Genomic DNA, 56,599 nt, shown 5'->3' with positions numbered 1-56,599 from the left:
TCACGACCTCCAGCCCGGCCGCCTCGGCGTCTCGCGCGGCGTTCTGGTACACCTGCCAGTTCGGATCGTTGTCGGTCGCCTTCGGGATCGCCACGCGCCCCTCACCGACGAACCGCGCCAGATTGTCGACATGGCCGTCGGTGTGATCGTTGACCAGCCCGTCCCCCAGCCACACCACGCGGGTGTAGCCGAGATCGGACGCCAGCCGCGCCTCGATCTCCGCTTTGCTCAGCGACGGATTGCGGTTGCGGTTGAGCAGGCACTGCTGCGTCGTGACGACCGTCCCGGTACCATCGCCATCGATCGCGCCGCCTTCCAGCACCCAGTCGCACGCCTCGACCCGCGTGTGCCGGCTTTCCGCCAGCCGCAGCCCGATCGTGTCGTCGCCGGGCAGGTCGTACTTCCCGCCCCAGCCGTTGAACCGGAAGTCCCGCGCGCTGCCGTCGCCGACGATGATCGGCGCGGTATCGCGCAGCCAGATATCGCCGAACGGCTCGACCACCACGTCCGCGAACGGGGCCAGCTTCTTGGCGGTGGTCGCCGATCCGACATCGGCCGCGACCAGGATCACCGTCTCGCCATTGCCGCCGGCGTGCACCGTCTTGGCAAACGCGACGACCTCGTCCCGCGCGGGCTCGAGATCCTCAAGCCACAGGTCCGCATGGCTCGGAAAGCCGATCCAGACGGCCTTGTGGCGCGCCCATTCGGCGGGGGTAGAGACTGCGGTAGTCGTCGGGGTCACTTACTTGGCTCCTGCGCGACCGCGGTCACGGATGCCGCGGAATTCGGCGGTCTTATACCAGTTCGGCCACAGACTGGTATCGTCCGCGAGTTTCCGCCCAAGCCCGTAATAGATCGTCAGGTCCTCGACGGCACCCGACCAGTCCCACTTGGCGTCATATTCGTCCGCCGGCTTGTGATAGCGATGCGCGACATAATCCTCGCGCGCCGCATGCCCCGCCGCCGTGCCACCGACGACGAGGTCCTCGCCGCTACCGCCATCGAGCATCGGCACGCCCAGCTTGGCGAAACTGAAATGATCGGACCGGTAATAGCTGCCGCGCTCGGGATTCGCCTCGGTCCCGATCACGCGCCCCTCGGCAGCGACGAACGGCTTCACGAGGTCCTCGATCTCAGACTTGCCCGCACCGACGAGGACGAAGTCTTTCGCGCGCCCACCGATGTTCAAGCCGTCCATGTTCACGCCACCGACGGTATGCGCCAGCGGATAGATCGGATGCTCGGCATAATAGCGCGACCCCAGCAGTCCGGACTCTTCCGCCGTCACTGCCAGGAACGCAATCGAACGCTTGGCTGGTCCTGCCTTCACCTGAGCCTCCGCCAGCGCCACCAATCCGGCAACGCCGCTCGCGTTGTCCAAAGCACCGTTGCAGATGTCGTCGCCATCGACCGCGTCGCAGCGCCCGAGATGATCCCAATGCGCCGAATACATCACGTAATCGTTCGGCGCCGCCGTCCCCGGCAGCACGCCGATGACGTTCTTCGATGCCTGACGCCGAATCGTGTTGTCGAACCCGCCGCCGAACTTCAGCCCGAGCGGTACCGCCTTGAACCCCTTTACCTTCGCCGCCGCCGCCAGCGTCGCGTAATCCTTGCCCGCGCTCGCGAACACGCGCTCCGCCGCCGGCTTCTGCATCCAGCCGACGATCTGCGACTGGTCGAGATGATCGCCCTTCTCGTCCAGTTCGAGCTGCGGCCCGGTCCAGGAGGACTGGACCACCGCCCACGGATACGCCGCCGGTTCGGTATCATGAACGATGATCGCCGCCGCCGCGCCGTGCCTGGCCGCGTTCTCGAACTTGTACGGCCAGCGCCCGTACCACGTCATCGCGCGGCCCTCGAACGGCCCCTCGCGCGACATCGTCTGCCAGTCAGCATCGTTGATGAGGATGACCACCGTCTTCCCCTTCACGTCGGTGCCGGCATAATCGTCCCAACCCTTTTCGGGCGCGGTGATGCCGTAGCCGACGAATACCACGTCGCTGTTAGCCACCGCGGACTTGGGCGCCACGCGATAGGTTCCCGCGACCATGTCGGTGCGATAGGCGAGGCTGACGGGTGCCTTGCCACCGGTGAAGGTGAACGGTGCGACGTTGCCCGCGGTGATCTCCACCATCGGCACGTCCTGCGTCCACGACCCCTTGTTGCCGGGCTTCAGCCCCGCCGCCTTCATCCGCTCGACGATATACGCAACCGTCTTGGCCTCCGCAGGCGTGGTCGGCGCGCGGCCTTCATACGCGTCCGACGCCAGCACCTGCGTGACGGTCTTCAACGTCTCGACCGAAATCGCGGGAGACATCTGCGCGGACGCAGCGGTCCCAAGCAGCAGGAGAGGCAGGATGGCAGCGCGCAAGGTCATTCCCCCAAAGAGATGCCGCACGTTTTGGCAGCGGCGCCGGCACCGCGCAAGCATCGCTTGCCGTGCTGTCCGGCTTCGATAGGATGTGGGGCAGGGGCTTTGGGGAGCGACGAGGATGCGATATCTTGGCGGGTTGCGCGCGAGCAGTTCGGTCTGGAAAATGATGACGCTACCGGCCGTCTTGGCGCTGCCGGTAGCCGCGGCAGCGCAGGACACCGCGGCGGTCATTTCGACAGAAGCAGCGTTCGGCGCTCGTGAAATCCAGCAGTTGAGCCTCTCGCCCGACGGTACGCACATCGCCATGATCGTGCCGATGAAGGGTCGCGGCGCCATGCTGCGCATCGCCGACATGGTCGGAGGCAAGATCGCCGACCCGATCCTGTCGTCCTCCGGCGACCCCGAAAGCCTGAGGGATTGCCGCTGGTCGACCAATACGCGCCTCGTCTGCCGGTTCATCACTACCGCACATACCGGAACCGATCTGCTTGCCTTCAGCCGGGCGCTCGCCATCGACAGCAATGGCGGCAACAGAAAGATCCTGAGCGCACGCACGAACGAACGCTCGCTTGGTATCATGCAAGACGGCGGCAACGTCATCGACTGGACTGCAGACGGCGCGGAGGGTGCCGTGCTGATGACCCGCAAGTTCGTACCCGAGGCGATGATCGGCACGCTCCTGGCCCGTTCGGCGGTTGGCTTGGGCGTCGAGCGGATCGACACCGTCACGCTGACAAGACGGGTCGTCGAGCCGGCCCGTGCGAATGCCATTGAATATATCAGCGACGGCCAGGGTTCCGTCCGGATCGTTGGCTCGCGGGCCATGACCAGTGGAGGCTATGACGGTGCGAAGGTGATCTATTCATACCGCAAGGCCGGTGATCGCGCTTGGCAGCCGTTAAGTCAGGTCGCCAGTACTGTCAGTGGTGGCAAGAGCGGGTTCGATCCCTACGCCATCGATCCCGCGCTGAACGTCGCATACGGCTTCGACGACAGGGACGGCCGGCAAGCGCTGTACAAAATCGCGCTAGACGGCAGCCTCAAGCGCGATCTCGTACTTGCACGCCCGGATGTCGACGTCGACCAGTTGATCCGGTTGGGTCGACAGAACCGGGTGGTGGGTGCTGCCTACGCAACCGACCGCCGCGAAGTCGAATTTTTCGATCCTACGCTGCAAAAGCTCGCCGTGTCGTTACGCAAGGCCTTGCCCGGCAGGCCACTGATCACATTCGTCGACGCGAGCGCGAACGAGACCAAGCTGTTGCTGTTCGCCGGCAGCGACGTCGATCCGGGCCGCTATTATCTGTTGGATCGGACGACCAACAAGATGGGCGAAGTTGCACCGTCACGTCCGGAGTTGGGGAAGACGACACTCGCCAGCGTCCAGTCGATCACCTTCCGCGCCGCGGATGGCACGATGATTCCCGGTTATCTGACTTTGCCCATTGGCGGTACTGGCAAGGGGTTGCCCGCGATCGTCATGCCGCACGGCGGGCCGGGCTCACGCGACGAATGGGGGTTCGACTGGCTCTCGCAATATTTCGCGGCGCGCGGTTTTGCTGTGCTGCAGCCGAACTTCCGGGGTTCGACCGGCTATGGGTCGGCATGGTTCCAGAAAAACGGCTTCCAGTCGTGGCGGACTGCGATCGGCGACGTCAACGATGCCGGACGCTGGCTGATGTCGCAAGGGATTGCGGCGCCGGACAAGCTTGCGATCGTCGGCTGGTCCTATGGCGGCTATGCAGCGCTACAATCGGCGGTGCTAGATCCTGGCCTGTTCAAGGCGGTCATCGGCATTGCGCCGGTGACGGATCTGGACGCGTTGCGCGAGGAATCGCGAGGCTTTACGGCCTTCGCCCAGGTCGACACGTTCATCGGGCATGGTGCGCATATCCAGGCGGGATCGCCCGCGCGCAACGCCGACAAGATCAAGGTGCCCGTACTGCTGTTCCACGGCGATCGGGATCGCAACGTCGGAATCGGTGAATCGCGATTGATGGCGGCCAAGCTGCGGGGCGCGGGTGGCAAGGTCGAACTGGTCGAGTTCCCCGGCCTCGATCACCAGCTCGACGACGATGTCGCGCGTACCGCGATGCTGACCAAGGCCGATGCGTTCCTGCGGACGTCGCTGGGGATGTAGAACGAAAAAAGGGCGGCCCCGCAGGACCGCCCTTTTTCGTATAACGATCGTACCGAAAGATCAGCGCGAGTAGAACTCGACGACCAGATTCGGCTCCATCTTCACCGGGTAAGGCACTTCGTCGAGCGTCGGGACGCGCGTGAAGGTGACCTTGGCCGCACCGTCGGTGGCGACGTAATCGGGGATCTCGCGCTCGGCGAGGCTCTGTGCTTCCATGACCAGCGCCATTTCCTGCGCCTTCGAACCCAGCGTGATCTCGTCGCCGACGAAGCAGCGACGCGAGGCGATGTTGCACTTCACGCCGTTGACGCGGATGTGGCCGTGCGAAACGATCTGGCGTGCCGCGAAGATCGTCGGTGCGAACTTGGCGCGGTAGACGATCATGTCGAGACGCTGCTCGAGCAGGCCGATCAGGTTCTGCGAGGTATCGCCCTTCAGACGCGCAGCCTCATGGTAGCACGCACGGAACTGCTTCTCGGTCACGTCGCCGTAATAGCCCTTGAGCTTCTGCTTGGCGCGCAGCTGGATACCGAAATCGCTGACCTTGCCCTTGCGGCGCTGGCCGTGCTGGCCCGGGCCGTATTCGCGCTTGTTGACCGGCGACTTGGGACGACCCCAGATGTTCTCGCCCATACGGCGATCGAGTTTGTACTTCGCGCTTTGACGCTTCGACATAAGTAAGTCCTTGGCAAATGCTAACAACGTTGGTCCCGGTATCGCTCTGCTGGCTGTACGAGACGGATGTCCAGACAGGGCAGGGCCACCGCTTCACCGGGGTGCAGGGCCATTGCGAAGGCGGGCGCCTAGACGGGGGGCGGTCCAGAGTCAAGCTGGACAGGCCGGATGGGGCTCGGCAAGAGACGGCGCATGACCATTCTCCCCGGCCCAGATTGCACTACCATGACCGACGTCCGCGCAGGCGTCGACGCGCTCGACCGCGACTTGGTCGCGCTCATCGCCAAGCGGTTCGCCTACATGGACGCCGCCGCGCGCATCAAGCCCGAGCGCGGGCACGTCCGGGATGAAGCGCGGAAGGCGCAGGTGATCGACAACGCGCGGGCCGAGGCGGTGAGACTGGGGGTGCCGGAGGCCGTGGTCGCGGATCTGTGGGAGACGCTGGTCGAAGCCTCGATCGCGTATGAACTGGCGGCGTTCGACAGGCGCTAGACCTGCGCGCAAACATAGTTCCCGTTCCCGTTCCGTCCCCAACATCGCCCCCTCCCCGTTCGTGCTGAGCGAAGTCGAAGCATCTTCGCTTGGGTCACACCCTTCGACTTCGCTCAGGGCGAACGGAAGGCGGGGGGGCGAACGGAAAGGGGTGAGCCGAGCAGGAATCAGCCCCGCGGCCGCTTCCCCGCTAGCGACGACAACACCCCGCGCATCGTCCGGACCTCCTGCGACGACCAGCCCGGCTTGGTCAGCAGCGTCCGCAGTGTCCGCCGCGTCGACTGCATCTTGTCGGGCAGGTGGAAGAACCCGGCCCCCATCAGCATCGCATCGAGTTGCCCGATCATCCCGTCGAGCTCTTCCTGCGGTGCGGGCGGCATGATCGGGTTGATCGACGGCTGCGACAGCCCGCGCTCGGCGGTCAGGCCCTTCGACCATTCATAGGCGACCAGGATCACCGCCTGGGCGAGGTTGAGCGACCCGAACTCCGGATTGATCGGCACGGTGATGATCGTCCGCGCCACCGCGACGTCGTCGGTTTCGAGCCCGGAGCGCTCGGGCCCGAACAGGATCGCGGAACGGCCGGGGGCGGCGTGGATCTCGGTCGACGCCTGTTCTGGGGTTACGACCGGCTTGGTCACGCCGCGTTTGCGGACCGTGGTGGCGAACACTTGCGCGCAGTCGGCGGTGGCGGCGGCGACGCTCTCGTAGACCTTTGCGTTTTGCAGCACGATGTCGGCGCCGCTCGCGGCGGGGCCGGCGGAGGGGTTGGGCCAGCCGTCCCGCGGGGAGACGAGGCGCATCTCGACGAGCCCGAAGTTCAGCATGGCGCGCGCGGCCTTGCCGATGTTCTCGCCGAGTTGGGGGCGGACTAGGACGATGACGGGGGGTGGAGCTCCAACCGCCCCATCGCCATCCGCAAGCACATCGCTGTCCCCAGCCGCGTCCGTACCAATCATGTTTTCGTCAATCACGTCGCCAAATCCACCAATCTCGCCAAGCTCACCAAAGTCGTCCGGCTCGGCCAATCCATCGTGCACATCCAAACCATCCCGCTCATCCACCCAACCCCGTTCGTCCTGAGTAGGGGCTGAGCGAAGCCGAAGACCCGTATCGAAGGATTTGCGCGAGAGTAAGCGTACCGCGTCCCAATCCCCCGCTGCCAGCGCTTCCTTCTTCACCCGCGTCCAGCCTTTCAACTGACGCTCGGCCTCCAATGCCTCGATGCGGCTTGGAAAATCCTGCGACCACATCAGCGTCACCGGGCGCCGTTTGTGCGTGTATCCAGGAAGCTCGCCGTGCTGATGTTGCGCGATCCGGCGCTCGATCGAGTCGGTGTGGCCGATATAGTAACTGCCGTCGGAACAGCGGAGCATGTAGGCGTAAAAGCTCATGCAACCTGTCCTTCGATACGGGCCTTCGCCGTGCTCAGTCCCTACTCAGGACGAACGGAAGAGGGATGAGGAACCGTCGATAAGGTAAAGTTTACGATGCTGCCATCGGTCCGTATCGAAGGACAAATAAGGGAGCGCATCACTCCGCTCGCCCAACCTCCTCCACACTCCCAGCAAAGGCCTCGAAGTCCTTCGCCTCGCTAAAGTCCCGATACACGCTCGCAAACCGGATATACGCCACGGAATCGAGCCCCTTGAGCCCGTCCATCACCATCTCGCCGATCCGTTTCGACGTGACGTCGTTCTCGCCCAGCGTCTCCAGCCGCCGCTGGATCCCGCTCACCAGCTTCTCGATCCGTCCCGCCTCGATCGCCCGCTTCCGCGTCGCGATCGACAACGACCGCAGCAGCTTCTCGCGATCGAACGGCTCCCTGCGCCCCTCGCTCTTCAACACGAACAGCTCGCGCAACTGGATGCGCTCGAACGTCGTGAAACGCGCCGCGCACCCCTCGCATTGGCGCCGACGTCGGATCGCCGCCCCGTCTTCGGTGGGGCGGCTGTCCTTTACCTGGCTGTCTTCATGTCCGCAGAAGGGGCAGCGCATTCAGACCTTCTTCTTGCCCTTGTAGTACGCGTAGCCCGCGCCCGCGAGTGCGCCGAAGATCGGGCCGACGATCGGCACCGGGATCGCCACGACCGCGCCGAGTGCGCTCCACTTGGCCATGCTCTTGCCGAGGCCGGGGGTCGCCTTGATGTCGTTCTGGACGTCGTCGAACTTCGACATGCTGTTTATCCTTGATAGATCGGGAAGCGTGCACACAGGGCCCGCACACGCGTCCGAACGTCCGCCTCGACTTCCGGGTCCCCATGCTCGCCCTTTTTCGCGAGGCCGTCCAGCACGTCGGCGACCATGTTGCCGATCTCGCGGAACTCCGCCGGGCCGAACCCACGCGTCGTACCCGCGGGCGAACCGACACGGATGCCGCTGGTCTTCACCGGAGGCAGCGGATCGTTGGGGATGCCGTTCTTGTTGCAGGTGATCCCTGCGCGCTCCAGCGCCTCGTCCGCATCGCGACCCGTGATGCCCAGCGGGGTGAGGTCGATCAGCGCGAGATGCGTGTCGGTGCCGCCCGAGACGACGTCCGAGCCGCGCTCCTTGAGCGTTGCCGCCAGCACCTTGGCGTTCTCGACGACCGCCGCGATGTAGCTCTTGAAGTCGGGCTGGAGCGCCTCGCCGAACGCGACCGCCTTCGCTGCGATCACGTGCATCAGCGGCCCACCCTGGAGCCCGGGGAACACCGCCGAGTTGATCTTCTTCGCGATCGCCTCGTCATTGGTCATGATCATGCCACCGCGCGGGCCCCGTAGCGTCTTGTGCGTGGTGGTCGTCACGACGTGCGCGTGGCCGAACGGCGTCGGGTGCAGGCCCGCTGCGACGATGCCGGCGAAATGCGCCATGTCGACCATGAAATACGCGCCGACCTTGTCCGCGATCGCGCGGAACTTGGCGAAGTCGATGACGCGTGGGTAGGCCGAGCCGCCCGCGATGATCAGTTTCGGCTGATGCTCGACCGCCAGCGCCTCGACCTGATCATAGTCGATCAGGTGTGTGGTCGCATCGACGCCGTACTGAATGGCGTTGAACCACTTGCCCGACATCGCCGGCTTTGCGCCATGCGTGAGGTGGCCGCCCGCATCGAGGCTCATGCCGAGGATCGTGTCGCCCGGCTTGACCAGCGCCAGCATCACCGCGCCGTTCGCCTGCGCGCCCGAATGCGGCTGCACATTGACGAACCCGCAGCCGAAGATCTGCTTGGCGCGCTCTATCGCCAGCGTCTCGACCGTGTCAGACGGCGCACAGCCCTGGTAATAGCGCTTGCCCGGATAGCCTTCCGCGTACTTGTTCGTGAACACCGAGCCCTGCGCCTCTAGCACCGCCTTCGAGACGATGTTCTCGGACGCGATCAGCTCGATCTGCGTCTGCTCGCGCTCGAGTTCGGCGGCGACACCGGCGAATACGGCAGCGTCCGCATCGGCGAGGCCGCGCGTGAAGAAGCCATCGGGCTGGACGTCGTGGAGTTCGCGGGGCTGGGTGCTCATGCGGGGACCTTTAACTTGTCGACACGGAGTTGATGACGGCCGCCGGCAAAATCGGCGGACAGGAAAGCTTCAACGCACGCCTTGGCCATTTCCTCGCCGATCAGGCGCGCACCCATCGCGATGGCGTTGGCGTCGTTGTGGATGCGCGCAAGGCTCGCCGAAAGCGGTTCGGAGACGAGTGCGCAGCGGCAGGCGGGATTACGGTTGGCGGCAATCGAGATGCCGATCCCGGAGCCGCACAATGCGATGCCGCGCTCGGCGCTACCATCGGCAATCGCTGACGCAAGCTTGAACCCGTAATCGGGATAATCGACGCTGGCGGCGCCTTCGGGCCCGAGATCGAGCACGTCATGCCCCGCCTCGCGCAGCCACGTGGCGAGCACCGCTTTCAACGAAACGGCGGCGTGATCGGACGCGATGGCGATGCGCACCTGGCGTATTCCTGTGACGGGAGATCGGGTGCCCAGCCCCCTACCCCCCCGAGCCGGAATTTGCCACACCTGTTCGCGGGCGCTTTCGTCAGGATGACGCGTTAAGGTCGGGAATGACGTCGAACGAGACCGTGAAGGAGACATTCATGAAGGCCCTCACTCTGCTTGCCGCCGCCGCGCTGACTGCATGTTCCGGCCCGGCCCCCGAGACCAGCAACGACGGAAACATGACCTCCGCCGGATCGGTCGAACGCAAGGTCGCCGCTCCCAAGCCTAAACCGGCGCCCGACTACACCGGTCGCTGGATCGGCGTCGAAGGCATGGTCCTCGACGTCGCCCCGACCGCCACCGCCGGCCACTACGCACTGACCATGCAGTGGGACCTCGACAACAAGGGCAAGTTCGACGGCATCGCGACCGGCGACACGATAGCGTTCGATCGCGGTGGCGTCCGCGAAACGCTGCGCCCGACCAACGGCGACGCGACCGGGCTAAAATACCTTTTCGGCAAAACCGACTGCCTCACCGTAAAGCCCGGCGAAGGCTATTGCCGCGACGGACTTAGCCGCTAGGTTCCCGCCCGTGACTATCGCACATGCCAACGCCGACGCCGCCCGCGCGCACCTTTCCGAAGTGCTGCTGCGGACCGGCCAAGAGGACCGCGACGCGTTTCGCGAACTCTATACGCTGACCAGCGCGAAGCTTTTCGGGATCACCCACCGTATCTGTGGCAACGCCCAAGCCGCGGAGGATGTGCTGCACGAGGTCTATCTCACGATCTGGAAACGCGCCGGTGCCTGGGAACCCGGCCGCGCGAGCCCGATAACCTGGTTGGCGACGATCGCGCGTAACCGCGCCATCGACTGGCAGCGCGCGCAGGGCGTCCGCCGCACGAGCCCGCTCGACGATGCGCCCGACGTCGCCGATCCCGGCGAGGGTGCCGAAGCGGGGATGCTGGCGAGCGAATCCTCGCGCGAACTGATCGAGTGCCTCGACGGTCTCGAGCCGCAGCAGCGCGACGCGATCCGGACCGCATTCTTCGAGGGCATTACCTACGCCGAACTCGCGATCAAGCGCGCGGTGCCGCTGGGGACTATGAAGAGCTGGGTCCGCCGCGGCCTCGCCCGCCTGAAGGATTGCCTCGATGGTTGATCCGACTACCGATACCGGCGTGCCTGAGGACGTGGCGGCCGCGGAACTCGCGCTTGGCCTGCTCGAAGGCGAGGAGCGCGGAGCAGCACTGCGCCGCGTGCTCGCCGAGCCCGGTTTCGCCGCGCAGGTCGAATGGTGGCGGTCGCGTCTGGCGGTCCTGTTCGACCTCTGGCCCGAGCGTGCAGCGCCGCCCCATCTCGCCGCCCGGATCGAAGCCAGTCTCGACGGAACGCCAGCCTTCGCCCCAACGAGCCGCTTCGCATGGCCGGCGCTCGCCGCCGTCACCAGCGCGATCGCCGCATCGCTATTGCTGTTCGTCATGGTCCGCCCAGAACCGACCGTGCCCGTCGCCCAGCCGGTCCCCGTCGCCCACGCGTCGAGCGTGCTCGTCGCGATGCTTGGCGATGCGAAGTCGCCGGTTGCAGCAGTGTACGATCCCGCAAACGGCGCGCTCCGCGTCGCAGCCGGCCCCGGCGTTCCGGACGCGCGCGTCGCGCAGCTCTGGGTGATCGGCGGCGACGGCGTGCCGCATTCGCTCGGCTTGCTCTCGGGCCGTCCGACCACGCTCGCGCCCAAGGGCGTCGATCGCGGTCGCATAGCACCCGGCGCGACGCTCGCGATCTCGGTCGAACCGCTCGGCGGCTCGCCGACCGGCCTGCCGACCGGCCCGGTCGTCGCCACCGGCGTGGTCGCGCGCGTCTGATGCCGGTCTGATGACAGTACGACACGCCGCGACCGGCGGCATCCCGCCGATTGCGCGCCTGCTCGGGCTGAGCGGCTTGTTGCCGCAACTCGGGGCAGTCGCGCTGTTGCTGAGCGGCGATCCGCAAAGCCGGTTCTCCGCGCTGGCGATCGCGTACGCCTATGCCGCGATCATCCTGAGCTTCCTCGGCGGGCTCTGGTGGGGTCTCGCCGCGCGCACCGACTTGCCGCCCCGCTGGCTCTGGTTCGCGAGCGTCGCGCCGTCGCTCATCGCCTTGGCCACCGCCTGGCCCTGGATGATCGGCCTGCGCTGGCCCGGTCCCTCGCTGGTCGTGCTCGGCATCAGCCTGATCGCCGCGCTGCTCGTCGACCGTGCGCTCGTCAAAGCCGGCATCGCGCCGCCCGGCTGGATGAAACTGCGCATGCCCTTGTCGCTCGGCCTGGGCGTTCTGACGATGCTGGCCGCGGCGCTTTAATCCCGCTCGCGAGTCGTATGGGCAGCTGGTTCGTGGTACGAATTGGGCATGAACTCATCGGCCAGAAGTCTCTGTCTCGACCGACAAGCCAAGGCGCGTTTTACGACCGCCGAGTTCCTGCGCATGGGTGAGTCCGGCGCATTCGACGGCATGAAGATCGAACTGGTCGGTGGGAAACTCGAACGGATGGACTTGCCGCTGGCGGGGCACGCCGCGCGACAAGCCAAGATCGGCATCCGTCTTTCGCGGTTGCTACCGGAGACGCGGATAACGGGTGGGGTTGGCATCGATCTCGACGACGCCACCGTAATAGGCTGCGACGTGGCCGTGTTGCGCGAACCCGTGGAAGGCAATCGCCTGCTCATCGCCGACGACCTTCTGCTCGTGATCGAGGTCGCAGAAACGTCGGTAGCTCGCGACACCACGATGAAGCGCTTCGCCTACGCGCGCGGCCGCATTCCGCACTACTGGGTAGTTGATGGCATTCGGCGCATCGTCCATGTCTACGCCAACCCCTTGGAAGGCGATTACACGCGGTTCCATTCGGTAGGTTTCGGTGAAACGCTAGACGTGCCAGGTGCCGACGGCACGATCACAATCGACTGACCAGAGTTGCCCCGCATAGGCGGGACCAGCCTCAGGCCGCCTTACGCAAGTCCAGCCGGCTCCAGATCTCCACCAGCGCGTCAGTCAGTTCACGCATCATCGCCTCGGTATGCGCTGGCCCCGGCGTGAACCGCAGCCGTTCGGTACCGCGCGGCACGGTCGGATAGTTGATCGGCTGCACGTACACGCCGTATTCGGCGAGCAGCACGTCGCTGATCTTCTTCGCCTTAACCGGGTCACCGACCATCAGCGGGACGATATGCGTATCGCCAATCATCACCGGCAACCCGGCATCCTTCAGCATCGCCTTCAGCATCGCGGCCGACGCCTGCTGCCCCTCGCGCTCGACGCTCGAGCTTTTCAGATGCCGCACGCTCGCTAGCACGCCCGCGACCAGCACCGGCGACAGCGACGTCGTGAAGATGAACCCCGGCGCATACGAGCGGATCACATCGACGATCGTGCGATCGGCGGCGATATAGCCCCCCATCACGCCGAATGCCTTGCCGAGCGTCCCCTCGAGGATCGTGATCCGGTGCGCGACCTCGTCCCGCTCCGAGATGCCGCCGCCGCGCGCGCCGTACATCCCGACCGCATGGACTTCGTCGCAATAGGTCAGCGCGTTGTACCGATCGGCAAGGTCGCACACCGCGGAGATCGGCGCGATGTCGCCCTCCATCGAGTACACACTCTCGAACGCGATCAGCTTCGGTGCCGCCGGATCTTCGGCTGCGAGGAGCTCCTCGAGATGCGCGAGATCGTTGTGGCGGAACACGCGCTTCTCGCAGCCCGAGTTGCGAATGCCCGCGATCATCGACGCGTGGTTCAGTTCGTCCGAAAAGATGATGCACCCCGGCAAAACCTTCGCCAACGTCGCCAGCGTGGCCTCGTTCGAGACGTAGCCGCTGGTAAACAGCAATGCAGCTTCCTTGCCGTGCAGGTCGGCCAGTTCGCCTTCCAGGTCGACATGGTAATGCGTGTTGCCGCCGATGTTGCGCGTACCGCCCGAGCCTGCGCCGACGTCGTGCAGCGCCTCTTCCATCGCCGCGATCACCTTAGGGTGCTGGCCCATCGCGAGATAGTCGTTCGAGCACCACACCGTGATCGGCTTCGGGCCGTTATGCCCGGCGAAGCAGCGCGCGTTCGGAAACGCACCCTTGTTGCGGAGGATGTCGATGAACACGCGGTAGCGGCCCTCGGCATGCAACCGGTCGATCGCCTGCGTGAAAACGCGCGAATAATCGACTCGCGGACCCAAGGTAGAATCCGTTGCCGAGATGCCGTTGGTAATCATAGGCTTGGGCACTACGCCTCGCTTTCACTCGTTTCCAGCGCAATACCGCTCTTACGGTGATCGCTTTCCTCATCCTGGCAGCACATTGCCACGATGCGGCCGCGACGCAAGGTGGCACATTGTCCCAGGTCAGCGCTTAAAGCTGCTCGATCCTGCCAAACCCGTGCGCCGCCAAGGCGGGTCCGAGCGCGCGCTCCTCGTCGCCCAACCGGGTGAAGACGGCAACGCCCTCCCCCGCTCCCGACCATGATTCGCGCTGCATGAGATGCACGATCCGCCGCGCGATCCCCGGTCCACCATCGACGAAGCGCACACCCGGAGCAGCGGCTGCAAGCTCCGCCTCCACCAGTGGAAAATGCGTGCAGGCATTGACGATCACGTCGATCGCGTCGCCGCAGGGTTGCGAAAACAAGCCGCCTATCACCGCCGCATAGCGTTCCGGCGCGACGACTCGGCCGTGCAATTTCGCCTCGGCCATCTCGACCAGAGCCGCCGAACCGTAGCGCAGCACCGTGCAATCCCCCGCGAACTTCGCCGCCAGATCATCGACATACGCCTGCCGCACGGTCGCCTCGGTCCCCAGCACGCCGATCGTCCGCGTCTTCGACAGCAGCGCGGCGGGCTTGATCGCCGGCACCGTCCCGACCACCGGCAGGTCGAGCGCCGCGCGCACCACCGGCAGCGCGATCGTCGAGGCCGTATTGCACGCGATCACGATCAGCCGCGGTCGATACCGCTCCGCCAACCGCCCCAGCAACACCGGCACCCGCGCCGCGATCTCCGCCTCGCTCTTGGTCCCGTAGGGGAAGCCGGCCGAGTCGGCGGCATAGACGAACGGCGCACCTGGTAGCGCGGCGCGCGCCGGGCCGACAATCGACAACCCGCCGACACCGGAATCGAAGAACAGGATGGGGCGTGTGTCCATGCGCGCTCTCTTAGAACGGATCGCCCCGGACAAACCAGATTCCTCTTCTCGTCATCCTGACGAAAGTCAGGACCCAGAGCCACGAAAGCCACCGCCTGTAATCCTGGGTCCTGACTTTCGTCAGGATGACGTAATGCGCGAGGTCGGTGCCCCCTTTACGCCATTTGCCGTCAGCCCCGGGTCGTTTATAAGCCCTCCGAGAACGGGGGAAATAGTTGCAGACGGAAATTCTCTGGGTCGCACCCACGCTATCGCTCGTGCTGAGCTATCTGCTCGGCTCGATCCCGTTCGGCGTCATCCTCACGCGGCTCGGCGGCGCGGGTGATCTGCGCACGATCGGCTCGGGCAACATCGGCGCGACCAACGTCCTGCGCACCGGACGCAAGGGCCTCGCCGCCGCCACGCTGCTGCTCGACATGGCCAAGGGCGCAGTCGCCGTGCTGCTGGTCGCGCACCTGTTCCCCGGCAATGCGCTGCTCGCGGCGGCCGGTGCGTTCATCGGCCATTGCTACCCCGTCTGGCTGAAGTTCAAGGGCGGCAAGGGCGTCGCCACGCTCATGGGCATCGTCGTCGCGCTCTACTGGCCGCTCGGGCTCGTCTACGCGGTCGTCTGGCTCGGCCTACTCGCGGGCCTGCGCATATCCTCGGTCGCCGGCATAGCCGCCGCACTCAGCGCGCCGTTCGCAGCTGCCCTGTTCGGTCGCTTCGACCTCGTCCTGCTGCTCCTCGCGCTAGCGCTTATTGTCCTCTGGAAGCACCGCGAGAACGTCGACCGCCTGTTCTCGGGCACCGAGCCACGCATAGGCTCCAACCGGCAAAAGAGTGGCTGACCCGACGGTCTCGAGACTTCGGCTCATCCGCACGACCGGGATCGGACCGGTCACCTATCGCCAGCTCATCGCCCGCTTCGGCAGCGCCGACGCCGCGATCGAAGCACTCCCCATGCTCGCCCAACGCGGCGGCGGACGAGCGCCTATAATCGCAGACGCCGCCCTCGCCGAACGCGAAATGGCCGCCACCGCCAGGCTCGGCGCACGCTACCTCTTCCTCGACGACCCGGACTATCCCCGCCTGCTAGCCGAGATCGAGACCGCACCCCCGGCCCTGATCCTCCGCGGCGACATCGCGCACGCCAGCCGCCCCTGCATCGCCATGGTCGGCGCGCGCAATGCATCCGCCGCCGCCTGCCGCTTCGCCCGCCAGCTCGCGCTGCAACTCGCCGAGGAGGGCACGACGATCGTCTCCGGCCTGGCCCGCGGCATCGACACCGCCGCGCACATCGGGGCACTCGGCGCCGGCTCAAGCGGCGCCACGATCGGCGTCATCGCCAGCGGGATCGACATCGCCTACCCGCCCGACAACACTACGCTGCAGGAGCGCATCGCCACCGAAGGCCTGCTGCTCGCCGAACAGCCCCCCGGCACTGAACCCAAGGCGCGCAATTTCCCCTCGCGCAACCGCATCATCGCCGGTCTCGCGATCGGCACCGTGGTGGTCGAAGCCGTGCCCAAGTCGGGCTCGCTGATCACCGCGCGCCTTGCCAACGAGTCCGGCCGCGAAGTCATGGCCGTCCCCGGCAGCCCGCTCGACCCGCGCGCGCAAGGCTGCAACCTGCTGATCCGCGAAGGCGCCACGCTCGTCCAATCGGCGGCCGACATCCTCGAACAGATCCGCCCGTTCGATCCACGCTCCGTGCGCTCGCCGATCGATGCCTACGCCGCCTCGCCCCCGGAAGACGCGACCGATACCGAGCGCCGCAGGATCACCGACCTGCTCGGCCCCGTACCGGTGACGATCGACGAACTCATCCGCCAGTCGCACCTGAGCCCGGCGGTCGTCCAAACCGTGCTGCTCGAACTCGAACTCGGCGGCCATCTAGAACGTCATGCGGGCGGTCGAGCCAGCCTGCGCTGATCGTCCTGGTTTCAGGACGCCGCCAAGGCCACGCTACCCTCAGTCTGCGATTTCGCCACCCAGGCCGCAGCCCAATCCTTTGCTTCATGCGTCTTCGCGATAGCCGCCAGCAGCAGGTCCAGTTCGTGCTGATGCGAGGCGATCAGGTTGAGGACATGAGGCTCCGGATCTGACTGGCGAAGGATGACGATGTTTTTGGCAAGGAACGAACACTTCCATTTCGCTATCGCAAGGTCATGTCGGGTCACGCTCTATCCTCCCGGTCCAGTGCGAAACATTGGCTCGCGCCTTCCAGCAACGTTCCATCATGATTACGCCGAACTGCAAGTCCTTGGCGAAACGAGGTATCTGGTTGCGGTAGCCAGGAAGCTGGACGAAAATTGTGCGCGCGACCAGATAAAGCGGGCGGTGAAAGGGATGACTGAGGACCGTCAATTGTAACGATCTCTGCGCCTGATCTGATCGGACGCAACGAAATGGATTGGTCTACTGTCATCATACCGACACGGATATTGTGCCAGCAGCGCCGGCATAATCCGGGAAATACCCCGCCCCCAGGAACCCCTCTCGAAAAGCAGCGCCTGCGTCCTCATCTGCGTACTTCGCTCATACCCACCCCGGGTTGACGGCACCGCCCCTTCGTCCCCACCCTCGTACGCGTACACGTAAGGACCCCGGTTTCCCCATGCAGCTTGTCATCGTCGAATCGCCTGCCAAGGCCAAAACCATCGAGAAGTATCTGGGCAGCGATTACCGCGTCCTGGCCAGCTACGGCCATGTCCGCGACCTGCCGCCCAAGGACGGCTCGGTCGATCCCGACGACGCCTTCGCGATGACATGGGAGAATTACGCGGACAAGTCGAAGCAGCTGAAGGCGATCACCGATCTCGCCAAGGTCGCCGACCGCCTGATCCTCGCGACCGATCCGGATCGCGAGGGCGAGGCGATTTCGTGGCATGTCCGCGAGGTGCTGCGCGCTCGGAAGGCGCTGCCGAAGGAGGTCGAGCGCGTCACCTTCAACGCGATTACCAAGGCCACCGTCACCGAGGCGATGAAGAACCCGCGCGAGCTCGACGACGACCTGATCGACGCGTATCGCGCCCGCCGCGCGCTCGATTATCTGGTCGGCTTCACGCTGTCGCCGGTGCTGTGGCGCAAGCTGCCCGGTGCCAAGTCCGCCGGTCGCGTCCAGTCCGTCTCGCTCCGCCTGATCGTCCAGCGCGAGCGTGAGATCGACGTCTTCAAGCCGCAGGAATACTGGTCGGTCACGGCCGAGATGGAGCATGACGGCACCGCGTTCACGTCGCGCCTCACGCAGTTCGAGGGCAACAAGCTCGACCGTCTCTCGATCGGCAACGAGGGCGATGCGCTGCGCGCCAAGCAGGCGGTGCTCGACGGCAATTTCTCGGTCCAGTCGGTCGAGACCAAGCCTGCCACGCGCAACCCGCCGCCGCCGTTCACCACCTCGACCCTGCAGCAGGAAGCCTCGCGCAAACTCGGTTTCTCGGCGGATCACACAATGCGGATCGCGCAGGGCCTCTACGAGGACGGCACGATCACCTACATGCGTACCGACGGCGTGCAGATGGACGGCAGCGCGATCAGCGCCGCGCGTCTCGCCGTCGCGAACCGCTTCGACGCGAGCTATGTCCCCGACAAGCCACGCCAATACCAGTCGAAGGCGAAGAACGCACAGGAAGCGCACGAGGCGATCCGCCCCACGGATTTCGGCAAGGACAAGGCGGGCGGCGGCGATCACGCGCGCCTCTACGACCTGATCTTCAAGCGCGCGCTCGCCAGCCAGATGGCGTCCGCCCGCATGGAACGCACCACGGTCGAGATGGCCGACGGCACCGGCCGCAACATCCTCCGCGCGACTGGCCAGGTCGTGCTCTTCCCCGGCTACCTCGCCTTGTACGAGGAAGGGTCGGACGATTCCGCCGATGAGGATGCGCGTCGCCTGCCGCGGATGCGCGAAGGCGATGCGCCCGCCAAGAAGAAGGTCGACGCCGAACAGCACTTCACCCAGCCGCCGCCGCGCTTCTCCGAAGCCTCGCTGGTCAAGCGCATGGAGGAGCTCGGCATCGGCCGCCCGTCCACCTACGCGTCGATCATCAAGACGCTGAAGGACCGCGCCTACGTCCGGATCGAGAAGAACCGCTTCTTCGCCGAGGAGAGCGGGCGGCTGGTGACGGCGTTCCTCGAACGCTTCTTCGAGAAATATGTCGGCTACGACTACACCGCCGAGCTGGAGGAGGAACTCGACGACGTCTCGGGCGGCCGCGCGCAGTGGCAGTCGGTGCTCGACGCGTTCTGGCGCGATTTCAAGCCGCGCACCAACGAGGTGATGGAGCAGCAGCCGTCGGCGATAACCGCGGAGCTCGACACCTTCCTCGCGCCATACCTGTTCCCGGCCAAGGCTGACGGCGGCGATCCCCGTCTCTGCCCGAACTGCGGTGAGGGCCAGCTTGCGCTCCGCGGCGGCAAGTTCGGCGCGTTCATCGCGTGCTCGAACTATCCCGAGTGCAAATACACGCGCCGCTTCGCGCAACCCGGCGGCGACGCCGAGGCGGATGCCGGCCCGTCGACTCTCGGCACGCATCCCGACACGGGTCAGCCGATCGAGCGCAAGTCGGGACGCTTCGGCCCGTATCTGCAGATCGGCGAAGGCGAAGACCGCAAGATGGCGTCGATCCCGAAGGACATTGGGGAGCTGAACCTCGAATGGGCGGTCAAGCTGCTGTCGCTCCCGCGGACGGTCGGCAACCACCCCGAGACCGGTGAACCGATCATCGCGACGATCGGCAAGTTCGGGCCCTATCTGAAGCACGAGGGCAAATACGCCCGTCTCACGACGACGGCGGACGTGTTCGAGACGGGCATGAACGCGGCAGTCGTGAAGCTTGCGGAAGCCGCGGCCGGCGGCGGACGTACCGCGCGCGGCGCTCAGGCACCGCTGAAGATACTCGGCAACCATCCGCGCACCGAGGCCGAGATCAAGCTGATGGAAGGCCGCTACGGCGCGTACGTCACCGACGGCACGACCAACGCGACGCTGCCCAAGTCGATCGAAAAGGACCAGCTGACGCTGGAGGAAGCAGCGTCGCTGATCGACGCACGCGCCGCCGCGGCGCCGGCAACGAAGAAGAAGACAGCGCCCGCCAAGAAGCCGGCGGCGAAGAAGGCGCCGGCCAAGGACGCAGCCGAGGCGAAAGCTCCAGCGAAGAAGGCGGCGGTTAAAAAGGCCCCCGCCAAGAAATCCGCCCCAAAGAAAAAAGCGGAAGCCTAATTCCCCTCCCGCTCGCGGGAGGGGCTAGGGGAGGGAGCGAAATACCCCACGAACGCGACGTTCGCGGTGGTCCCCTCCCCCGCCCCCTCCCGCAAGCGGAAGGGGAGTTTTTTAGCTTACGCCGCCCGCCGCTGCGTCAACTGCATCCAATCCCGCGCCGCACGCTGCGCCACAGAAATTTCCCGCGCAGTCATGTCCTCGGCGATCTCAGCCCGACATTCCTGCGCCGCGATGTTCCCCGACACCGCAGCCAGATTGAACCACTTATGCGCCTCGATCAGGTCAAGGACGACACCCGACGTCCCCGTCGAATACACCATCCCGAGTTCGTAACACGCCCGGTCGTCGCCGCGCGCGGCATCCGCCAGACGGCGTTCGATTCCGATATTCGCGTTCTTGAAACTGCTGCCCATGGTCTTGCCCCCAATGTTCGTGAGGACAGAGTGCCGTGATTCGGGCTACGAAATGGTTAATGGGTTAACGCCCATTTTTTACAACGCGCCTGGCGCATCGATGGCGATGTTATCGATCAGCCGCGTCGCGCCCATCCGTGCCGCCGCCAGCAACCGCCGTGGACGATCCGCCGCCGGGTTCTCCGCCAGCGTCTCGGCGTCCGCCAGCGCGACGTAATCGATCGTGAACCCCGCCCCGACCAACGTCGTCCGCGCATCGTCCAGCACAGACTCGGCGTCCTCACCCTTCGCAATCGCCCGCGCCGCCACGCCGAGAGCACGCGGGAGGGCCACCGCCTGCTTGCGCTGCTCGTCGTCGAGATAGATGTTGCGCGACGACATCGCCAAACCGTCGTCGTCGCGCTGCGTCGGCACCCCGACGATATCGATCGCGAAGTCGAGATCGGCGACGAACCGCCGGACAACGGCGAGCTGCTGGTAATCCTTCTCGCCGAAATAGGCCGCATCGGGCCCGACCTGGTTGAACAGCTTCGACACGACCGTAGCGACGCCATCGAAATGGCCAGGCCGCGAGGCGCCGTCGAAGCCGTCGCTGACGCCCGAGACGCGCACCGACGTCGCGAACCCGTCGGGATACATCGTCTCGACAGAGGGCAGCCAAAGCAGGTCGCACCCGGCCTCGTTCAGCATCCGGATATCGGCCATCTCGCGCCGCGGATAGCGGGATAGATCCTCGTTCGGACCGAACTGCGTCGGGTTGACGAAGATCGACGCGACCACCTTGGTCCCCGGCCGCTTCGCCGCCTCGATCAGCGCGACATGGCCGGCGTGGAGCGCGCCCATCGTCGGGACGAGCGCGACGCGCTGGCCGCCCGCACGGAAGGCGGCGACGCTTTCGCGCAACGCATTAAGGTCCCGGACGGTGTCCACGTGAAACTCCTACTCGATAAGTGCGGTCGCGGCTTCTATGAAGGGTGACTGTTACGATCAATAAGGAAACGCGCGTTGGCCACGGGCCCCGAACAGACCCCCGCTTCTACGCACGTCGCCCCGTCGGCCTCGACGCACGTGATCGTGTTCGCCAACGAGAAGGGCGGCACCGGCAAGTCGACAACCGCGGTGCACGTCGCGATCGCGCTTGCCGCCAAGGGTGCGCGCGTCGCATGTCTCGATCTGGACCACCGCCAGCGCACCGTCGGCCGCTATCTCGACAACCGCGCCGAGACGATGAAGCGCAACGGCTCGGTCCTGCCGATGCCGCGCCATGCGACACTGTCCGACCAGAGCGACGACCAGTTCGAGGATTTGTGGCACTCGCTGTGCGAGGGCTCGGATTTCCTCGTCGTCGACACGCCGGGCCGCGACGATCCGTTCGCGCGCACCGCCGCGGCGCTGTCGAACACGCTGGTCACGCCGATGAACGACAGCTTCGTCGACTTCGACCTGATCGGCCAGGTCGATCCCGAGACCTACCAGGTGACCCGCCCGAGCTTCTATTCCGAACTGATCTGGGACGCCCGGAAACAGCGCGCGCGCGCTGACGGCACGACGATCGACTGGGTCGTACTGCGCAACCGCCTCCAGCATATCGAGGCGCGCAACATGCGCCGCGTATCGGACGCGCTCGCGCAACTGGCGAAGCGCGTCGGCTTCCGGATCATCCCGGGGCTCGGCGAGCGCGTGATCTACCGCGAGATGTTCCCCGCTGGCCTGACCATGATCGATGCGAAGGCGTTCGGCAGCATGGGCCTCGGCCATGTCGCGGCGCGCCAGGAACTGCGCGAGATGATGGCGGCGTTGCAGTTGCCCGAAGTTGTCGAGCAAGCGCCGGACGTCGCTGCGTGAAGTGGATCGTCGCCGCGGTCTTCATCTGGCTGGCATGGCATTACCTCCGCCCGAAGCCGAAGCAGCGCGTGGTGACGGATGAAGCCGAAGCACGCTCGATCCTGGGCATCGACAGCAACGCGAACGCCGACGCGATCCGCAGCGCGCACCGCCGCCTGATCGCTTCGGTCCACCCGGATCGCGGCGGCTCGACCGACCTGACTCGCCGCGTAAACGCCGCGCGCGACCTGCTGCTGAAGCGCTCCCGGTAACCGTTCTCCTGCGGATGCAGGAGCCCAGGATTACGAGCGCTATCGCTATTGGCTCCTGGCCCCCCGCTTTCGCGGGGGAACAGTAGTGAGACATAATCGTCGAGAGGCCAATGACCCACCAGTTCGACCCGACCTCGCTCCGCGAATACGACATCCGCGGGATCGTCGGCAAAGCGCTCGGCCCCGCCGACGCCACCGCGATCGGCCGAGGCTTCGCCACCCGCATCCGCGCCGCGGGCGGCCACCGGGTGGCGGTCGGCTATGACGGCCGCACCTCCTCGCCCGAACTCGAAGCCGCGCTCGTCTCCGGCCTCGTCGCAGGCGGCGTCGACGTCATCCGCATCGGCCTCAGCACCTCGCCGATGCTGTATTACGCCGAGGCGACGCTAGAAGTGGACGGCGGCATCCAGGTAACCGGCAGCCACAATCCCCCCGAATATAACGGCTTCAAGATGGTGCACGCCCACGCGCCATTTTTCGGCGACGACATCCAGGACCTCGCCACGCTCGCCGCGTCGGGAGCCTGGAGCGAGGGCGCGGGCGAAGTGACGACCGCCGATGTGCTCGACGCTTATGTGGACCGGCTGATGGATGGCTATGCGGGCGGCGCGTACCGGATCGGCTGGGACACGGGCAACGGCGCCGCCGGCCCGGTGATCGAGAAGCTGGTCCAGCTCCTGCCGGGTGAGCATCATGTGATCTTCGCCGATGTCGACGGCAATTTTCCCAACCATCATCCCGATCCTACCGAAGAGTCGAACCTCGCCGATCTCAAACGCCTGGTCGCCGAGAAGAACCTCGATTTCGGACTGGCCTTCGACGGCGACGGCGACCGGATCGGTGCGGTCGACGGCCTGGGCCGCGTGATCTGGGGCGACCAGATTCTCTCCATATTGGTCGAACCCGCGCTGCGCGAACACCCCGGCGCGCCGATCGTCGCCGACGTGAAGTCCTCGCAGGCGTTGTTCGACCGAATCGCCGAACTGGGCGGCGAGTCGGTGATGGCCCCGACCGGCCACAGCCTGATGAAGACCGCGATGACCCGCACCGGCGCGCCGATCGGCGGGGAACTGAGCGGACACCTGTTCTTCGCGGGCGAATATTACGGCTTCGACGACGCGCACTATGCGGCGGTGCGGCTGATCCGCGCGGTGCATCTGTCTGGGCGTTCGCTGACCGAGTTGCGCGACGCGATGCCGGCGCTGGTGGCGACGCCCGACCTGCGGTTTTCAGTCGAGGATGGACGGAAGTTCGCGGTGGTGGACGAGGTGATCGCTCGGTTGAAGGCGGAGGGGGCGGAGATGGACCTCACCGATGGGGCGAGGGTGACGACCGCCGACGGGTGGTGGCTGCTGCGAGCCTCGAACACGCAGGCAATGCTGACGGTACGTGCCGAGGCGACGGACCAGGCGGCGCTCGATGCGCTGCTGGCCGAGGTCGACGCGCACCTGTCGGCAAGCGCTGTAACGCGACGCTAACCGTGAGACTTGCACCACCCCGGCGAAGGCCGGGGCCCAAGTGGAAAGGTAGAAGTAACGGCGCGCTGTCTTCCGTCAGCAACCTCCCCCAATTGGGCCCCGGCCTCCGCCGGGGTGGTGCTGATGGAGAGGGCGCTCCCAAAATTAGACGAGCACTTCGCGGCGAGCAGTGCAGTGCCGCCCACTCCCCCGTCATTCCCGCGAAGGCGGGAACCCAGACTGGCTGGCCTCCCAATGGATCGCAACCGTCCGGAGGATATGGATCCCCGCCGTCGCGGGAATGACGACGACGTGGCGAGTGGCGGCAGTAGACGGACCGCAGCCACACATGATTGACACGCCATCCCCCCAGCCTACCGTCCCGACCACCACCCCAAGGAGTCCCCCAGTGGAGCGCCCAGTCGACGAATTCCGCTCCAGCACGCGGCGCTGGCTGCTCGGCAGCTTTGCCGGTTGGGGCACGCTGCTCACCTGTCTCGCCGGCGTGGGCTTCGTCCTCATCGGCGTCCGCTGGCTCAAGAACCGCAGCGCCAGCTACGAGATCACCGACCAGCGCCTGATCATCAAGCGCGGCATCCTGTTCAAGACGATCGACGAGATCGAGCTCTACCGGATCAAGGACGTCCGCCTCGGCTATTCGCTGCTCAACCAGATGACCGACATCGGCACGATCATCCTCACCTCGAGCGACCGCACGACCAACGGCGGCGAGTTCACGCTCCGCGATATCCCGATGGCACGCGACCGTCGCGAAGGCCTGCGCAAGCTCGTCGACCGCGCCCGCCAGCGCCGCGGCGTCCGCGAACTCGACGTGGATGACGCATACGCGCTGGATTAAGCGCGCTTTTGTCCCCACATGGCGAGCATGGCGCCCCCCTATCCCAAGCCCGCATATTCCAAGCCTAGGCCGCAACCCCAGATGATCCGGGTCGTCGACCTCGAGACGACCGGTTCGGCCCCGCCCGCGCACGGCGTCTGCGAGATCGGCTGGCAGGACGTCGCGCTCGGCGGGGACGGCCGCTGGGAGATCTACGGCGAAGGCGGCAGCCTGCTCGTCAATCCCGGCCGACTGATCCCGCCGGTGACGCAGGCGATCCACCACATCCTCGACGAGCATGTCGCCGATGCGCCATACTGGCATGATTGCGCGCGACAGGTGCTCGACCCGTGGCCGCGTCGCTTGGCGCTCGCCGCGCACCGCGCCGATTTCGAGCAGAAATTTTGCACCCCCGCGCTGACCCGCGACGCCGAGTGGATCTGCACTTGGAAGTGCGCACTGCGGCTCTGGCCCGACTCGCCAAGCTTCTCCAATCAGGTGCTGCGCTACTGGCGCAAGCCGCACGGCATGGAGCACGAGCGCGGCCTGCCTGCGCACCGCGCGTTCCCCGATGCCTATGTCACCGCGTTCCACTTGCGCGACATGCTGAACGAAGCGAGCCTTGCGCAGCTGCTCGAATGGTCGCGTGATCCGGGGCTCATCCCCCGTGTCCGCTACGGCCCCGATCGCGGCAAGGAATGGTCCGAACTCGATCACGAGACGCTGATGGCGTTCATGACCGATCGCGATCCCGACATCCGCTTCACCGCCAACCACGAGATGGACCGGCGCAGCGGTGGCGGCCGTGTTGGCAAGGCGAGCGCGCAGGACCTGCTGCTCTAAATCAATATCGTTGCGCTGGCGGACCCGGCAGTATCGCTGGCGTAACGACATCCGCCAGCCTACACCGCCCGTCCTATGGTTCGCGTACGCCTGAAACTGCCCTCTTCGGAAGGGCGAGTCGCACGTTGGCTGGTCGCGTTCATGACGCTCGGCTTCATCGCGCTGGCCGCAGCCGCGATCGCGATCGGCTGGATCACCGTCCGCAATCGCACTTATACCGCCGAGATCCTCCACACCCAGGACGTCCGCCAGGCGATCGCCACGCTCCAGATCCAGATGGAGCAATCCGAGACGGCGCGGCGCGGCTACATCCTCGCCGGCAAACCGCTGTTCGCCACCGCCTATGCCCGGAGCGCGGGCAACCTGGTGCCGTCGATCCGCAAGCTGCGCCACCTGACCCGCGACAACCCTCGGCAGGGTGCCCGCCTCGACCTGATCGAGCCGCGCTTCGTCCAGTTGCGCGCGCTCCGGACGCAATCGATGACCCTGGTCGCCTCAGGTCGGATCGCCGAAGCGCAGCGCCGGTTCGCGGTCGACGCCAGCGTCCCTTTGATGCGTGGCATCCGCTACCGCACCCAGGCGATGGCCGCCGACGAAGTCCGCCTGCTCGCGATCCGCACCGCACGACAGGAACGCACCAGCGCGCTGTTCCTCTCGGTCGCCGGGCTCGCCGCGGCGCTGCTGCTGGTCGTCGCGATCCTCGCAGTCCTGCTGATCCGCCGCTACACCGCCGACCTCGCTGCGTCGCGCGACAGCCTGCGCACCCTAAACGAGACGCTCGAGGAACAGGTCGCCGAACGTACCGCCGACCTCAGCCGCGCGAACGAGGAAATCCAGCGCTTCGCCTATATCGTCAGCCACGATCTGCGCTCGCCGCTCGTCAACGTGATGGGCTTCACCGCCGAACTCGCCGCCGCCGCGGTGCCGCTCGCCGAGCTGGTCGATCGCGCCGAAGTCGAAGCGCCGCACATCTTGACGGAAGACGCGCGGCTTGCGGCGCGTGAGGACCTGCCCGAGGCGATCGGCTTCATCCGCACCTCGACGCAGAAGATGGACCGGCTGATCAACGCCATCCTCAAGCTCGCGCGCGAAGGCCGCCGGACGATCGCGCCCGAGCATATCGACCCCGCGCAACTGGTCGACACGATCGTCGGCGCGATGCAGCACGTCGTCGACGATCGCGGCGCGGTGGTGCGCGTCGAGCGACCGATGCCGGCCATCGTCACCGATCGCCTCGCGCTCGAGCAGATCCTGTCGAACCTGATCGAGAACGCGACCAAATACCTGCAACCCGGCCGCCCCGGCGAGATCGTCGTGAAAGGCCACACCGAACGCGGCCGCGTCATCCTGTCGGTGGTCGACAATGGCCGCGGCATCGATCCGCGCGATCACCAGCGCGTGTTCGACCTGTTCCGTCGCTCGGGCGCGCAGGACCAGCCGGGCGAAGGCATCGGACTCGCGCATGTCCGCGCACTCGCCTATCGTCTGGGCGGCACGATCGACGTACAGTCGACGCTCGGCGACGGCGCGACCTTTCGGCTCAACCTGCCGACCCACATGACCATCCAGGACGCAGCATGAACGATCACAAGACCGTCGGCATCGTGATGATCGAGGATGACGAGGGTCATGCCCGCCTCATCGAGAAGAACATCCGCCGTGCCGGAATCCTGAACGATATCCGTCACTTCACCGACGGCACCACCGCGCTCGACTTCCTGTTCAACGCCGCCGACGGCCCTGCGAAGAGCGGCCCGGCGATGATCCTGCTCGACTTGAACCTGCCCGACATGAGCGGCACCGACATCCTGGCCCGGATCAAGGCGGAGGGCAGCCCGCTCAAGCGCACGCCGGTCGTCGTGCTCACCACCACCGACGACAAGGTCGAGATCGAGCGCTGCTACGATCTCGGCTGCAACGTCTACATCACCAAGCCGGTCAACTATGAGAGCTTCGCGCAGGCGATCCGCCAGCTCGGACTGTTCCTGTCGGTGATCCAGGTTCCCGAAGCCGAGTGAGCGAAACGCGCGTCCTCTACATCGACGACGACGCCGGGATCCGGCGGCTGGCGGCGCGTGCGCTCGAACGCCGCGGCTACCGGATGACCGTCGCCGAGACGGGGGCCGAGGGCGTCGTGAAGGCGGCTGCCGAGCGCTTCGACCTGATCGCGGTCGACCATTACATGCCCGGCATGGACGGCCTCGAAACCCTCGAAGCGCTCCGCCGCCTGCCCGATCCGCCCCCCGTCGTGTACGTCACCGGCTCCGAGGAAGGCCGCATCGCGGTCGCCGCGCTGAAGGCCGGTGCCGCCGATTACGTCGTGAAGACGATCGGCGAGGACTTCTTCGACCTGCTCGCCGCCTCCTTCGAACAGGTCCGCGCGCGTGCCCTGCTCGAACAGGAAAAGGCGTCCGCGGAGGCCGATCTCCGCGCCAGCAACGCGCGACTCGAGGCCTTGCTCGGCGAGGTCAACCACCGCGTCGCCAACTCGCTGCAACTCGTCTCGGCGATGGTCCGACTCCAGGCGACCGCGCTGACCGATCCGTCCGCACGCGAAGCGCTCGAAGATACGCAGCGCCGCATCCAGGCGATCGCGCAGGTCCACCGCAGGCTCTACACCAGCAACGACGTCGAGAGCGTCGACATGCAGGAATATCTCGGCGCGCTGGTCGACGAACTCGCCGAGACCTGGTCGACCGAGGCGCTCCCTCGCGCCTTGACCCTCGCCGCCGAGCCGATCCGCCTGCCAACCGACCGCGCGGTGTCGCTCGGCGTGATCGTCACCGAACTCGTCACCAACGCGTGCAAATACGCCTATCCCGACAGCGGCGGCGAAGTTCGCGTCGCGCTCCGCCGGATCGACGACGACGTCTTCTTGCTCGCGGTCGAAGACGATGGCTGCGGCATCCCCGAGGACGCCGTCCCCCGCGGTACCGGTCTCGGCACCAAGCTGATCCGCGCGATGGCGCAGAGCCTGCAGTCGATCGTCGAATACGACCCGACCCACACCGGCGTCCGCGCCACCCTCCGCGCCGTAGTTCGGTAGCCTTCAAATCCTCCCCCGCTAGGGGGAGGTGGCGCCGTAGGTGACGGAGGGGGAGGCACACGCGACAAGGGTTTCCCTTTCCGCCCCCTCCGTCTGGCAAGCGCCAGCCACCTCCCCCTAGCGGGGGAGGATTTTAGAGCGCGCGCACGGCCGCCAGGATCATCCGCCCGGTCAACCGCGCCGTCTCATCCTCCGACAACCGCGGCCGCGACAGGGTACGGTGGCCCAGCCCGAACATGAACGCGAGGATCAGTTCCTCCGCGCCTTCCAGTTCGTTCTCCTGCAAGTCCGGATTGGCGACGCAGGCGAGTTCGCGGATCATCCGGCGAAAATCGCGGCACAGGTCGGCGATCGTGTCGGCGACGTCCGCATTGCGATGCGCCTCCGCCATGATCTCGAACGACAGTGCCTCGTCACCCTTCGACAAGGCACGCCGCGCCAGTTCGACGAACCCTTCCTCGATCGAGAACCGTTCCGATTTGACCGAGTCGTTCATCGTCTGCAGCTCGCCCATCTTGGCCGCTGCATCCTCCATCACGATCGCCTGGATCACCGCGTTCTTGCCGGTGAACAGGCGATAGATCTGGCCGACGGAAACGCCCGCCGCCACGGCCAGTTCGGACATCGGGGTTTGATGAAACCCTTGTGTCGCAAACAGATGACGGGCCGACGAGACGATACGCTCCCGACTTCCCATTTCATGCTGCACTGCACTCAAAACCATGTTCCCGACGCGTTTTTAGGTTGACCGGCCGCTCGCACAATCCTAGCGGGCAAGCAAGCGGAATGAACGTTCATTCCGGTGAACCTAATCTGCACGGACGTCGGGATGCTTAACATGCAGCAATTGAACCTCAAGGGATCGGTGGCGCTCTTCGCGCTCGCCCTGCTGTCGGCTTGCGGCAAGGAGCAGGCTCCGCCGCCTCCGCCCACACCGACCGTCGGCGTCGTCACGGTCGGCGAGGAAGCGGTCGTCCTCACCTCCGAACTTCCCGGCCGTATCGCCGCGGTAGAGACCTCGGAGGTCCGTCCGCAGGTCAGCGGCGTGGTCCGCGATCGCCTGTTCACCGAGGGTGCGATGGTCAGCAAGGGGCAGGTCCTCTACGCGATCGAGGACGCCCCCTATCGCGCGGCGCTCGCCAGCGCGCAGGGCCAGCTCGGCGCGGCCCAGTCGCAGATCAACGCGACCCGCCTCCAGGCGCAGCGCTACGGCCAGCTCGTGCAGCTGAACGCAGTCAGCAAGCAGGAAGCGGACAACGCAAATGCCTCCGCACAACAGGCTCGCGCCAATGTTGCAGCGCAGCAGGCAGCGGTCCAGTCGGCGCGCGTCAACCTGGGCTTCACGCGGATCAAGGCACCGATCTCCGGTCGCATCGGCCGGTCGCTCGTGACCGTCGGCGCGCTGGTCCAGACCGGCCAGACCGATCCGCTCGCGACGATCCAGCGCACCAACACCGTGTATGTCGACGTCGTCCAGTCGGCGGCGCAGCTGCTCGATCTCAAGCAGGCGATGGCGAGCGGCGGCGTGACTCGCGGCGACGGCAGCGCGCGCGTCCAACTGATCCTCCCGAACGGCAGCACTTATCCGATCGAGGGTCGCCTGCAATTCTCCGAAGTCACGGTCGACCAGACCACCGGCGCGGTGACGCTGCGCGCGAGCTTCCCGAACCCCAACGGCCTGTTGCTGCCCGGCATGTACGTGCGTGCGAAGCTCGTCGAGGGCACGCGTCGCCAGGCGATCATGGCGCCGACCGCCGGCATCACGCGCGATCCGCGCGGCGGCGCGACCGCTCTGGTCGTCAACGCGCAGAACAAGGTCGAGCAGCGTAATGTCACCACCGACCGCGTGATCGGCGACAAGTGGATCGTCACCAGCGGCCTGAAGCCCGGCGACAAGCTGATCGTCGAGGGCCTGCTCAACCTGCGCCCAGGTTCGACCGTCAAGCCAGCGGCTCCGCAGCAGGTCGCCAAGCCCGCTGGCGGGCCCGGCGCTGCACCTGGAGGCGGCGACGCTTCCGGTGCGACCAGCAACAGTTCCGCGCAGGCCGGGAAGTAACCGCCCATGTCACGCTATTTCATCGATCGACCCATCTTCGCGTGGGTCATCGCCATCATCCTGATGCTGGCCGGTATCCTCGCGATCCGGTCGCTGCCGATCGCCCAGTTCCCTGAGATCGCCGCCCCCAAGGTGACGGTCGCGACGTCCTATCCGGGCGCCGACGCACAGACGCTCGAGAACACGACGACGCAGATCATCGAGCAGCAGATGAAGGGGATCGACAACCTTCGCTATTTCGCCTCGACCTCGGACGGCTCGGGCAACCTCGCGATCACGCTCACCTTCGAGCAGGGCACCGATCCCGACATCGCGCAGGTCCAGGTGCAGAACAAGCTGCAACAGGCGACGCCGCTCCTGCCGCAGGAAGTGCAGCAGGCCGGCCTTCGTGTGACCAAGGCGACCGCCAACTTCCTGCTCATCATCGCCGCCTATTCGGAAAACGGCGACCACGACCAGGTCGATCTCGGCGACATGATCGCCTCGAAGCTCCAGGATCCGCTCAGCCGCATCAAGGGCGTCGGCGACACGCAGGTGTTCGGCGCGCAATATTCGATGCGGATCTGGGTCGACCCCTTCAAGATGTCGAACCTCGGCGTCACCGTCACCGACATCACCTCCGCACTGACCGCGCAGAACGCACAGGTCTCGGCGGGGCAAGTGGGCAGTCTGCCCGCGGTGAAGGGCCAGTCGCTCAACGCCACCGTGACCGCACAGTCGCGCCTCCAGACGCCGGAACAGTTCCGCGCAATCATCGTCCGCTCGGCGACCAGCGGCGCGACCGTGCGCCTGTCGGACGTCGCCCGCGTCGAGATGGGCTCGGAGAACTACAGCTTCCAGGCGCGCTATAACGGCAAGCAGGCGGCAGGCTTCGGCGTGAAGCTGGCACCGGGTGCGAACGCGCTCGATACCGTCAAGCTGGTCAAGGCCGAGGTGAACCGGATCGCCAAGCAGTTCCCGCCCGACGTCAAGGTCGCGTTCCCGATCGACAACTCGACGTTCGTGCGGCTGTCGGTCGAGCAGGTCATCCACACGCTGATCGAGGCGATCGTCCTCGTCTTCCTCGTGATGTTCCTGTTCCTCCAGAACTTCCGCGCCACGCTGATCCCGACGATCGCGGTCCCGGTCGTGTTGCTCGGCTCGCTCGCCGTGCTCCAGGTCGCGGGGTTCACGATCAACACGCTGACCTTGTTCGGCATGGTGCTCGCGATCGGCCTGCTCGTCGATGACGCGATCGTCGTCGTCGAGAACGTCGAGCGCCTCATCCAGGAAGAAGGGCTCTCCCCCAAGGAGGCCGCCAAGAAGTCGATGGACGAGATCAGCGGCGCGCTGGTCGGCATCGGCCTCGTGCTGTCGGCGGTGTTCCTGCCGATGGCGTTCTTCAGCGGCTCGACCGGCGTGATCTTCCGCCAGTTCTCGATCACCATCGTGTCGTCGATGGCGCTGTCGGTGCTGGTAGCGTTGATCCTGACGCCCGCGCTCTGCGCGACGATCCTGAAGCCCGCCAAGGAAGGTCACGGCGAGAAGAAGGGCTTCTTCGGCTGGTTCAACCGCACCTTCGACAAGGGCGTCGGCAAATATGGCAACGGCCTGCGCCGCGTCGAGAAGGGCTGGGTCCGCACGATGCTGGTCTATGCCGTGATCGTCGTCGCGATGGCTTTCATCTTCGTCCGCCTGCCGTCGGGCTTCCTCCCCGAGGAAGATCAGGGCGTGATGTTCGCGCAGGTCTCGATGCCGTCGGGTACGCCCATGGAGGAGACCGCAAGGACGATGGACAAGGTCCGCGATCACTTCATGATCGACGAGAAGGCCAACACCGCGGGCATCTTCACGATCAGCGGCTTCGGCTTCGTCGGCCAGGGCCAGAATGTCGGTATCGCCTTCATCCAGCTGAAGCCTTGGGAAGATCGTAGCGGCGCAGAGAACGGCGTCGCTGCGGTTGCCGCGCGTGCCAACCAGGCGCTCGCGGGGATCCGTGCCGGCATGGTGATCGGCTTCGTGCCGCCCGCCGTACAGGAACTCGGCAACGCCAACGGCTTCGACTTCATGCTGAAGGACAATGCCGGCGTCGGTCACGAGAAACTGCTCGAGGCGCGCAACATGCTGCTCGGCATGGCCAGCCAGGACAAGCGTCTGATGCAGGTCCGCCCGAACGGCCTGGAGGATGCGCCACAGCTGAAACTGAACGTCGATCAGGCGCAGGCGGGGGCGCTCGGCCTCAGCCAGCAGGACATCAACACCACCGTCAGCACTGCGTTCGGTGGCGCGTACATCAACGACTTCATCGACCGCGGTCGCGTGAAGAAGGTGTTCGTGCAGGCCGACGCACCGTTCCGCACGACGCCCGCCGATCTCGGCAACTTCTACGTCCGCGGCACGACCAGCAACGCGATGGCACCGTTCTCGTCCTTCTCGACGACAAGCTGGAACTACGGGCCATCACGACTCGAACGGTACAACGGCGTAGCCTCGTTCGAGATCATGGGTTCGCCGGCGCCGGGCGTCAGCAGCGGCACCGCGATCAAGGCGATGGAGGAGATGGCGGCCAAGCTGCCACCCGGCATCGGCTATGAGTGGACCGGCCTCAGCTACGAGGAAAACCTCTCGGGCGGCCAGTCGACCACGGTCTATGCGCTGTCGCTGCTGATCGTGTTCCTCTGCCTCGCGGCGTTGTACGAGAGCTGGTCGATCCCGATCGCCGTCCTGCTGGTGGTGCCACTCGGCGTCCTCGGCGCGGTCGGCGCGGCGATGATCTTCGGGCTGAACAACGACATCTATCTCCAGGTCGGGCTGATCACGACGATCGGTGTGGCGGCGAAGAACGCGATCCTGATCGTGGAGTTCGCCGAGGAGAAGATGGGCGACGGGATGAACGCGGCCGATGCCGCGGTCGAGGCGGCCAAGCTTCGCCTTCGCCCGATCCTGATGACGTCGTTCGCGTTCATCTTCGGCGTGTTGCCGCTCGCATTGTCGAGCGGTGCCGGCGCCGGCGGCCAGAACGCGATCGGCTGGGCGGTGGTCGGCGGCATGCTGTCCGCGACCGTCCTCGCGATCTTCTTCGTGCCGCTGTTCTTCCTGCTCGTGAAGCGCGTCTTCAAGCAGGACAAGGCCGGCTCGGGGCAGGACCGCGACCAGGTGCCCGACCACGACGGCAACCGTGACGATAACCGTGACGGCGGCCATCCGCCCCACGACCAGCGGCCGCAGGAGGCCTGATCCAGATGTTCTCGACCAAGATCTCCAGCCGCACCGCGCTCACGTTCGCCGCCGGGCTCACACTCGCCGGGTGCAACCTCGCCCCCAAATACGTCCGTCCGGAGCTTCCCGTGGCGCCGAGCGGACCGACCGGGCCAGCCTATTCAGCCGGCAACGCCGCGAACGCGATCGTGCCGGCGGACACCGCGTGGGAGGCGTTCTTCACGGACGACCGCCTGCGCGGCGTAATTCGCCTCGCGCTCGACAATAACCGCGACGTCCGCATCGCGGTCGCCAACGTCGCACAGGCTCGCGCGCAATACCGCGTCCAGCGTGCGGACCTGTTCCCGACGATCGGCGCAACCGGCAGCGCGACCTACCAGAAGTCGCCGTTCGGTGCGGTTGGCGGCGGCGTAGGCGGCGTAGGCGGTGTCGGCGGCGGCACGGGCGGCGGCACTGGTGGCGTCGGCGGCGGCACCGGAACGGGTGGCGGCACCGGTGGTGGTACCGGCGGTGCGGGCACTGCCGTCACGGGCAGCGGACGCGCCGACATCTATTCGGCCAATGTCGGTATCTCGGCTTGGGAAATCGACCTCTTCGGCCGCATCCGCAACCTGACTCAGGCACAGCAGGAAGCGTATTTCGCCGCGGAAGAGAACCGCAACGCCGCCCAAGTGTCGCTCATCTCGGAGACCGCGACCGCGTGGCTGACGATGGCCGCGGACCAGGACCGTCTCAAGATCGCGCAGGATACCGAGCGCGCATTCGGCCAGACGTTGAAGCTCACGCAGGATCGCTTCCGGATCGGCATCGCCTCCGAACTCGAAGTGCGTCAGGCGCGCACCACCTATGATCAGGCGCGCTCGGACATTGCCGACGCGACCACGCTGATCGCGCAAGACCAGAACGCGCTCAACCTGCTCGCCGGGACGACCGTGACGCAGGACCTGCTCCCCGCGCGGATGCCGGACAAAACGCCGACGCTGGAGAATCTGCCCGCCAACCTGTCGTCGGAGGTGCTGTTGCGCCGTCCGGACGTCGCTGCGGCAGAGCACAATTTGATCGCCGCCAACGCCAATATCGGTGCGGCGCGCGCGGCGTTCTTCCCGAACATCTCGCTCACCGCGGCGTTTGGCACGCTCAGCCTCGGCCTGTCGAACCTGTTCGGCAGCGGCAGCCAGCAATGGTCGGTCGCCCCGTCGATCACGCAGCCGATCTTCGATTTCGGCCGCAACAAGGGCAATCTGCAATACGCCAAGGCAACGCGCGACGCGATGCTGGCGACGTATGAACGGAGCATCCAGACCGGCTTCCGCGAGGTTGCCGACGCGTTGGCGCGTCGTGGCACGATCAACAGCCAGCTGGAGGCTCAGACGTCGCTGCGCGACAACGCGGCGGGCGCGTATAATCTGTCGCAGCTCCGCTTCCGCGCCGGGATCGACCCGTTCCTCAACACGCTCGATTCGCAGCGCGCGCTCTACACGGCCCAGCAGAGCTTGCTCGCCACGCGCCTCGTCCGCGACAGCAACGCGGTCGAACTCTACCGCTCGTTAGGTGGTGGCCTGAAGTAAGGCCCGCTTCCAACGACATGAACTGCCCCCCTCCCTGGAAGGGAGGGGCTGGGGGTGGGTAGGCCCGCTTGTGTTGCGACGTCGGGACAGATCGAAACCGACCCACCCCGAACCCCTCCCTTTCAGGGAGGGGCGAGAAGGTTCTAGTTCGCCGGCTCGGACAACGGCGCGAACCGTGCCACCTGCCGCCCGACCAGCCGCAACTGCTCCAGCACTGCAGGATCGCTCGCCCCGCCCTCGTCGTCGAACTTCGTCACCTGCGTATTGATCGCGGCGGCAAACGGCGTCGGCCACCCGCGCAACGCGTGGACGATCGAGCGCAACGCCGCGATCGTGCTCCCCGTCGCCTGCCAGCCGTAAGCTGTGGCGATCAACCCGACCGGCATGTCCGCCAGATAAGGCCGCTCGGGATCGCGCGCGGTTTCCTCCAGCAGGTCGAGCGCGTTCTTCACCACGCCCGAAATGCTCCCGTGATAGCCGGGGCTGGCAATAATCACCGCCGACGCCTCGCGCACCGCCGCCACGAACGCCTGTTCGTCGGGCGTCCGGGTCGTCGCCTTCGGATCGTAGAGCGGCAGCCGCGCCATGTCGGCCCCGCCGAACATCTGCGTGCGATAGCCCTGCTTCTCGACCGCATCGAGCGCGATCCGCAGCGCACGCTCGGTCGACGAGACGCCGCCGATCGTGCCGCCGATGCCGACGACCAGCGGCAGGACGGCGGGAAGAGTGTCGGAAGCAGCCACTGTTTTATCCTGTTCGAACGTCATGCGATGCTCTTTCCCGTTTCGTCGCGCGATGACAACAGCTTCGGTCGGTTCTCGTCCGGCGAACGTCGTGCCGCTGTCGCTAAGCCCCTGTACACGTTAAGCATGCGCAGGAACGGACGGCGTAAGCACAGACTTGCTCGAGCTGTCATAGAACGATAATACACCTGAAGTCCGCCGCCTGGCCGACCCGCTGGAACGACCGATGCGCCCCGATCCCTTCGACCCCAACCGTTCCAGCTCCAGCGGCGACCGCGAGCCCTACGCCTATGAGCGCGAGCGGCTGATCACCGAACGCGAACGCCTGCGCCAGAAATACGAAGCCGAGCGGGACGGCACGGACCCGGAACCCTATGATCGCGACTTCGGCGCGGCCTACGCCACCCCCAGCGCGCCACGACGCAAGCGTCCGATCGGTCGGTGGATCCTGCGCGGGGCGGGGATCGGCATCGTCCTGCTGGTGATCGCGATCATCTGGCTGGCGATCACCGCACCGCTGTCGAAGTCGCTCCAGCCGCCGACCCCGCCCTCGATTACGCTCACCGCGGACGACGGCACGCCGATCGCACGACGCGGCGCGATCATCGGCAAGTCGGTCGATGCAGCCAAGCTTCCGCCGCACGTCACGCAGGCGTTTCTCGCGATCGAGGACCGGCGCTTCTATTCGCACTGGGGCGTCGATCCCCGCGGCATCGCGCGTGCGGCCTGGGCGAACATGGGCTCGGGCGGCGTCCGCCAGGGCGGCTCGACCATCACGCAGCAGCTCGCGAAGAACGCGTTCCTCGATTCGGACCGCACCGCGACGCGAAAGATTCGCGAGGCGATGATCGCCTTCTGGCTCGAGGCATGGCTGTCGAAGAACGAGATCCTCTCGCGCTATCTCTCCAACGTCTATTTCGGCGACAACACCTACGGGATCAGCGCGGCCGCCAAGCATTATTTCGGCCGCACCCCCGACAAGCTCAACGTCGGCCAGGCGGCGATGCTCGCCGGACTGGTGAAGGCGCCGTCCCGCCTCGCCCCCACCTCCAACCTCGAAGGTGCGCGCAAACGTGAGGCCGTCGTCGTCGGCGCGATGGTCGATGCCGGTTTCCTGACCAAGGCGGAAGGCGACGCGGTCCAGCCGCAGCGCGTCCTCGGCAGCCGCCCGTCGCAGCTCCCCAACGGCACCTATTTCGCCGACTGGATCCTCCCCGAAGCGCGCGACCAAGCCGGCGAGATCAAGACCGAGGCGACCGTCCAAACGACGCTCGATCCGCGCCTCCAACGCGCCGCCGAACGCACCGTAGCGCGCGCGGGTCTGCGGCAGGCACAAGTCGCGCTGGTCGCGATGCGCCCCGATGGCCGCGTCGTCGCGATGATCGGCGGCAAGAACTACGCGAAAAGCCCGTTCAACCGCGCGACGCAGGCCCGCCGCCAGCCCGGCTCGACCTTCAAGCTGTTCGTCTACCTCGCCGCGATGCGCCAGGGCCTGACCCCCGATTCGACGATCGAGGACCGCCCGGTGACGATCGGCGACTGGACGCCGAAGAACAGCGACGGCCGCTATCAGGGGACGATCACGCTCCGCCAGGCGTTCGCGCGCTCGTCCAACGTCGCCGCCGCACGACTCACGCAACAGGTCGGCGTGAAGGCGGTGATCAAGGCGGCGCGCGACCTCGGCATCTCGACGCCAATCCCGAGCGAGGCCACCATCGGCCTCGGCACCTCGACCGTGTCGCTGCTCGAACTCACCGCCGCCTATGCCGCGATCGCGCGCGAGCAATATCCGGTCCAGCCGCGCGGCCTCGCCGACGTCCGCGAGAAGGGCTGGTACCAGTCGCTGACCGGCGGCGCGACCGAGATGCCGAGCAATATCCACGACGAGATGCTCGATCTGTTGGCGGCCTCGATCCGCACCGGCACCGGCCGCGGCGCAAACCTCACGGTCGACGCGTTCGGCAAGACCGGCACGACGTCGGACAACAAGGACGCGCTGTTCGTCGGCTTCGCGCGCGATCTGGTAGTCGGCGTGTGGGTCGGCAACGACGACAATTCGTCGAACCCCGGCCTGTCGGGCGGCGGTATTCCCGCACGGATCTGGCGTGACTTCATGCAGAGCGCGCTGGGGATCGCACCGATCGCGGCGCCTCCTCCGGCGGTCGAGGAAGTCGATCCGGACGCACTGCCGGCGGACGAGCAGGACAACTCGATCCTGCCGCTAGGCGGGGAGATCGAGGGGATGGGCTTCAACCTGAAGATGGGCGAGGACGGCACCATCTCCGTCGGCCCCTCCCGCCGCGACCGCCAGGAAGGCCCGCCCCCCCGCGACGATCGCCGGCCGCCGGAGGAAGAACAGGGGCCTGACGAAGGGCAATAGTTCGCGGATCGGCTGCACCCGCCCGCTCAGCACCACCCCGGCTATTGGGCACCACCCCGGCGAAGGCCGGGGCCCAATTGGAAAGGTTGCAGTAACGATGCGCAGCCCGTCGTTACCTACCGCCCCCACTTGGGCCCCGGCCTTCGCCGGGGTGGAAGACTAGAAGCGGGGATCTGCACCCGAGCAAGTGCACCCCCGTTGACGCCAACACCGCATCGCAGCATGTCTCCCCCATGCGCTTCTTCTCCGACAACGCCGCCAAGATCCACCCGCAGGTCATGGCCGCGATCGCCGCCGCCGACACGCTCGACACCGCCTATGCCGGCGACGCGTGGAGCCAGCAGCTCGACGGCCGCCTGTCGGAACTGTTCGAAACCGACGTCGCAGTCCTCTGGGTCCCCACCGGCACCGCCGCCAACTGCCTCGCGCTCGCCGCCCTCTGCCCCCCGCACGGCGGCATCGTCTGCCACCGCGACGCGCACATCCAGAACGACGAGGGCGGCGCGCCCGAATTCTACACCCATGGCGCCAAGCTGTTCCTCGCCGACGGCGAGGGCGCGAAGCTCACCCCCGATACGATCCGCACCGTCCTCGACGCGATCCCCGACGACGTCCACCGCGTTCAGCCGCACGCGATCTCGATCACCAACGCCACCGAATATGGCCGCGTCTACCAACCACACCAGGTCGCGGAGATCGGCGCGCTCGCGAAGGAGCGCGGGCTCGGCTTCCACATGGACGGCGCGCGGTTCGCCAACGCGATGGCGCGGGTCGGCTGCTCGCCCGCCGACATGACGTGGCGCGCGGGCGTCGACGCGCTGAGCTTCGGCTTCGTCAAGAACGGCGCGATGAGCGCGGAAGCTCTGATCTTCTTCAAGCCCGACCTCGCCGCGGTCACGCAATACCGCCGCAAACGCGCCGGGCTGCTGCTGTCGAAGGGCCGGTATCTCGCCGCGCAGATTCTTGCGATGCTCGACGACGACCTCTGGCTCGCCAACGCCAGGGCTGCGAACGACGCCGCCGCCAAGCTCGCTACCGCCGCAGGCAACCGCCTCGTCCACCCGGTCGAGGCAAACGAAGTCTTCCTCCGCGCCACCCCCGAAGAAGCCGCAGCCCTTCGCGCGAAAGGCTTCGACTTCTACGACTGGGCCGCCGGCGAAATCCGGCTCGTCACCGCCTGGGACAGCCCGGCGGACGCGGTCGCCCTCCTCGCCGACGCGATCCGGGAGTTATGACTCCCGGCCCGACCGATCCTCCCCAGTCGACTCGCGCGGCCGTGCTGATCCCGTTCGGCATCGTCACGCTGATCTGGGGTTCGACCTGGCTCGTCATCCGCGACCAGATCGCGGTGGTGCCGCCCAGCTGGTCGATCAGCTACCGCTTCCTCGTCGCCGGCATCGCGATGGCGATCTACGCGGGGATCAAGCGCGAGAGCTTCCGATTCGACGCGCGCGGCTACGCGTTCGCGGCCGTGATCGGCATCGCGCTGTTCACGTTCAACTTCAACTTCGTCTACCGCGCCGAGCATTACGTCACCTCCGGCCTCGTCGCGGTCGTGTTCGCACTCCTCCTCGTCCCCAACGCGATCTTTGGCCGCATCTTCCTCAAGCAGCGCCTCGGACGGCAGCTGATGCTCGGGTGTGCGGTGGCGATGGCGGGGGTCGCGCTGCTGTTCGTCAACGAAGCGCGCGTCGATCCGCACGGCCCGCGCTCGGCAACGATCGGCATCGTCCTGACGCTGTGCGGCGTGATGGCCGCGTCGGTCGCCAACGTCATCCAAGGCAGCGCGTTCGCCAAACGCTATCCGATGGCGCCGACGCTCGCGATGGCGATGCTGATCGGCGCGTGCCTCGATGCGGCGTTCGCCTGGATCACCACCGGACCGCCGGTCTTCGAGCCGCGCTTCGGCTATGTCGCGGGCATCCTCTATCTCGGCGTGTTCGCGTCCGCGCTCGCCTTTCCGCTGTATTTCAACGTCATCCGCGCGATCGGCCCGGCCAAGGCTGCCTATTCGGGCGTGATCGTGCCGGTGATCGCGATGCTGCTATCGACGATCTTCGAGCGCTATCACTGGTCGACGCTGGCCGTCGCTGGGGCAATATTGTCCGGCATCGGCCTCGTCATCGCACTCAGCGCACGCAGACCGGCACGGTAATCCGGCCAAGCGGGCGTCCAGCCGAGCACCCGCTTGGCCTTGCCGTTCGCCACTCGCCGGTTCTCGTTATAAAAGCCGCGCCCCATCGCCGAGAGCTCCTCGAGCGTCACGAACGGCGGCGCGGGCATCCCGAGCAACATCGCCGCGAACGCCACGACGTCGTTCTGCGACGCGGGCACGTCGTCCGCGAGGTTATACGCCCCCGCCGGCGCATCGAACCCGGCGATCACGCCCGAGACGATATCGTCGACATGCGCGCGACTGAACACCTGGCCGGGTTGCTCGATCCGGTGCGCCTTGCCCTGCCGCACCCGGGCGAGCGGCGAGCGCCCCGGACCATAGATCCCCGGCAACCGGAACGTCCGCGCACCAATCGCCAGCCATTCCGCATCCGCCGCCGCCCGCGCGCTCCGACGACCACCACCGATCGGCGCCGTCTCGTCAACCCACGCACCCTGCGCATCGCCGTACACGCCCGTCGACGACAGATAGCCGATCCACGCCCGCGTCCGCAGCAACAGCGAACCGTAGCGCCCAAGCACGGGGTCCGCCTCATGCTCGGGCGGCACCGACGACAGGATATGCGTCGCCGCCGCGATCTCCGCCGTCACCGCGTCGGTATCGTCGAACCGGAGCGTACCACCCCGCCCATCCCGCGTCGTGCCTACGACATGCCAACCATCCGCCGCCAGCCGCTCGGCAAGCCGCGACGCGGTGTAGCCGAGACCGAAGACCAGTAGCCGGCTCATGGCGCCACCGCCGCGCCGGCCATCGGCCCCTTATACAAAGTCCCGAAATAATCGCCGGCATTCCACACCGGCCGCTGCGCGCCATCGGCGATCTCGCGCGCGATCCGGTAGTTCGCATCGACGAACCGCACGCCCTGATCCCACAGGATCGGCTGCGTCAGGTCGTCCGACGGCTTGTGGTAATTGTTCGCCATGAAATACGCGACCGCGGCCTTGCCCGGCCCCTTCTGACCCGGCCACAGGAATACCGACGGGATCCCCTTCTGGACGAAGCGGAAATGATCCGAGCGGACGAAGATGCCCTCCTCCGGCATCGGATCGGGCGACAGGCCGACGCCGATCGCCGCCACCGCCTTCTGGACGATCGGACCGATCGTCGAACGCTCGGCACCGAACACCACCATGTCCTCGAACTTGTAGGTCAGGATCGGCATGTCGAGGTTCACATCCGCGACGATCGAGGTCAGCGGCACGGTCGGGTGGTTGGTGAAGTAATCGCTGCCGACCAAGCCCTTCTCCTCGCCGGTGACAGCCAGGAACATGATCGTCCGCTTCGGTGCACGCCCGCTGGCGGTGAAGCGCTTGGCCTCCTCGATCAGGCTGGCGATGCCGATCGCGTTGTCGAGCGCGCCGTTATTGAGCGCGTCGCCCTTCACCGGCTTGGCGATGCCGATGTGATCGAGATGCGCCGACAGCACGACAACCTCCTTGCCGACCACCGGATCGCTGCCGGGAATTACACCGACGACGTTGCTGCTCGCGGCAGGCACGAAGCTCGTCTTGGTCGCGACGGTCAGCGTGCCGACCAGCGGCACGGCCTTGAACTTCGCGTTGTCGCGGTCCGCCTGCCTCACGATCCGGCTCCACGGCGTCTTCGCACCGGCGAACAGCTTGGCCGCGCCAACCATGCTGACCGTCCCGAGCGACGGCGCGCCGGGGGCATCGACCTTGCCGGTGCCGTCCGGGTTCGCCCACGTCATCCGCGGCGTCGCGTAAAACTCCGCCATCTTGCCGAACGTCCGCACCTTTGCCGAGCGCGGGCTTTCCAGCGTGATCACGCCGACTGCGCCCTTGGCCTGCGCGATCGCAGCCTTGGTCCCGCCCGACCCGAAGAACGCGCGCTCCTCGCCACCGAACCGCGCGGGCGAGCCGCCGAAATACGCGACGATCTTGCCGCGCACGTCGACGCCCTTGTAATCGTCCTGGCCATATTGCGGCGCGTCGATCCCGTAACCGACGAACACGACGGGCGCCGACACGCTGGTCTCCGCCTTCGCACCGTTCGCGGCGGGCACGTAATCCTCACCGAACACGAGCGGCTGCGCAGCCCCGCGACCCGTCCAGACGAAATCGCCCTTGCTCGCCGCCTTGTACGACACGAGCGGCACGGTCTGGAGATACCCGCCCTGGTCGCCACCCGGCCGCAGACCCGCGGCATAGAATTGCGCGGCGACATATTGCGCGGCGATGTCGAACTCGGGGCTGCCAGCCTCGCGCCCCTTCATCGCATCCGACGCGAGAAACAGCACATGCGCCTTCATCGCCGCCTGATCCGCCGGCAGCGGTGCGGCGAGCTTCGCGTTCAACTCGGCCGTATTCGGGGCGGTCACCGGAGCCGACGCGGGGGCAGCTTGGGGCGCAGTCTGAGCAAGGGCAGAGGTAGAAAGCGCGAGCACCGCGAGCGCGCCGATAGGACGATACATCCGGAAATCCTTGCAAAGGGAACGTGTTGCAGCGGCGTAGCATCCACCGTCACCCGCGCAAGCTTTGGCTGGCGATAGGCGGGCGCGGCCCTATATTCGCAAACATATGCTCGATATCCAGAACAGTCTCGCCCACCCGCTCGTCATTCGCCGCGAGGACTATACCCCGCCCGAGTGGCTGGTCCCCGAGACGAAACTGGATTTCGACCTCGATCCCTCCACCACCCGCGTAACGGCAACATTGTCGGTCACGCGCAACGGCGATCACGCCGCACCGCTGCGGCTCGACGGCGCCGGGCAGAAGCCGCTCTCGGTCACGGTCGACGGCGTGACGATCAACGGCTGGCGGATCGACGGCGAACAGCTCGTCATTCCGCTCGCCGGCGCCGCGCATGTCGTCGAAACGCAGGTCGAGATCGCCCCCGATCGCAACACGCAGCTGATGGGGCTATATGCCTCGGGCGGCAATCTCTGCACCCAGTGCGAGGCGGAAGGCTTCCGGCGCATCACCTATTTCCCCGACCGCCCCGACGTGCTCAGCGTCTATTCTGTCCGGATGACCGCGGACAGGAAGCACTTCCCCGTGCTGCTCGCGAACGGCGATCCGGTCGGGCAGGGCGACCTCGACGACGGCCGCCACTGGGCGACGTGGCACGATCCGTTCCCCAAGCCGTCGTACCTGTTCGCACTGGTCGCCGGTGACCTCGCGGTAAACCGCAGCAGCTTCACGACGATGTCGGGCCGCGAAGTGTCGCTCGGCATCTGGGTGCGCGAGGCCGACCTCCCCAAGACCGACCACGCACTCAAGGCACTCGAACTCGCGATGGCGTGGGACGAGACGACCTATGGCCGCGAGTACGATCTCGACGTGTTCAACATCGTCGCGGTCGACGATTTCAACTTCGGCGCGATGGAGAACAAGGGCCTCAACATCTTCAACTCGCGCTACATCCTGGCCGACCCTGATACCGCGACCGACTACGATTACGACGCGATCGCTGCGGTCGTCGCGCACGAATATTTCCACAATTGGTCGGGCAACCGGATCACCTGCCGCGACTGGTTCCAGCTGTCGCTGAAGGAAGGCTTCACGGTCTATCGCGACCAGGGCTTCTCCGCCGACCAGGGTTCGCGCGCGGTCAAGCGGATCGAGGACGTCCGCGGCCTGCGTGCGTCGCAATTCCCCGAGGATTCCGGCCCGCTCGCGCATCCTGTGCGCCCGGAATCCTACCAGGAGATCGCCAACTTCTACACTGCCACCATCTACAACAAGGGCGCCGAGCTGATCCGGATGATGGCCGCGATCCTCGGACCGAAGGGCTTCCGCGCCGGCACCGATCTGTATTTCGACCGCTACGACGGCACCGCCGCGACCTGCGAGGATTTCGTCACGTCGATGGAGGAAGGCGGCAACGTCGACCTCTCCCAGTTCCGCCTCTGGTATTCGCAGGCGGGCACGCCGCGCGTCTCGGCGAGCCTCTCACATGACGGAGACCGCGCGACGCTGCGGCTCGCGCAGCAGGTACCCGCGACGCCCGGCCAGCCGGTGAAGTCGCCGATGGTGCTGCCGCTGCGTGTGAAGCTGTTCGGTGCCGAAACGGGCGTCGCGCTGACCGACGAGCGGCTTGTCCTGTTCGACGATACGCTCGACACGATCGAATTCGAAGGCCTCGCCGAACGCCCGGTGTTGTCGATCAACCGCGGCTTCTCGGCCCCCGTGGTGGTCGAGAGTGACCGCACCGCCGCCGACCTAGCCTTCCTGAGCGCGCACGATGACGATCCCTTCGCGCGCTACGAGGCGATGCAGCAGCTGATGCTCGATACGCTGGTCGCCTCGGCGGGCGGGCATGCAGATCACGAGGGCGTCATCGCCGCGGTCGCGAACACGCTCGCCAATACCGATCTCGATCTGGCGTTCGTCGCGGAGGCGGTGTTGCTGCCGTCGGAAAGCTTCATCGGCGACCAGATGGCCGTCGTCGACCCCGACGCGATCTTCCGTGCGCGCGAAGCGCTGCGCCGCGATCTCGGCACGCGGCTGGAGGCGCAATGGCGGCAGGCGTATGCGCGGGGCGAGGGTCAGCCCTACGCCTACACCCCGGAGGGCAAGGGCTTGCGTCGCCTGCGATCGGTCGCGCTTGGCTATATAGCCGCGAGCGGCGCGGCGGATGCGGCGGACTTCGCGTTCGCGCAGTTCGATTCGGCGGACAACATGACCGACCGGATGGGTGCGCTGACGACGCTGGTCAGCAGCGCGTCCGAGATCCGCACCACCGCGCTCGACATCTTCTACAGCCAATATTGCGACAACCCGCTGGTGCTCGACAAGTGGTTCCAGGCGCAAGCGCAGTCGTCGCGCGACGATACCGGTGCGATCGTGGCGGGGCTGGCCGAGCATGCCGACTTCACACTGACCAACCCCAACCGCGCCCGCTCGCTGATCGGCGCGTTCGGCGCGAACCAGCGGGCGTTCAATAACGCTGATGGGAGTGGCTATCGGTTCCTCGCGGACCAGCTGATCGCGCTCGACCGGTTGAACCCACAGACCGCGGCGAAACTCCTCCCGCCGCTGGGTCGCTGGCGCCGGTTCGATTCGGCGCGCGCCGGGTTGATGCGGGCGGAACTAGAACGGATCGTGCGGACGCCGGGGCTGTCGAAGGACCTGTTCGAACAGGCGTCGAAGAGTCTGGAAGGCTAGCCAAACCCACCTCGTCACCCCGGACTTGTTCCGGGGTCCACGGTCCCGCAAACTCAATTCTCTCGAATTTGCGGAACCGTGGATGCCGGAACAAGCCCGGCATGACGGAAGCACGCGTGATGGCGTCTCGTGCGGCTGCCCTACCGTCGGCTCGCAAAAAACTCCCGCAGGATCATCGCAGCCTCGGTCTCCGCAATCCCCGCATAAATCTCAGGCCGATGATGACACGTCGGCTGCCCGAAAAACCGAGGTCCATGCTCGACCGCCCCGCCCTTCGCATCCGCCGCCCCATAATAGAGCCGCGCGATCCGGGCATGCGCGATTGCCCCGGCACACATCGCACACGGCTCCAGCGTCACCCAGAGATCGCATCCCTCGAGCCGGTCGCTGCCCAGAACCAAAGCAGCAGCGCGAATCGCCTGGATCTCGGCATGCGCAGTCGGATCGCACAACGCCCGCGGCGCATTCGCCGCCGTTGCGATAATCACGCCGTCCTTAACGACAACGGCGCCGACCGGGACTTCCCCAGCCAGCGCCGCATCGCGTGCCGCGTCGAGCGCGCGGCGCATAGGGTCGGGAACGGGGAACATGGCCTCAGGCCCTGCCCCGCCGCCCACGTCCCGTAAAGATCAGTTCGGCGCCTGGCTGTTGCCCGGCTTCTCGACGTTGATCGTCGGCACCGCCACCGTCTTGTTCTCGGTGCCGAGCGTGACCTTGGCGACGTCGGCCTGGAACTTCGGGGCCTGGACGACGCCCTGGCGGGTCTGGTCGATGTTGATGATCCCGAAATACATCAGGCCGACCACGACGAGCACGACGATCGCGACGAGAGACAAGAGCGTACGCATGGGACATCCCCTTTTATTGAACAGTTCGATAGCGTAACAACGTCGTCGATCGCTGTGGGTTGCACAATGCTCATTGCGGACAACCGTAGCCGCGTTTTACGTGAATCGGTTGACGAAAGCCGGCGTGCCAGCTATCCGCGCGCCTTTCCGGGGTTCCTCCCGACACTTGAATAGGTAATCACATGTCGCGCATCTGCGAACTGACCGGCAAGGGCCGGATGGTCGGGAACAACGTCTCCCACGCCAACAACAAGACCAAGCGCACGTTCCTCCCGAACCTGCAGAACGTCACGCTGCTCTCCGATTCGCTCGAGAAGGGCGTCAAGCTGCGCGTTTCGACGCACGGCCTGCGTACCGTCGAGCACAACGGTGGCCTCGACAACTGGCTGGTGAAGGTCTCGGACGACAAGCTGTCGCTCCGCGTTCGTCGCCTGAAGCGCGAAGTCGTCAAGAAGATCGCAGCATCGGCCGTCGCCGCCTAATAGCGACGTCGTAGTGCGATCACCGCGGCCCGCCCTGCACCTAGCAGGGCGGGCCGTCGGCGTTTGTGGAGTCAGCGATCCAGCCTGAACTTCAGCAGCAGCGTGCGCTGGAGAAACATCTGGTTGTCGTCCGACACGATCCACACGATCGTCTTCCCGTCCTCGACAGTCGTATCGATTCCCTCGAAATTATCGTGGATCAGCGGCGCATCGATCGTCGCGATCAGGCGGCCGCGTGCGATTCGCCCCGCCGCCACGTCGCGCGCCGCGACCCGTGATATCCGCGCCGAGAACGTGAATGGCAGCCGAAAACCACGATCGAGCATCAGCAGGTCGCCATTCGGCAACGCGGTGACGTCCGACGGATCGTATCGCCCGAAAGGTTCGTACGCGAATCGCTCCGGCCCCCCTGCTCCGGTCGGATCGCCCGCGAAGATCAGCGCCTGTCGCGTGTGCAACCGCGCCGCCTCCGATCCAGCCCAGTCCGACCGACGGACATGCGCCTCCTCGCTGATGACGACGAATCGACCATCGGGCAGCCGTGCCATCGATTCGGGGCCGCCATTGCTAGGCCATTTCCGCATCGCCTCGGGCACAACCCGCGCCTCGTACCGCGCGACCCCCGCGGCATAGCGCCAGATCGAATTGCTATCCTCGAAGCCGACCCAGATCTTTCCCGTGACCGGATCGATCGCCATCGATTCGCTGTCGCGGTCGCGTTTCTCCCAACCGATGCCGGGCCCCGCGGGCAGATTCTCGAACGCGACCCGGTGCGGGAGCCAGTCGGTGCCCATGTCGAACTGGACGATATTGCCGCCGTCGCTCAGTAGCGTGAACCGATTGCCGGTCGGGGCTGGGGCGACGTCAAGCGACGAGAATCCCCCGAACGCCGGATCGCGACTGTCGAGTGCCACCCCGCCCAGATAGGTAAGCCCACCGACGCGCACATGCCGCGGGTTGGTGCGATCGAGCATCACGCGCGTCGCGGTCAATTGCGCGCGCTTGCCGAGCAGATCGAGCCGCGCTTCGCCCGACCAAGTCGGCACGATCGCACAGACGCTCACGGCGACGAACAGGACAGTGATCAGGCGCCGCATCGCGTCCCTCATAGGGGGTCCGGCGATCCACGGAAGCATGAACAGCGGATAACGGAGGCATTCAGGCTCGGCTCAATGCGAATCACTCATAAGCGTCTCATCGAGGATGGAAGCACGGCCCCCGCCGCCGCCGAAATCCCCAACGGGAGACGCACGATGTTCAAGACTTTTACTCTCGCCGCCAGTGCCCTCGCATTGGGTGCGACCGCCCTCGTTCCCGCCGCCGCCGATGCGCAGCGCTGGGGCTCGCGCTACGAGCGTGGCTACGATGGTTATCAGGGTGGCGGCTACCGCGACAATGGCTACGACCGTGGCTACCGCGAGTATCGCGGCAACGACCGCCGCTACAACGCCCGCAGCCGTCGCGGCTGCGACAACACCGGCGGCACGATCATCGGCGCCCTCGCCGGCGGCCTGCTCGGTCACACCATCGCCGGTCGTGGTGACCGGACGCTCGGCGCAGTCCTGGGCGCGGCTGGTGGTGGCCTGGCCGGCAACGCGATCGATAAGTCGGATAACCCAGGGTATTGCCGGCGGTAAGCCCGGCAACGGGCCGGTGCTCGCCGCGAAAGCGGTCGAGCAACCGCCGGCACGGACGGCGGGCAGGCATCGCCTGACCCGACCGACGACGGCTTCGCCGACGTCGCGCCCGTTCGAGCCACCCAACCAGTTTCCCAGTTCCCTCGCGTAGCGTATCGAGGGCGGGGGCCGGCTTCCCGTACGGGAGCCGGCCCTTTGTTCGTCCCCAATCCGGCAACGGCACGCACCGAAGGCCCCATACGCCACCCCCGTCATCCTGACGAAAGTCAGGATCCAGAGCCACTACCGGCAGTGGTCAGTTACCCTGGGTCCTGACTTTCGTCAGGATGACGGTTGTGAATGGATCACGCGGTCCGCTCCGGCACTTCCGCGGCGTCCTCGGCAATCGCCGCATCAGGCGCCACCGCTTCCCACGGAAACACGAACCAGTCCTTCGTCACAGCCCGGTCGATCGTCCGCGCACAATACTCGATCCGCTCCGCAGAACTGACGTTATCGATCAACATCGCAAACCGCACCGCGCCCTCGACAGCACCCGCCGCCGCCAGCGCGCGCCGCAGATGCGTGATCGTCCGCCCCGAATCATTGATGTCGTCGACAAACAGCAGCCGCTCGCCCCCTCGAGTCCGCGCGGCAAGTTTCACCAGCGGCTCGTCGGCAAAGTCCTTCACCTGGCTCGAATAATCGACCGACAGCGTCGGCAGTCCGATCGCGTGGCTAAGGAATACCGCGGGCACGAGTCCACCGCGGCCGATGCCGATGATGTAATCGGGTTTCCACGCGGTATCCTCGACCAGTTTGGCTGCGAGGATGTGTACGGCCGCGACGAACTCGTGCTGCGGGATAGGGGTAAAGATCGGCATCGACGGATGTTACCGCCTCGCGGTTGGGAGAACCAGCCGTTCTCCTGCCAAAGCAGGAGCCCAGGGTTACGTGCGCAGCGCTCGTGACCCTGGACTCCCGCCTTCGCGGGAGAACAAGTTTTAACGTCAGATCGTCTCCAGCGCCTGCTCGAAATCGGCGATCAGATCATCCGGATCCTCCACCCCAATCGAGATCCGGACGAGGTTGTCCGTGATCCCCAGCGCCTGCTTCCGCGCATCCGGCACCGACAGATGCGTCATGCCAGCCGGATGGCTAGCCAGCGTCTCGGTCCCGCCCAGCGACACAGCCAGCTTGGCGATCTTCAACGCATCGAGGAACGCGAAGCTCTCGCGCTCGCCACCCTTCAGGTACAGCGAGAAGGTCGAGCCCCCACCAGTGCAATGGCGACGATAGATATCCGCCTGCCGCTCCATACCCGGCTCGTCCTCGAGGAAGCCCAGATACGCGACCCGCTCCACCTTCGGATGGTGACGGAGAAAACCGCAGACCTTCGCCGCATTCTCGCCCGCACGGCTCATCCGCAGTTCGAGAGTCTCCAGCGATCGCAGCAACATCCACGCGGTGTTCGGATCGGTGATCGTCCCGATCGTGTTCCGCATCGTGCGGATCGTGTTGATGTGCTCCTTCGACCCCAGCACGCCGCCCGCGACGAGATCCGAATGCCCGCCGACATACTTGGTCAGCGAGTAGACGACGATATCCGCGCCATGCTTGAGCGGCTGGAACCACAGCGGCCCGAGGAAGGTGTTGTCGATCGCGATCGGCGGCTTCTCGCCCTTGAAGATCGCGTCCCGGCTGGCCGCGACCGCCTCGACGTCGACCAGCGCATTGGTCGGGTTCGCCGGGCTTTCCAGATAGATCAGCGCGACGTTGCCGGTCGCCGCCTCGGTCATCACCGCGTCGATTTCCTCGCGCGTCGCACCCGCCGGGAAGTCGAGCCACTTGACCCCGAACTTGCCGAGCACGCGCCCGATCAGCGTCTCGGTCGCCGCATACAACGGTCCCGAATGGACGATCGTGTCGCCCGGCTTGACCATCGCGAGAAACAGAGTCGCGATTGCCGACATGCCCGACGAGAAAGCGAGCGCGTCTTCCGCCTCTTCCCACACGCCAAGGCGATCCTCGAGGATCTCCTGGTTCGGCCCGTTGAAGCGCGAATAGACGAGCCCCTCGGCCCCGCCCGGACGCTTGCCCGTAACGCCTTCGAAGTGACGCTTGCCCGCCGCCGCATTGGGGAACACGAAGGTCGAGGTGAGGAAGATCGGCGGCTTCAGCGAGCCTTCCGACAGTGCGGGATCGTAACCGTGCCCCATCATCAAGGTCGACGGCTTCAGTTTCCGCCCGCCGATCTTCTCGACCTCGGGCTTCGGCGCGACGCGCGCCGCTACGCCGGTCAGGTCCGCTTCTGTCTCAGCGGGTACGGCGCCGGCGTTTTCGGGGGTATCGGACATCAATATGCTCCTGCGTGGCCCGTCTTATGCGAGCCGATGTGCGGAGCCTAAACGACCGGCGAGGGCTTTGGGAGCCGTTACAGGCCGATGATGCTGATCTGACGCCCATAGGAGGGCTCGCCGCGATGGGTCGCGCGCCGATAGCTGAAAAAGCGATCGTCATCGGTGTACGTGTCGAGCCCGAGCGCCTCGATCCGGCCGATCCCGGCGACCGCGAGCCGGCTGACGACATAGGCCTCCAGGTCGAACTGGTAATGATCGCCCCTGTTCTCGACGGCGCGGCCGTCCGCGAAGAAGCGCTCGTTCTCCGGATCCGCCTCGCAGAACCGGCGGATGAAGCCGTCGTCGACCTCATAGCTGGCGCGCGCGATGCACGGCCCTACCGCGGCGACGATCCGGTCGCGGTGCGCACCGATCGCCTCCATCGCGAGGATCGTGGAGTCGGTGACGCCGCCGAGCGCGCCCTTCCAGCCGGCATGGGCTGCCGCAACGACGCCGGCGTGCGCGTCGGCGAACAAGACGGGTGCGCAGTCCGCGGTGAGGATGCCGAGCGCGAGGCCGGGACGGTTGGTGACCAGCGCATCGGCATGCGGACGGATCGCGTCGTCGAACGGCTCGATCACGGTGACCGCGTCGGCGGAATGGACCTGGTAGAGACCGACGAGTTTCGCACTGGGCAGGACGGCTTCGCTCGCACGACGGCGGTTCTCTGCGATGGCGGCGGGGTCGTCGTCGGAACCGATACCAACGTTGAGGCTCGCATATGCACCGGTCGAGACACCACCACGACGGCCGAGAAAGCCATGTGGGATGTCGCCAAGCGCCTTCGCGCGGATCGCTTCGATAGTCATATCAGATCACCCAACATCAAACACAGCCCCCACCCCGGCGAAGGCCGGGGCCCAGTTGGGGGGACGGTGCTGATGACGGGCAACGCGCCATTACCATGACCTTTCCAACTTGGCCCCGGCCTCCGCCGGGGTGGTGGCCTTTCGCTACGATATCTCTGGGGGCACCAATCATCACAGCACCAGCCGCATGATCCGGTCATCGTCAGGCTGCTCCCCAACCATGAACACATACCGCCCGATCTCGACGAACCCGTACCGCTGGTAGAACCGATGAGCTCGGTGGTTGTCGACATAGACGCTAAGGATCATCTCCGTCCGTCCCTCGGCGCGTGCGACATCGATCGCCCAGTCCATCAACGCCGGGCCAACGCCCGCGCCATGCTGATCGCCACGCACATAAAGCTGGTGAAGTTCGATCGCCGTCGCCGGCCAGTCGCCGGGGAAAGCCACGGGTCCGGTCTTGGCAAATCCGACGATCTCGCCCGATTCGTCCACCGCGACGCGCACGATGAAGGCAGGGTCGGAGAGTTGCGCCGGCAACCCCTTCTCGCCAAACGTCTGGTCGAGGAAGGCGGCAAGATCTTCAGGGCGATACAGCGTACCGAACGTGTCGGTAAACGACCGCTTCGCCATCGCAGCGAGTTCTGCACCGTCGGCGAGCACGGCATCACGATAGGCGATCATGCAAACGCCGCCGGGGTCGGCCAAGTCGGCACGGTGATCGCAAACGCTTTGAAGAGCGTACCCATATCGTCCATCAACCTCTTCCGATCCGCCGCCAGTGCTTCCGCCCACGCAGGCGACGCCTTGGCGAGCGCGGACGTCCGCGAATCGATCCCGAGCCCGCCGAGCAGGTCGCGTTGCGTCACCGGCCCCCACGCGACCGCACCTTCGGCCTGGGCCGCGGCGGCGAGCGTGGTGAAGTCGACATGCGCGGTCAGGTCATGCTCGCCGGGCGCCTCGAACGGATTGGCGAACGCATGCCCGCGCACCGCCTGCAACGTGTCGCCAAGCGCTGGCCCCTCATACCCATAGTCGATCGCGATCAGAGCGCCGCCCTGCGTTGCAATCCGCTTGGCGAGGCCGCGAACGATGGTGACGGCAGCGGGCGACGTCTCGAGGATCGAGCCCGCGGGTGCATCCCGGAACGGCTCCGGAATCACCGCGTCGGGCAGCGGCTTGCCGGCAATCGGCAGGAACAGCAGGTCCTGCGCAGCGACGAGACGCTCGTGCCACTGCTCGCGCTTCACCAACTGCCGGATCGGCAGCGCATCGAAGAATTCGTTGGCGACGACGATCAGCGGGCGATCGGTCGGCAGCGTCTCGATCGAGTCATGCCACGTCGCGTCCGGCACGCGCTCGGCCTGCGCCGCGCGGAGTGCCGGGCTCGTCTCGACGAGATGCACCGCCGGCTCGAGTCCCGCCTTCGCCATCGCCCTCGCTGCATCGGCGGCCAGCGTCCCGCGACCCGGCCCGAGTTCGGCCCAAGCCACCTCGGGGCGACCAGCGCGGTCCCAAAGATCGGCACACCACAGCCCGACAAGCTCGCCGAACATCTGGCTGATCTCGGGCGCGGTGGTGAAGTCCCCCGCCGCCCCCAACGGGTCGCGCGTCGCATAATAGTGCGCGTTCGCCGCCGCCATATACTGCGCAACGGGGATCGGACCCGCGAGCGCAATCGCTCGGGCGAGGCGTTCGGGGAGGGCGGTGTCTATTCCCCTTCCGCTTGCGGGAGGGGTTAGGGGAGGGGCTGGAGTATCGTTGGCCATGACATTTGCGGCCATGCCCTCCCCCAACCCCTCCCGCAAGCGGGAGGGGAGTCAGGCGACGCTCGCCGTCCCCGCGATCGACTCGACCCGCACGCGGCGCTTGGCCGACGTCGCCACCAGATACGCCCCCCCGACGATCATCGGCACGCACAGCCACTGCCCCATGTGCAGCCCGGTATGCTCGGCAAACGCCCGCAGCTGCGAATCCGGCTCGCGGAAGAACTCGACGGTAAACCGCGCGATCCCGTAGCCGAGCACGAACAACCCGACGAGCTTGCCCGGATCATACCGCGCCTTGGTCTTCCAGAACGCGAACCACAGCAGCGCGAACAGCAGCACGCCTTCCAGCCCCGCCTCGTACAGCTGGCTCGGATGCCGCGCCGGCTCGACCATCCCGAACGGCACGGTGCGCTCGAAGATGATCCCCCACGCGACGTCGGTCGGCTTGCCCCACAGCTCGCCATTCACGAAGTTCGCCAGCCGCCCGAAGAACAGCCCGAACGGCACGCAGCACGCGATATAATCGTGCACGCGCAGCCAGTTGAGCTGGTGCTTCCGCGCGAACAGGATCAGCCCGATCGACGTGCCGATCACCCCGCCGTGGAACGACATGCCGCCGTCCCACAGCCGGAAGATCCGCAGCGGATGCAGGAACATCTCGGGCGCGTAGAAGATCACATAGCCGAGCCGCCCGCCGAGGATGATGCCGAGCGTCGCGTAGAATACGAGGTCGTCGGCATGCCGCCGGGCCATCGGTGCGCCGGGCTGGGCGAGCAGCTTCAGCAGATACCACCAGCCGAGCAGGATCCCGCCGATATAGGCAAGGCTGTACCAACGCAGCGTGAAGAACCCGATCGAGAAGACGTCGGGGTGCAGCCCGAGATCCTCGAAGCGGATGTGACTGCCGACGGCAGGCGCTACGGCGCCCGCAGCGGCGGTGATGGTCGACAGGATCAAAGGCTTTTCCCCACGCGTTCGCCCCTGCATAAAGGCCGATAACAATAAGACCAAGTAGGAGAGCGATATGCGGACCGAGCTCGATGCAGCTATGGATTCGACGATGGCCGCACTGACCGCGCCCGACGGCATGCTCGCGCTTGGATCGGCCGAGCGGTTCGGCGTCACGCTGCCGACGATCGCCGCCGCCCCGCCCGCGCTCAGCTATTATTTCGCGCACTACGCCAACGAGCACCGCGACGCGGTCTTCCTCGTCTCGGGCGATGAACGCCTGACGTTCGGCGAGGTCTACGCCGCCGCCGAGCGCACCGCGCGGGCGCTGGTCGGCGGGTACGGGATCGCCAAGGGCGACCGGGTCGGCATCGCGATGCGCAACTCGCCGTCGTGGATCGTGCTGTACATGGGCATCGTCATGGCCGGCGGCGTCGCGACGCTGCTCAACGGCTGGTGGCAGTCGGAAGAGCTCGAGACGGCGATCGGCGAGGTCGACTGCGCGCTCGTGTTCGCCGATCCGCCGCGCGTGAAGCGCCTCGCGCAGATTGCGGCTCTGCGCGCGCCGGTGGTCGAGATCGACGATTCGCGACCGCTCGCCGAAGCGCTCGAAGCCGTGTTCGCGAAGGACGACCACACCGCCGACCTGCCGCTGCTCGGGCCCGAGGATCATGCGACGATCCTGTTCACGAGCGGATCGACCGGCCAGTCGAAGGGCGCGCTGTCCGAACACCGCGCGGTCGTGCAGGGGATCTTTAATTATCTCGGCCAGGCGATGATGATGGTCGGGATCGCCACCGCGCAGGGCAATCCGCCGGTCGGCCAGCCGGTCACGCTGCTGACGATCCCGCTGTTCCACATCACCGGGGAAGTGCCGGTCTTCCTCCAGAGCTTCGCGATGGGGCGCAAACTCGTGCTGATGCCGAAATGGGATGCAGGCGAGGCAATGCGGCTGATCGAGGCGGAGGGCGTGACCTATTTCGTCGGCGTGCCTTTGATGAGCTTCGAGATCCTCAACCACCCCGACCGAGCGAACTACGACCTCTCTACCGTCACCGATTTTGCCGCAGGCGGCGCACCACGCCCGGTCGATCACGTCCGCCGCATCGACGAGGAAATGGGAGGAAGCGCGCCGTTGATCGGTTACGGTCTCACTGAGACGAACGCAGTCGGCACCGGCAACTGGCGCGGCAACTACCTCGCCAAGCCCAATTCCGCCGGCCGCCCCGGCGCGCCGTTGGTCGATCTCGCGATCCTCGACGATGCCGGCCACCCGGTCGACCAGGGCCAGCGCGGCGAGGTCTGCATCCGCACGATCTGCAACTTCAAGGAATACTGGAACCGTCCGGATGCGACCGCCACTGCGTTCACCGCGGATGGCTATTTCCGCACCGGCGACATCGGTTACCTCGACGAGGACGGCTATCTGTTCATCGTCGACCGCAAGAAGGACATCATCATCCGCGGCGGCGAGAACATCTCGTGCCAGGAGGTGGAAGCGGCATTGTACGAGCATCCAGCCGTCGCCGAGGCCGCCGTGTTCGGGCTCGCAGACGAACGCTTCGGCGAGGTCCCCGGTGCGGTGGTAGTGCCACAGGACGGTGAAACGCTGACCCCGGACGACCTGACCGCGTTCCTCCACCAGCACATCGCCGCGTTCAAGATACCGCAGCGGATTTGGATTTCGGAAGAGCCGCTGCCAAGACTGGGGACGGAGAAGATCGACAAGGTCTCGCTGAAAGCCACTTACCGAGCGCTAACCTAAATTCCCTCGCCCCTACGGGGAGAGGGAGGGAGGAGCCACTTGGCGACGGAAGGGAG

The 56,599-nt window shown here is 66.3% G+C and carries 54 protein-coding genes (1 of these 54 cut by a window edge); 28 read left to right on the top strand and 26 right to left on the bottom strand.

All coding sequences use genetic code 11. The features are described from left to right. Both C8J39_RS17120 and C8J39_RS17115 read right to left on the bottom strand, forming a co-directional pair. Nucleotides 1-742 carry the 5' portion of an agmatine deiminase family protein gene (locus C8J39_RS17120; protein ID WP_056066272.1) on the bottom strand. The gene continues 239 nt to the left of window position 1, outside the view, so only the first 742 of its 981 coding nucleotides appear in the window; its start codon is at nt 740-742; its stop codon lies off the left edge, out of view. Continuing rightward, nucleotides 743-2,380: a M28 family peptidase gene (locus C8J39_RS17115; RefSeq protein ID WP_183038029.1), complete on the bottom strand. Its 1,638-nt coding sequence runs from the start codon at nt 2,378-2,380 to the stop codon at nt 743-745. It lies immediately after the preceding gene. A 163-nt stretch (nt 2,381-2,543) separates the two neighbouring features. On the opposite strand from C8J39_RS17115, the gene C8J39_RS17110 reads away from it, so the two are divergent. After that, nucleotides 2,544-4,517: a S9 family peptidase gene (locus C8J39_RS17110; RefSeq protein ID WP_120301590.1), complete on the top strand. Its 1,974-nt coding sequence runs from the start codon at nt 2,544-2,546 to the stop codon at nt 4,515-4,517. Nucleotides 4,518-4,577: 60 nt separating this feature from the next. On the opposite strand, the gene rpsD is transcribed toward C8J39_RS17110, so the two are convergent. Next, nucleotides 4,578-5,192, bottom strand: coding sequence for a 30S ribosomal protein S4 (gene rpsD / locus C8J39_RS17105; RefSeq protein WP_056053294.1), 615 nt, complete (start codon nt 5,190-5,192; stop codon nt 4,578-4,580). Nucleotides 5,193-5,384: 192 nt separating this feature from the next. On the opposite strand from rpsD, the gene C8J39_RS17100 reads away from it, so the two are divergent. Continuing rightward, entirely contained in the window at nt 5,385-5,684 is a 300-nt protein-coding gene (locus C8J39_RS17100) for a chorismate mutase (RefSeq protein ID WP_120301535.1), read from the top strand. 167 nt (nt 5,685-5,851) lie between these two features. Here the strand turns inward: C8J39_RS17100 and C8J39_RS17095 are convergent, their stop codons facing one another. From C8J39_RS17095 to rpiB, 5 genes are all read right to left on the bottom strand, one after another. Next, nucleotides 5,852-7,078 (bottom strand): TrmH family RNA methyltransferase, encoded by a 1,227-nt coding sequence (locus C8J39_RS17095; RefSeq protein ID WP_120301534.1) that lies wholly within the window; start codon nt 7,076-7,078, stop codon nt 5,852-5,854. Between the two features lie 139 nt (nt 7,079-7,217). Beyond that, entirely contained in the window at nt 7,218-7,682 is a 465-nt protein-coding gene (gene nrdR / locus C8J39_RS17090; protein ID WP_056487307.1) for a transcriptional regulator NrdR, read from the bottom strand. Beyond that, complete coding sequence (locus tag C8J39_RS17085) at nt 7,683-7,862, bottom strand: hypothetical protein (RefSeq protein ID WP_056066278.1); 180 nt, start codon at nt 7,860-7,862, stop codon at nt 7,683-7,685. Between the two features lie 5 nt (nt 7,863-7,867). Continuing rightward, a complete protein-coding gene (locus C8J39_RS17080) occupies nt 7,868-9,178 on the bottom strand; it encodes a serine hydroxymethyltransferase (protein WP_120301533.1) in 1,311 nt (436 codons plus the stop codon). Then, on the bottom strand, nt 9,175-9,609 hold the full coding sequence (gene rpiB, locus C8J39_RS17075; RefSeq protein WP_120301532.1) for a ribose 5-phosphate isomerase B: 435 nt from the start codon (nt 9,607-9,609) through the stop codon (nt 9,175-9,177). The genes C8J39_RS17080 and rpiB overlap by 4 nt, the downstream gene beginning before the upstream one ends. Nucleotides 9,610-9,755: 146 nt before the next feature. Here rpiB and C8J39_RS17070 point away from each other — a divergent pair, with 146 nt between their 5' ends. From C8J39_RS17070 to C8J39_RS17050, 5 genes are read left to right on the top strand one after another with little or no spacing between them, the layout of a single operon-like run. Further along, nucleotides 9,756-10,181, top strand: coding sequence for a hypothetical protein (locus C8J39_RS17070; RefSeq protein WP_132833653.1), 426 nt, complete (start codon nt 9,756-9,758; stop codon nt 10,179-10,181). A 10-nt stretch (nt 10,182-10,191) separates the two neighbouring features. Then, entirely contained in the window at nt 10,192-10,761 is a 570-nt protein-coding gene (locus C8J39_RS17065; RefSeq protein ID WP_120301530.1) for a sigma-70 family RNA polymerase sigma factor, read from the top strand. Next, the gene (locus tag C8J39_RS17060) at nt 10,754-11,464 is read left to right on the top strand and encodes an anti-sigma factor domain-containing protein (RefSeq protein WP_120301529.1); all 711 of its coding nucleotides are present in this window, start codon (nt 10,754-10,756) and stop codon (nt 11,462-11,464) included. Before C8J39_RS17065 ends, C8J39_RS17060 begins: the two co-directional genes overlap by 8 nt. Before the next feature lie 10 nt (nt 11,465-11,474). After that, a complete protein-coding gene (locus tag C8J39_RS17055; RefSeq protein ID WP_120301528.1) occupies nt 11,475-11,939 on the top strand; it encodes a DUF3429 domain-containing protein in 465 nt (154 codons plus the stop codon). Between the two features lie 48 nt (nt 11,940-11,987). Then, on the top strand, nt 11,988-12,545 hold the full coding sequence (locus C8J39_RS17050) for a Uma2 family endonuclease (protein ID WP_120301527.1): 558 nt from the start codon (nt 11,988-11,990) through the stop codon (nt 12,543-12,545). Between the two features lie 31 nt (nt 12,546-12,576). Here the strand turns inward: C8J39_RS17050 and hemA are convergent, their stop codons facing one another. Then, nucleotides 12,577-13,839, bottom strand: coding sequence for a 5-aminolevulinate synthase (gene hemA, locus C8J39_RS17045; protein ID WP_107954293.1), 1,263 nt, complete (start codon nt 13,837-13,839; stop codon nt 12,577-12,579). Nucleotides 13,840-13,975: 136 nt separating this feature from the next. Next, complete coding sequence (gene murI, locus C8J39_RS17040) at nt 13,976-14,764, bottom strand: glutamate racemase (protein ID WP_120301526.1); 789 nt, start codon at nt 14,762-14,764, stop codon at nt 13,976-13,978. Between the two features lie 215 nt (nt 14,765-14,979). On the opposite strand from murI, the gene plsY reads away from it, so the two are divergent. Further along, complete coding sequence (gene plsY, locus C8J39_RS17035; RefSeq protein ID WP_120301525.1) at nt 14,980-15,594, top strand: glycerol-3-phosphate 1-O-acyltransferase PlsY; 615 nt, start codon at nt 14,980-14,982, stop codon at nt 15,592-15,594. Next, nucleotides 15,587-16,678 carry a DNA-processing protein DprA gene (gene dprA, locus C8J39_RS17030; RefSeq protein WP_120301524.1) on the top strand — a complete coding sequence of 364 codons (1,092 nt, stop codon included), beginning with the start codon at nt 15,587-15,589 and terminating at the stop codon, nt 16,676-16,678. The genes plsY and dprA overlap by 8 nt, the downstream gene beginning before the upstream one ends. An 11-nt stretch (nt 16,679-16,689) precedes the next feature. Here dprA and C8J39_RS17025 read toward each other — a convergent pair whose 3' ends face one another. Then, entirely contained in the window at nt 16,690-16,926 is a 237-nt protein-coding gene (locus C8J39_RS17025; protein WP_120301523.1) for a hypothetical protein, read from the bottom strand. A 437-nt stretch (nt 16,927-17,363) separates the two neighbouring features. On the opposite strand from C8J39_RS17025, the gene topA reads away from it, so the two are divergent. After that, the gene (gene topA / locus C8J39_RS17020; RefSeq protein ID WP_120301522.1) at nt 17,364-19,967 is read left to right on the top strand and encodes a type I DNA topoisomerase; all 2,604 of its coding nucleotides are present in this window, start codon (nt 17,364-17,366) and stop codon (nt 19,965-19,967) included. A gap of 116 nt (nt 19,968-20,083) precedes the next feature. Here topA and C8J39_RS17015 read toward each other — a convergent pair whose 3' ends face one another. Next, nucleotides 20,084-20,380 carry a sel1 repeat family protein gene (locus tag C8J39_RS17015; RefSeq protein ID WP_056053341.1) on the bottom strand — a complete coding sequence of 99 codons (297 nt, stop codon included), beginning with the start codon at nt 20,378-20,380 and terminating at the stop codon, nt 20,084-20,086. Nucleotides 20,381-20,458: 78 nt separating this feature from the next. Further along, nucleotides 20,459-21,310: a pantoate--beta-alanine ligase gene (panC, locus tag C8J39_RS17010; protein ID WP_120301521.1), complete on the bottom strand. Its 852-nt coding sequence runs from the start codon at nt 21,308-21,310 to the stop codon at nt 20,459-20,461. A 75-nt stretch (nt 21,311-21,385) separates the two neighbouring features. Between panC and C8J39_RS17005 the strand changes: the two genes are divergently transcribed. The 8 genes from C8J39_RS17005 (at nt 21,386) to C8J39_RS16970 (ending at nt 28,660) form a co-directional block, all read left to right on the top strand. After that, nucleotides 21,386-22,225 carry a division plane positioning ATPase MipZ gene (locus C8J39_RS17005; RefSeq protein WP_120301520.1) on the top strand — a complete coding sequence of 280 codons (840 nt, stop codon included), beginning with the start codon at nt 21,386-21,388 and terminating at the stop codon, nt 22,223-22,225. Continuing rightward, entirely contained in the window at nt 22,222-22,476 is a 255-nt protein-coding gene (locus C8J39_RS17000; protein WP_056066325.1) for a DnaJ domain-containing protein, read from the top strand. Before C8J39_RS17005 ends, C8J39_RS17000 begins: the two co-directional genes overlap by 4 nt. Nucleotides 22,477-22,586: 110 nt before the next feature. Continuing rightward, complete coding sequence (gene pgmG / locus C8J39_RS16995; RefSeq protein ID WP_056066329.1) at nt 22,587-23,954, top strand: phosphoglucomutase/phosphomannomutase PgmG; 1,368 nt, start codon at nt 22,587-22,589, stop codon at nt 23,952-23,954. Nucleotides 23,955-24,342: 388 nt separating this feature from the next. Beyond that, nucleotides 24,343-24,792, top strand: coding sequence for a PH domain-containing protein (locus tag C8J39_RS16990; RefSeq protein WP_243650216.1), 450 nt, complete (start codon nt 24,343-24,345; stop codon nt 24,790-24,792). Between the two features lie 27 nt (nt 24,793-24,819). Then, complete coding sequence (locus tag C8J39_RS16985; RefSeq protein WP_120301588.1) at nt 24,820-25,614, top strand: exonuclease domain-containing protein; 795 nt, start codon at nt 24,820-24,822, stop codon at nt 25,612-25,614. Between the two features lie 75 nt (nt 25,615-25,689). Continuing rightward, complete coding sequence (locus C8J39_RS16980) at nt 25,690-27,195, top strand: ATP-binding protein (RefSeq protein ID WP_120301519.1); 1,506 nt, start codon at nt 25,690-25,692, stop codon at nt 27,193-27,195. After that, nucleotides 27,192-27,632 (top strand): response regulator, encoded by a 441-nt coding sequence (locus tag C8J39_RS16975; protein WP_056053360.1) that lies wholly within the window; start codon nt 27,192-27,194, stop codon nt 27,630-27,632. The genes C8J39_RS16980 and C8J39_RS16975 overlap by 4 nt, the downstream gene beginning before the upstream one ends. Next, the gene (locus C8J39_RS16970; RefSeq protein ID WP_120301518.1) at nt 27,629-28,660 is read left to right on the top strand and encodes a sensor histidine kinase; all 1,032 of its coding nucleotides are present in this window, start codon (nt 27,629-27,631) and stop codon (nt 28,658-28,660) included. Before C8J39_RS16975 ends, C8J39_RS16970 begins: the two co-directional genes overlap by 4 nt. 133 nt (nt 28,661-28,793) lie before the next feature. Here the strand turns inward: C8J39_RS16970 and C8J39_RS16965 are convergent, their stop codons facing one another. Then, nucleotides 28,794-29,285 (bottom strand): TetR family transcriptional regulator, encoded by a 492-nt coding sequence (locus C8J39_RS16965; RefSeq protein ID WP_243650215.1) that lies wholly within the window; start codon nt 29,283-29,285, stop codon nt 28,794-28,796. A gap of 213 nt (nt 29,286-29,498) precedes the next feature. Between C8J39_RS16965 and C8J39_RS16960 the strand changes: the two genes are divergently transcribed. From C8J39_RS16960 to C8J39_RS16950, 3 genes are read left to right on the top strand one after another with little or no spacing between them, the layout of a single operon-like run. Continuing rightward, nucleotides 29,499-30,716 carry an efflux RND transporter periplasmic adaptor subunit gene (locus tag C8J39_RS16960; RefSeq protein WP_120301587.1) on the top strand — a complete coding sequence of 406 codons (1,218 nt, stop codon included), beginning with the start codon at nt 29,499-29,501 and terminating at the stop codon, nt 30,714-30,716. A 6-nt stretch (nt 30,717-30,722) separates the two neighbouring features. Beyond that, on the top strand, nt 30,723-33,932 hold the full coding sequence (locus C8J39_RS16955) for an efflux RND transporter permease subunit (RefSeq protein WP_120301517.1): 3,210 nt from the start codon (nt 30,723-30,725) through the stop codon (nt 33,930-33,932). A 5-nt stretch (nt 33,933-33,937) separates the two neighbouring features. Further along, nucleotides 33,938-35,482 carry an efflux transporter outer membrane subunit gene (locus C8J39_RS16950; RefSeq protein WP_120301516.1) on the top strand — a complete coding sequence of 515 codons (1,545 nt, stop codon included), beginning with the start codon at nt 33,938-33,940 and terminating at the stop codon, nt 35,480-35,482. A 143-nt stretch (nt 35,483-35,625) separates the two neighbouring features. On the opposite strand, the gene C8J39_RS16945 is transcribed toward C8J39_RS16950, so the two are convergent. Continuing rightward, nucleotides 35,626-36,249, bottom strand: coding sequence for an NADPH-dependent FMN reductase (locus C8J39_RS16945; RefSeq protein WP_107964203.1), 624 nt, complete (start codon nt 36,247-36,249; stop codon nt 35,626-35,628). A gap of 202 nt (nt 36,250-36,451) precedes the next feature. Here C8J39_RS16945 and C8J39_RS16940 point away from each other — a divergent pair, with 202 nt between their 5' ends. The 3 genes from C8J39_RS16940 (at nt 36,452) to C8J39_RS16930 (ending at nt 40,760) form a co-directional block, all read left to right on the top strand. Further along, entirely contained in the window at nt 36,452-38,605 is a 2,154-nt protein-coding gene (locus C8J39_RS16940) for a transglycosylase domain-containing protein (protein WP_120301515.1), read from the top strand. Nucleotides 38,606-38,838: 233 nt separating this feature from the next. Continuing rightward, nucleotides 38,839-39,840, top strand: coding sequence for a low specificity L-threonine aldolase (locus C8J39_RS16935; RefSeq protein WP_120301514.1), 1,002 nt, complete (start codon nt 38,839-38,841; stop codon nt 39,838-39,840). Then, a complete protein-coding gene (locus C8J39_RS16930) occupies nt 39,837-40,760 on the top strand; it encodes a DMT family transporter (protein WP_120301513.1) in 924 nt (307 codons plus the stop codon). Before C8J39_RS16935 ends, C8J39_RS16930 begins: the two co-directional genes overlap by 4 nt. Here the strand turns inward: C8J39_RS16930 and C8J39_RS16925 are convergent. Both C8J39_RS16925 and C8J39_RS16920 read right to left on the bottom strand, forming a co-directional pair. Then, complete coding sequence (locus tag C8J39_RS16925) at nt 40,673-41,509, bottom strand: NAD(P)-dependent oxidoreductase (RefSeq protein WP_120301512.1); 837 nt, start codon at nt 41,507-41,509, stop codon at nt 40,673-40,675. The two genes, C8J39_RS16930 and C8J39_RS16925, sit on opposite strands and share 88 nt — an antisense overlap. Continuing rightward, the gene (locus C8J39_RS16920; RefSeq protein WP_120301511.1) at nt 41,506-43,212 is read right to left on the bottom strand and encodes a M28 family metallopeptidase; all 1,707 of its coding nucleotides are present in this window, start codon (nt 43,210-43,212) and stop codon (nt 41,506-41,508) included. The genes C8J39_RS16925 and C8J39_RS16920 overlap by 4 nt, the downstream gene beginning before the upstream one ends. A 106-nt stretch (nt 43,213-43,318) precedes the next feature. Here C8J39_RS16920 and pepN point away from each other — a divergent pair, with 106 nt between their 5' ends. Then, the gene (gene pepN, locus C8J39_RS16915) at nt 43,319-45,907 is read left to right on the top strand and encodes an aminopeptidase N (RefSeq protein ID WP_120301510.1); all 2,589 of its coding nucleotides are present in this window, start codon (nt 43,319-43,321) and stop codon (nt 45,905-45,907) included. 140 nt (nt 45,908-46,047) lie between these two features. Here pepN and C8J39_RS16910 read toward each other — a convergent pair whose 3' ends face one another. Together C8J39_RS16910 and C8J39_RS16905 are read right to left on the bottom strand one after the other, a co-directional pair. Continuing rightward, nucleotides 46,048-46,476, bottom strand: coding sequence for a nucleoside deaminase (locus tag C8J39_RS16910; RefSeq protein WP_120301509.1), 429 nt, complete (start codon nt 46,474-46,476; stop codon nt 46,048-46,050). Between the two features lie 60 nt (nt 46,477-46,536). After that, a complete protein-coding gene (locus C8J39_RS16905) occupies nt 46,537-46,755 on the bottom strand; it encodes a hypothetical protein (protein ID WP_056487387.1) in 219 nt (72 codons plus the stop codon). A gap of 182 nt (nt 46,756-46,937) precedes the next feature. Here C8J39_RS16905 and rpmB point away from each other — a divergent pair, with 182 nt between their 5' ends. Further along, complete coding sequence (gene rpmB, locus C8J39_RS16900) at nt 46,938-47,237, top strand: 50S ribosomal protein L28 (protein WP_056053386.1); 300 nt, start codon at nt 46,938-46,940, stop codon at nt 47,235-47,237. A 71-nt stretch (nt 47,238-47,308) separates the two neighbouring features. Here the strand turns inward: rpmB and C8J39_RS16895 are convergent, their stop codons facing one another. After that, entirely contained in the window at nt 47,309-48,334 is a 1,026-nt protein-coding gene (locus tag C8J39_RS16895) for an esterase-like activity of phytase family protein (protein ID WP_243650212.1), read from the bottom strand. Nucleotides 48,335-48,490: 156 nt separating this feature from the next. On the opposite strand from C8J39_RS16895, the gene C8J39_RS16890 reads away from it, so the two are divergent. After that, nucleotides 48,491-48,874, top strand: coding sequence for a glycine zipper 2TM domain-containing protein (locus C8J39_RS16890; protein ID WP_120301508.1), 384 nt, complete (start codon nt 48,491-48,493; stop codon nt 48,872-48,874). 344 nt (nt 48,875-49,218) lie between these two features. Here the strand turns inward: C8J39_RS16890 and C8J39_RS16885 are convergent, their stop codons facing one another. From C8J39_RS16885 to lgt, 6 genes are all read right to left on the bottom strand, one after another. Then, nucleotides 49,219-49,737, bottom strand: coding sequence for a phosphoribosyltransferase (locus C8J39_RS16885; RefSeq protein ID WP_120301507.1), 519 nt, complete (start codon nt 49,735-49,737; stop codon nt 49,219-49,221). A 126-nt stretch (nt 49,738-49,863) separates the two neighbouring features. Further along, nucleotides 49,864-51,210 carry a cystathionine gamma-synthase family protein gene (locus C8J39_RS16880; RefSeq protein ID WP_120301506.1) on the bottom strand — a complete coding sequence of 449 codons (1,347 nt, stop codon included), beginning with the start codon at nt 51,208-51,210 and terminating at the stop codon, nt 49,864-49,866. Between the two features lie 77 nt (nt 51,211-51,287). Next, nucleotides 51,288-52,061: a peptidoglycan editing factor PgeF gene (pgeF, locus tag C8J39_RS16875; protein WP_120301505.1), complete on the bottom strand. Its 774-nt coding sequence runs from the start codon at nt 52,059-52,061 to the stop codon at nt 51,288-51,290. Between the two features lie 171 nt (nt 52,062-52,232). Further along, the gene (locus C8J39_RS16870) at nt 52,233-52,745 is read right to left on the bottom strand and encodes a GNAT family N-acetyltransferase (protein ID WP_120301504.1); all 513 of its coding nucleotides are present in this window, start codon (nt 52,743-52,745) and stop codon (nt 52,233-52,235) included. Beyond that, complete coding sequence (locus C8J39_RS16865) at nt 52,742-53,830, bottom strand: SAM-dependent methyltransferase (RefSeq protein ID WP_120301585.1); 1,089 nt, start codon at nt 53,828-53,830, stop codon at nt 52,742-52,744. Before C8J39_RS16865 ends, C8J39_RS16870 begins: the two co-directional genes overlap by 4 nt. A gap of 51 nt (nt 53,831-53,881) precedes the next feature. Beyond that, nucleotides 53,882-54,817: a prolipoprotein diacylglyceryl transferase gene (gene lgt, locus C8J39_RS16860; RefSeq protein WP_120301503.1), complete on the bottom strand. Its 936-nt coding sequence runs from the start codon at nt 54,815-54,817 to the stop codon at nt 53,882-53,884. Nucleotides 54,818-54,854: 37 nt separating this feature from the next. Between lgt and C8J39_RS16855 the strand changes: the two genes are divergently transcribed. Next, nucleotides 54,855-56,543 (top strand): class I adenylate-forming enzyme family protein, encoded by a 1,689-nt coding sequence (locus C8J39_RS16855; protein WP_183038028.1) that lies wholly within the window; start codon nt 54,855-54,857, stop codon nt 56,541-56,543. The last annotated feature ends 56 nt before the right edge of the window (nt 56,544-56,599 follow it).

This window comes from Sphingomonas sp. PP-CC-1A-547 (genome assembly GCF_003610375.1).
Classification (GTDB): domain Bacteria; phylum Pseudomonadota; class Alphaproteobacteria; order Sphingomonadales; family Sphingomonadaceae; genus Sphingomonas.
Note: the sequence above shows the minus strand (reverse complement) of the source record. Positions and strands in the feature narration are given on the sequence as shown.

What these genes read in the sequence shown, in the direction of transcription:
- C8J39_RS16965 (WP_243650215.1), bottom strand. Translation starts at nt 29,285, where the DNA reads ATGTCCGAACTGGCCGTGGCGGCGGGCGTTTCCGTCGGCCAGATCTAT.
- C8J39_RS16935 (WP_120301514.1), top strand. Translation starts at nt 38,839, where the DNA reads ATGCGCTTCTTCTCCGACAACGCCGCCAAGATCCACCCGCAGGTCATG.
- C8J39_RS17095 (WP_120301534.1), bottom strand. Translation starts at nt 7,078, where the DNA reads ATGAGCTTTTACGCCTACATGCTCCGCTGTTCCGACGGCAGTTACTAT.
- C8J39_RS16950 (WP_120301516.1), top strand. Translation starts at nt 33,938, where the DNA reads ATGTTCTCGACCAAGATCTCCAGCCGCACCGCGCTCACGTTCGCCGCC.
- C8J39_RS16925 (WP_120301512.1), bottom strand. Translation starts at nt 41,509, where the DNA reads ATGAGCCGGCTACTGGTCTTCGGTCTCGGCTACACCGCGTCGCGGCTT.
- C8J39_RS16960 (WP_120301587.1), top strand. Translation starts at nt 29,499, where the DNA reads ATGCAGCAATTGAACCTCAAGGGATCGGTGGCGCTCTTCGCGCTCGCC.
- C8J39_RS17115 (WP_183038029.1), bottom strand. Translation starts at nt 2,380, where the DNA reads ATGACCTTGCGCGCTGCCATCCTGCCTCTCCTGCTGCTTGGGACCGCT.
- pgmG (WP_056066329.1), top strand. Translation starts at nt 22,587, where the DNA reads ATGACCCACCAGTTCGACCCGACCTCGCTCCGCGAATACGACATCCGC.
- C8J39_RS17100 (WP_120301535.1), top strand. Translation starts at nt 5,385, where the DNA reads ATGACCATTCTCCCCGGCCCAGATTGCACTACCATGACCGACGTCCGC.
- C8J39_RS16975 (WP_056053360.1), top strand. Translation starts at nt 27,192, where the DNA reads ATGAACGATCACAAGACCGTCGGCATCGTGATGATCGAGGATGACGAG.
- C8J39_RS16980 (WP_120301519.1), top strand. Translation starts at nt 25,690, where the DNA reads ATGGTTCGCGTACGCCTGAAACTGCCCTCTTCGGAAGGGCGAGTCGCA.
- lgt (WP_120301503.1), bottom strand. Translation starts at nt 54,817, where the DNA reads ATGCAGGGGCGAACGCGTGGGGAAAAGCCTTTGATCCTGTCGACCATC.
- C8J39_RS17070 (WP_132833653.1), top strand. Translation starts at nt 9,756, where the DNA reads ATGAAGGCCCTCACTCTGCTTGCCGCCGCCGCGCTGACTGCATGTTCC.
- C8J39_RS16985 (WP_120301588.1), top strand. Translation starts at nt 24,820, where the DNA reads ATGGCGCCCCCCTATCCCAAGCCCGCATATTCCAAGCCTAGGCCGCAA.
- C8J39_RS17080 (WP_120301533.1), bottom strand. Translation starts at nt 9,178, where the DNA reads ATGAGCACCCAGCCCCGCGAACTCCACGACGTCCAGCCCGATGGCTTC.
- C8J39_RS16940 (WP_120301515.1), top strand. Translation starts at nt 36,452, where the DNA reads ATGCGCCCCGATCCCTTCGACCCCAACCGTTCCAGCTCCAGCGGCGAC.
- C8J39_RS16930 (WP_120301513.1), top strand. Translation starts at nt 39,837, where the DNA reads ATGACTCCCGGCCCGACCGATCCTCCCCAGTCGACTCGCGCGGCCGTG.
- topA (WP_120301522.1), top strand. Translation starts at nt 17,364, where the DNA reads ATGCAGCTTGTCATCGTCGAATCGCCTGCCAAGGCCAAAACCATCGAG.
- C8J39_RS16855 (WP_183038028.1), top strand. Translation starts at nt 54,855, where the DNA reads ATGCGGACCGAGCTCGATGCAGCTATGGATTCGACGATGGCCGCACTG.
- nrdR (WP_056487307.1), bottom strand. Translation starts at nt 7,682, where the DNA reads ATGCGCTGCCCCTTCTGCGGACATGAAGACAGCCAGGTAAAGGACAGC.
- C8J39_RS17060 (WP_120301529.1), top strand. Translation starts at nt 10,754, where the DNA reads ATGGTTGATCCGACTACCGATACCGGCGTGCCTGAGGACGTGGCGGCC.
- C8J39_RS16865 (WP_120301585.1), bottom strand. Translation starts at nt 53,830, where the DNA reads ATGGCCAACGATACTCCAGCCCCTCCCCTAACCCCTCCCGCAAGCGGA.
- murI (WP_120301526.1), bottom strand. Translation starts at nt 14,764, where the DNA reads ATGGACACACGCCCCATCCTGTTCTTCGATTCCGGTGTCGGCGGGTTG.
- C8J39_RS16905 (WP_056487387.1), bottom strand. Translation starts at nt 46,755, where the DNA reads ATGCGTACGCTCTTGTCTCTCGTCGCGATCGTCGTGCTCGTCGTGGTC.
- C8J39_RS16890 (WP_120301508.1), top strand. Translation starts at nt 48,491, where the DNA reads ATGTTCAAGACTTTTACTCTCGCCGCCAGTGCCCTCGCATTGGGTGCG.
- C8J39_RS17015 (WP_056053341.1), bottom strand. Translation starts at nt 20,380, where the DNA reads ATGGGCAGCAGTTTCAAGAACGCGAATATCGGAATCGAACGCCGTCTG.
- C8J39_RS16870 (WP_120301504.1), bottom strand. Translation starts at nt 52,745, where the DNA reads ATGATCGCCTATCGTGATGCCGTGCTCGCCGACGGTGCAGAACTCGCT.
- C8J39_RS17050 (WP_120301527.1), top strand. Translation starts at nt 11,988, where the DNA reads ATGAACTCATCGGCCAGAAGTCTCTGTCTCGACCGACAAGCCAAGGCG.
- rpmB (WP_056053386.1), top strand. Translation starts at nt 46,938, where the DNA reads ATGTCGCGCATCTGCGAACTGACCGGCAAGGGCCGGATGGTCGGGAAC.
- C8J39_RS17085 (WP_056066278.1), bottom strand. Translation starts at nt 7,862, where the DNA reads ATGTCGAAGTTCGACGACGTCCAGAACGACATCAAGGCGACCCCCGGC.
- pepN (WP_120301510.1), top strand. Translation starts at nt 43,319, where the DNA reads ATGCTCGATATCCAGAACAGTCTCGCCCACCCGCTCGTCATTCGCCGC.
- C8J39_RS16910 (WP_120301509.1), bottom strand. Translation starts at nt 46,476, where the DNA reads ATGCGCCGCGCGCTCGACGCGGCACGCGATGCGGCGCTGGCTGGGGAA.
- rpsD (WP_056053294.1), bottom strand. Translation starts at nt 5,192, where the DNA reads ATGTCGAAGCGTCAAAGCGCGAAGTACAAACTCGATCGCCGTATGGGC.
- C8J39_RS17055 (WP_120301528.1), top strand. Translation starts at nt 11,475, where the DNA reads ATGACAGTACGACACGCCGCGACCGGCGGCATCCCGCCGATTGCGCGC.
- C8J39_RS17110 (WP_120301590.1), top strand. Translation starts at nt 2,544, where the DNA reads ATGACGCTACCGGCCGTCTTGGCGCTGCCGGTAGCCGCGGCAGCGCAG.
- C8J39_RS16885 (WP_120301507.1), bottom strand. Translation starts at nt 49,737, where the DNA reads ATGCCGATCTTTACCCCTATCCCGCAGCACGAGTTCGTCGCGGCCGTA.
- C8J39_RS16920 (WP_120301511.1), bottom strand. Translation starts at nt 43,212, where the DNA reads ATGTATCGTCCTATCGGCGCGCTCGCGGTGCTCGCGCTTTCTACCTCT.
- C8J39_RS16945 (WP_107964203.1), bottom strand. Translation starts at nt 36,249, where the DNA reads ATGACGTTCGAACAGGATAAAACAGTGGCTGCTTCCGACACTCTTCCC.
- C8J39_RS16955 (WP_120301517.1), top strand. Translation starts at nt 30,723, where the DNA reads ATGTCACGCTATTTCATCGATCGACCCATCTTCGCGTGGGTCATCGCC.
- hemA (WP_107954293.1), bottom strand. Translation starts at nt 13,839, where the DNA reads ATGATTACCAACGGCATCTCGGCAACGGATTCTACCTTGGGTCCGCGA.
- C8J39_RS16880 (WP_120301506.1), bottom strand. Translation starts at nt 51,210, where the DNA reads ATGTCCGATACCCCCGAAAACGCCGGCGCCGTACCCGCTGAGACAGAA.
- C8J39_RS16895 (WP_243650212.1), bottom strand. Translation starts at nt 48,334, where the DNA reads ATGCGGCGCCTGATCACTGTCCTGTTCGTCGCCGTGAGCGTCTGTGCG.
- pgeF (WP_120301505.1), bottom strand. Translation starts at nt 52,061, where the DNA reads ATGACTATCGAAGCGATCCGCGCGAAGGCGCTTGGCGACATCCCACAT.